General features: G+C 68.7%; 48 protein-coding genes (2 of these 48 only partly in view). 21 read left to right on the top strand and 27 right to left on the bottom strand.

From position 1 onward, the window contains the following. A protein-coding gene (locus ACFOSH_RS03070) for a hypothetical protein (RefSeq protein WP_378237068.1) crosses the window boundary here: on the bottom strand, window positions 1-2,203 show its 5' portion. Its footprint begins 71 nt before the window's first position; 2,203 of the gene's 2,274 nt are visible here — the first part of the coding sequence; it begins with the start codon at window positions 2,201-2,203; the stop codon falls past the left edge of the window. Between the two features lie 296 nt (window positions 2,204-2,499). Between ACFOSH_RS03070 and ACFOSH_RS03065 the strand changes: the two genes are divergently transcribed. The 9 genes from ACFOSH_RS03065 to ACFOSH_RS03025 all read left to right on the top strand — a co-directional run bounded on the left by ACFOSH_RS03065 (window position 2,500) and on the right by ACFOSH_RS03025 (window position 16,948). Further along, window positions 2,500-2,829: a hypothetical protein gene (locus ACFOSH_RS03065; RefSeq protein ID WP_378237067.1), complete on the top strand. Its 330-nt coding sequence runs from the start codon at window positions 2,500-2,502 to the stop codon at window positions 2,827-2,829. Continuing rightward, window positions 2,829-5,408: a hypothetical protein gene (locus tag ACFOSH_RS03060; protein ID WP_378237066.1), complete on the top strand. Its 2,580-nt coding sequence runs from the start codon at window positions 2,829-2,831 to the stop codon at window positions 5,406-5,408. Before ACFOSH_RS03065 ends, ACFOSH_RS03060 begins: the two co-directional genes overlap by 1 nt. Window positions 5,409-5,425: 17 nt before the next feature. Then, entirely contained in the window at window positions 5,426-8,728 is a 3,303-nt protein-coding gene (locus tag ACFOSH_RS03055) for a tubulin-like doman-containing protein (protein ID WP_378237065.1), read from the top strand. A 4-nt stretch (window positions 8,729-8,732) separates the two neighbouring features. After that, window positions 8,733-11,210: a hypothetical protein gene (locus ACFOSH_RS03050; RefSeq protein WP_378237064.1), complete on the top strand. Its 2,478-nt coding sequence runs from the start codon at window positions 8,733-8,735 to the stop codon at window positions 11,208-11,210. Window positions 11,211-11,233: 23 nt separating this feature from the next. Next, entirely contained in the window at window positions 11,234-12,307 is a 1,074-nt protein-coding gene (locus ACFOSH_RS03045) for a toll/interleukin-1 receptor domain-containing protein (RefSeq protein WP_378237063.1), read from the top strand. Continuing rightward, window positions 12,300-14,531 (top strand): hypothetical protein, encoded by a 2,232-nt coding sequence (locus ACFOSH_RS03040; RefSeq protein ID WP_378237062.1) that lies wholly within the window; start codon window positions 12,300-12,302, stop codon window positions 14,529-14,531. The genes ACFOSH_RS03045 and ACFOSH_RS03040 overlap by 8 nt, the downstream gene beginning before the upstream one ends. Continuing rightward, window positions 14,528-15,505, top strand: coding sequence for a hypothetical protein (locus tag ACFOSH_RS03035; protein ID WP_378237061.1), 978 nt, complete (start codon window positions 14,528-14,530; stop codon window positions 15,503-15,505). Before ACFOSH_RS03040 ends, ACFOSH_RS03035 begins: the two co-directional genes overlap by 4 nt. After that, the gene (locus ACFOSH_RS03030) at window positions 15,498-15,974 is read left to right on the top strand and encodes a hypothetical protein (RefSeq protein WP_378237060.1); all 477 of its coding nucleotides are present in this window, start codon (window positions 15,498-15,500) and stop codon (window positions 15,972-15,974) included. The genes ACFOSH_RS03035 and ACFOSH_RS03030 overlap by 8 nt, the downstream gene beginning before the upstream one ends. A gap of 80 nt (window positions 15,975-16,054) precedes the next feature. Then, window positions 16,055-16,948 (top strand): helix-turn-helix domain-containing protein, encoded by an 894-nt coding sequence (locus tag ACFOSH_RS03025; RefSeq protein ID WP_378237059.1) that lies wholly within the window; start codon window positions 16,055-16,057, stop codon window positions 16,946-16,948. Here ACFOSH_RS03025 and ACFOSH_RS03020 read toward each other — a convergent pair. Both ACFOSH_RS03020 and ACFOSH_RS03015 read right to left on the bottom strand, forming a co-directional pair. Further along, the gene (locus tag ACFOSH_RS03020) at window positions 16,945-17,616 is read right to left on the bottom strand and encodes a GntR family transcriptional regulator (protein WP_378237058.1); all 672 of its coding nucleotides are present in this window, start codon (window positions 17,614-17,616) and stop codon (window positions 16,945-16,947) included. The two genes, ACFOSH_RS03025 and ACFOSH_RS03020, sit on opposite strands and share 4 nt — an antisense overlap. Then, window positions 17,613-19,046, bottom strand: a complete 1,434-nt coding sequence (locus ACFOSH_RS03015) for an aldehyde dehydrogenase family protein (RefSeq protein WP_378237057.1) — start codon at window positions 19,044-19,046, stop codon at window positions 17,613-17,615. Before ACFOSH_RS03015 ends, ACFOSH_RS03020 begins: the two co-directional genes overlap by 4 nt. A gap of 138 nt (window positions 19,047-19,184) precedes the next feature. On the opposite strand from ACFOSH_RS03015, the gene ACFOSH_RS03010 reads away from it, so the two are divergent. Next, window positions 19,185-20,630: a GMC family oxidoreductase gene (locus tag ACFOSH_RS03010; RefSeq protein WP_378237056.1), complete on the top strand. Its 1,446-nt coding sequence runs from the start codon at window positions 19,185-19,187 to the stop codon at window positions 20,628-20,630. Here ACFOSH_RS03010 and ACFOSH_RS03005 read toward each other — a convergent pair. The 3 genes from ACFOSH_RS03005 to ACFOSH_RS02995 are packed head-to-tail and all read right to left on the bottom strand — an operon-like array spanning window position 20,614 to window position 23,606. Then, complete coding sequence (locus tag ACFOSH_RS03005; protein ID WP_378237055.1) at window positions 20,614-21,537, bottom strand: alpha/beta hydrolase; 924 nt, start codon at window positions 21,535-21,537, stop codon at window positions 20,614-20,616. The genes ACFOSH_RS03010 and ACFOSH_RS03005 overlap by 17 nt on opposite strands. Then, a complete protein-coding gene (locus ACFOSH_RS03000; protein WP_378237054.1) occupies window positions 21,534-22,493 on the bottom strand; it encodes an aldo/keto reductase in 960 nt (319 codons plus the stop codon). The genes ACFOSH_RS03005 and ACFOSH_RS03000 overlap by 4 nt, the downstream gene beginning before the upstream one ends. A gap of 9 nt (window positions 22,494-22,502) precedes the next feature. Then, a complete protein-coding gene (locus ACFOSH_RS02995) occupies window positions 22,503-23,606 on the bottom strand; it encodes a zinc-binding dehydrogenase (protein ID WP_378237053.1) in 1,104 nt (367 codons plus the stop codon). Between the two features lie 50 nt (window positions 23,607-23,656). Here ACFOSH_RS02995 and ACFOSH_RS02990 point away from each other — a divergent pair, with 50 nt between their 5' ends. Beyond that, window positions 23,657-25,036, top strand: a complete 1,380-nt coding sequence (locus ACFOSH_RS02990) for an amidohydrolase (RefSeq protein WP_378237051.1) — start codon at window positions 23,657-23,659, stop codon at window positions 25,034-25,036. Here ACFOSH_RS02990 and ACFOSH_RS02985 read toward each other — a convergent pair. After that, entirely contained in the window at window positions 24,953-25,669 is a 717-nt protein-coding gene (locus ACFOSH_RS02985) for an SDR family NAD(P)-dependent oxidoreductase (protein ID WP_378237081.1), read from the bottom strand. The two genes, ACFOSH_RS02990 and ACFOSH_RS02985, sit on opposite strands and share 84 nt — an antisense overlap. A 69-nt stretch (window positions 25,670-25,738) precedes the next feature. On the opposite strand from ACFOSH_RS02985, the gene ACFOSH_RS02980 reads away from it, so the two are divergent. After that, complete coding sequence (locus ACFOSH_RS02980) at window positions 25,739-26,680, top strand: aldo/keto reductase (RefSeq protein WP_378237050.1); 942 nt, start codon at window positions 25,739-25,741, stop codon at window positions 26,678-26,680. Window positions 26,681-26,764: 84 nt separating this feature from the next. Here ACFOSH_RS02980 and ACFOSH_RS02975 read toward each other — a convergent pair whose 3' ends face one another. Genes ACFOSH_RS02975 through ACFOSH_RS02955 form a run of 5 tightly spaced genes read right to left on the bottom strand, consistent with a single transcriptional unit; the run spans window position 26,765 to window position 32,671 of the window. Then, window positions 26,765-27,457 carry an alpha/beta fold hydrolase gene (locus ACFOSH_RS02975; RefSeq protein WP_378237049.1) on the bottom strand — a complete coding sequence of 231 codons (693 nt, stop codon included), beginning with the start codon at window positions 27,455-27,457 and terminating at the stop codon, window positions 26,765-26,767. Between the two features lie 36 nt (window positions 27,458-27,493). Next, complete coding sequence (locus ACFOSH_RS02970) at window positions 27,494-28,414, bottom strand: ABC transporter permease (protein WP_378237048.1); 921 nt, start codon at window positions 28,412-28,414, stop codon at window positions 27,494-27,496. Next, window positions 28,411-29,355 carry an ABC transporter permease gene (locus ACFOSH_RS02965; protein ID WP_378237047.1) on the bottom strand — a complete coding sequence of 315 codons (945 nt, stop codon included), beginning with the start codon at window positions 29,353-29,355 and terminating at the stop codon, window positions 28,411-28,413. Before ACFOSH_RS02965 ends, ACFOSH_RS02970 begins: the two co-directional genes overlap by 4 nt. Continuing rightward, the gene (locus ACFOSH_RS02960; protein ID WP_378237046.1) at window positions 29,352-30,932 is read right to left on the bottom strand and encodes an ABC transporter substrate-binding protein; all 1,581 of its coding nucleotides are present in this window, start codon (window positions 30,930-30,932) and stop codon (window positions 29,352-29,354) included. Before ACFOSH_RS02960 ends, ACFOSH_RS02965 begins: the two co-directional genes overlap by 4 nt. Then, window positions 30,929-32,671 (bottom strand): dipeptide ABC transporter ATP-binding protein, encoded by a 1,743-nt coding sequence (locus tag ACFOSH_RS02955; RefSeq protein ID WP_378237045.1) that lies wholly within the window; start codon window positions 32,669-32,671, stop codon window positions 30,929-30,931. Before ACFOSH_RS02955 ends, ACFOSH_RS02960 begins: the two co-directional genes overlap by 4 nt. A gap of 235 nt (window positions 32,672-32,906) precedes the next feature. On the opposite strand from ACFOSH_RS02955, the gene ACFOSH_RS02950 reads away from it, so the two are divergent. Both ACFOSH_RS02950 and ACFOSH_RS02945 read left to right on the top strand, forming a co-directional pair. Beyond that, on the top strand, window positions 32,907-33,893 hold the full coding sequence (locus ACFOSH_RS02950) for a methyltransferase family protein (protein WP_378237044.1): 987 nt from the start codon (window positions 32,907-32,909) through the stop codon (window positions 33,891-33,893). Beyond that, complete coding sequence (locus ACFOSH_RS02945; RefSeq protein ID WP_378237043.1) at window positions 33,890-34,825, top strand: alpha/beta hydrolase; 936 nt, start codon at window positions 33,890-33,892, stop codon at window positions 34,823-34,825. Before ACFOSH_RS02950 ends, ACFOSH_RS02945 begins: the two co-directional genes overlap by 4 nt. Window positions 34,826-34,927: 102 nt before the next feature. On the opposite strand, the gene ACFOSH_RS02940 is transcribed toward ACFOSH_RS02945, so the two are convergent. From ACFOSH_RS02940 to ACFOSH_RS02925, 4 genes are read right to left on the bottom strand one after another with little or no spacing between them, the layout of a single operon-like run. Beyond that, window positions 34,928-35,515, bottom strand: a complete 588-nt coding sequence (locus ACFOSH_RS02940) for a TetR/AcrR family transcriptional regulator (protein ID WP_378237042.1) — start codon at window positions 35,513-35,515, stop codon at window positions 34,928-34,930. Window positions 35,516-35,556: 41 nt separating this feature from the next. Beyond that, window positions 35,557-37,191 (bottom strand): amidohydrolase, encoded by a 1,635-nt coding sequence (locus tag ACFOSH_RS02935; protein ID WP_378237041.1) that lies wholly within the window; start codon window positions 37,189-37,191, stop codon window positions 35,557-35,559. Between the two features lie 3 nt (window positions 37,192-37,194). Then, window positions 37,195-37,986, bottom strand: coding sequence for a molybdenum cofactor biosynthesis F family protein (locus ACFOSH_RS02930; protein WP_378237040.1), 792 nt, complete (start codon window positions 37,984-37,986; stop codon window positions 37,195-37,197). Window positions 37,987-37,996: 10 nt separating this feature from the next. Continuing rightward, entirely contained in the window at window positions 37,997-39,862 is a 1,866-nt protein-coding gene (locus ACFOSH_RS02925; protein ID WP_378237039.1) for a primary-amine oxidase, read from the bottom strand. A gap of 122 nt (window positions 39,863-39,984) precedes the next feature. Here ACFOSH_RS02925 and ACFOSH_RS02920 point away from each other — a divergent pair, with 122 nt between their 5' ends. Next, entirely contained in the window at window positions 39,985-40,704 is a 720-nt protein-coding gene (locus ACFOSH_RS02920) for an SDR family NAD(P)-dependent oxidoreductase (protein WP_378237038.1), read from the top strand. 14 nt (window positions 40,705-40,718) lie between these two features. Beyond that, window positions 40,719-41,516 carry an SDR family NAD(P)-dependent oxidoreductase gene (locus ACFOSH_RS02915; RefSeq protein WP_378237037.1) on the top strand — a complete coding sequence of 266 codons (798 nt, stop codon included), beginning with the start codon at window positions 40,719-40,721 and terminating at the stop codon, window positions 41,514-41,516. A 334-nt stretch (window positions 41,517-41,850) separates the two neighbouring features. Here the strand turns inward: ACFOSH_RS02915 and ACFOSH_RS02910 are convergent, their stop codons facing one another. From ACFOSH_RS02910 to ACFOSH_RS02870, 9 genes are all read right to left on the bottom strand, one after another. Next, window positions 41,851-42,546, bottom strand: a complete 696-nt coding sequence (locus ACFOSH_RS02910) for an ABC transporter ATP-binding protein (RefSeq protein ID WP_378237036.1) — start codon at window positions 42,544-42,546, stop codon at window positions 41,851-41,853. Continuing rightward, the gene (locus tag ACFOSH_RS02905; protein WP_378237035.1) at window positions 42,543-44,258 is read right to left on the bottom strand and encodes a branched-chain amino acid ABC transporter ATP-binding protein/permease; all 1,716 of its coding nucleotides are present in this window, start codon (window positions 44,256-44,258) and stop codon (window positions 42,543-42,545) included. The genes ACFOSH_RS02910 and ACFOSH_RS02905 overlap by 4 nt, the downstream gene beginning before the upstream one ends. Continuing rightward, window positions 44,245-45,105, bottom strand: coding sequence for a branched-chain amino acid ABC transporter permease (locus ACFOSH_RS02900; protein ID WP_378237034.1), 861 nt, complete (start codon window positions 45,103-45,105; stop codon window positions 44,245-44,247). Before ACFOSH_RS02900 ends, ACFOSH_RS02905 begins: the two co-directional genes overlap by 14 nt. 12 nt (window positions 45,106-45,117) lie before the next feature. Continuing rightward, window positions 45,118-46,296, bottom strand: coding sequence for an ABC transporter substrate-binding protein (locus ACFOSH_RS02895; protein ID WP_378237033.1), 1,179 nt, complete (start codon window positions 46,294-46,296; stop codon window positions 45,118-45,120). Beyond that, complete coding sequence (locus ACFOSH_RS02890) at window positions 46,293-46,694, bottom strand: nuclear transport factor 2 family protein (RefSeq protein WP_378237032.1); 402 nt, start codon at window positions 46,692-46,694, stop codon at window positions 46,293-46,295. Before ACFOSH_RS02890 ends, ACFOSH_RS02895 begins: the two co-directional genes overlap by 4 nt. A gap of 48 nt (window positions 46,695-46,742) precedes the next feature. Then, complete coding sequence (locus ACFOSH_RS02885; RefSeq protein ID WP_378237031.1) at window positions 46,743-47,510, bottom strand: MoaF C-terminal domain-containing protein; 768 nt, start codon at window positions 47,508-47,510, stop codon at window positions 46,743-46,745. A gap of 40 nt (window positions 47,511-47,550) precedes the next feature. Then, window positions 47,551-48,549, bottom strand: a complete 999-nt coding sequence (locus ACFOSH_RS02880; protein WP_039917793.1) for an AraC-like ligand-binding domain-containing protein — start codon at window positions 48,547-48,549, stop codon at window positions 47,551-47,553. A 74-nt stretch (window positions 48,550-48,623) separates the two neighbouring features. Next, window positions 48,624-49,109, bottom strand: a complete 486-nt coding sequence (locus ACFOSH_RS02875; RefSeq protein WP_378237030.1) for a hypothetical protein — start codon at window positions 49,107-49,109, stop codon at window positions 48,624-48,626. A 10-nt stretch (window positions 49,110-49,119) separates the two neighbouring features. Continuing rightward, window positions 49,120-50,271: an abortive phage infection protein gene (locus ACFOSH_RS02870; RefSeq protein ID WP_378237029.1), complete on the bottom strand. Its 1,152-nt coding sequence runs from the start codon at window positions 50,269-50,271 to the stop codon at window positions 49,120-49,122. A 39-nt stretch (window positions 50,272-50,310) separates the two neighbouring features. On the opposite strand from ACFOSH_RS02870, the gene ACFOSH_RS02865 reads away from it, so the two are divergent. Continuing rightward, window positions 50,311-50,955: a TetR/AcrR family transcriptional regulator gene (locus ACFOSH_RS02865; RefSeq protein WP_378237028.1), complete on the top strand. Its 645-nt coding sequence runs from the start codon at window positions 50,311-50,313 to the stop codon at window positions 50,953-50,955. A gap of 15 nt (window positions 50,956-50,970) precedes the next feature. Here the strand turns inward: ACFOSH_RS02865 and ACFOSH_RS02860 are convergent, their stop codons facing one another. Next, window positions 50,971-51,882 (bottom strand): ArsR/SmtB family transcription factor, encoded by a 912-nt coding sequence (locus ACFOSH_RS02860; RefSeq protein WP_378237027.1) that lies wholly within the window; start codon window positions 51,880-51,882, stop codon window positions 50,971-50,973. Window positions 51,883-52,333: 451 nt separating this feature from the next. Between ACFOSH_RS02860 and ACFOSH_RS02855 the strand changes: the two genes are divergently transcribed. Then, the gene (locus ACFOSH_RS02855; protein WP_378237026.1) at window positions 52,334-52,726 is read left to right on the top strand and encodes a lactococcin 972 family bacteriocin; all 393 of its coding nucleotides are present in this window, start codon (window positions 52,334-52,336) and stop codon (window positions 52,724-52,726) included. A gap of 107 nt (window positions 52,727-52,833) precedes the next feature. Here ACFOSH_RS02855 and ACFOSH_RS02850 read toward each other — a convergent pair whose 3' ends face one another. Then, window positions 52,834-54,168, bottom strand: coding sequence for a cytochrome P450 (locus ACFOSH_RS02850; RefSeq protein ID WP_378237025.1), 1,335 nt, complete (start codon window positions 54,166-54,168; stop codon window positions 52,834-52,836). A gap of 130 nt (window positions 54,169-54,298) precedes the next feature. Between ACFOSH_RS02850 and ACFOSH_RS02845 the strand changes: the two genes are divergently transcribed. The 3 genes from ACFOSH_RS02845 to ACFOSH_RS02835 all read left to right on the top strand — a co-directional run. Beyond that, window positions 54,299-55,579: a hemolysin family protein gene (locus ACFOSH_RS02845; protein WP_378237024.1), complete on the top strand. Its 1,281-nt coding sequence runs from the start codon at window positions 54,299-54,301 to the stop codon at window positions 55,577-55,579. Between the two features lie 64 nt (window positions 55,580-55,643). Beyond that, window positions 55,644-57,323: a dihydroxy-acid dehydratase gene (gene ilvD, locus ACFOSH_RS02840; protein ID WP_378237023.1), complete on the top strand. Its 1,680-nt coding sequence runs from the start codon at window positions 55,644-55,646 to the stop codon at window positions 57,321-57,323. 50 nt (window positions 57,324-57,373) lie between these two features. Then, window positions 57,374-57,671, top strand: partial view of an NPP1 family protein gene (locus ACFOSH_RS02835; RefSeq protein ID WP_378237022.1) — the 5' end (the start) only. It continues 455 nt past the right edge of the window; the window shows 298 of its 753 coding nt (coding positions 1-298); it begins with the start codon at window positions 57,374-57,376; the stop codon falls past the right edge of the window.

The following is a 57,671-nucleotide window of genomic DNA, read 5'->3' as shown; positions in this document are numbered from 1 at the left end:
TCATCACCTTCGCCGAAAGCTTCGCTACCGGCCCCATTGTGCTGGCGAGGCCGCGTTCGGCGGCCTCCACCAGCGCGACTTCGCGCCCGCTCGTCTCCCTGCCGGACAACACCAAGGCGATGACCAGGTCGAGGTGACTTTCGATGGTTTCGGGATGACCGACCCCGAGCAACCGGATCTGGGGTTCGAGTATCGAGTCCAGAATGTCGGCCTGCCGCCCGAATTCGCGGAGCATGCCGTGCGCGAGGCCCATCCCGTGCCGGGCTCGGCAGCGAAGGGGATGGTCGTCCTCCAGCACCCGGACGATGTCCCGCTCGGTGTCGGTCAGCGTCGCGAGCGCACGTTTCGGATGTCCGTGCGCGAGCAGCGCACGGCCCGCGCGCACGGCCGCCGCGAGCGTCAGCGGATGGTCGCGACCGTGCTCTTCCTCGTACCTGGCCTTGACTTCGCGGAGCGCGACCGCGGACCACTCCCAGGATGGCGCGGCCGGTTTCAGCTCCGACAGGTCGAGTTCGAGTATCGCTTCCGCGTGGACGGCTTGCGCCTCCGTACAGTCCGGATGCCACTCGCGGCCGGCCGCCCGGTACGCGGCGACGACCTCGTCCGCGACGGCTCTGGCCTTCCGCGGTTGCCCGGCCAGGTGCAAGGCCCGCGCCCACTCCAGCTTCGCGATCGGCACGACTTCCGCGAAATCGCCACGGGGGTCGGCGAGTATCGGCTCCAGTAAGGCGGCCGCGTCAGCCGGTCTACCGCGCAGCCGCCACGCGACAGCTGTCGTCAGCACCAGCCGGAAGCCTTCGTCATCGACGACGTCATCGCCCGCGGAGGGAGCGTGTTCCGTCCAGAACTCTTGCTCGGCCTCGGAATACCGGCCCAGCTCGTCCAACGCCCGCGCGGCGATCAGTTTCGCCCGGAGCCGGACCCGCTGATCGGCTTCGGCGAGTCCGGCCGCCTTCCCGGCATGGTCCACCGCTTCTGGTTGTAGTCCGCAGCCGAGTTCCACCCGCGCCACCGCGACCAGGTCTTCCGGGCAGTCCGGGTGGATCGCCAGTATCCTCGCGCGAATTTCGCCCGCCGCGGCGAGATCACCCAGCGCCTCGTAGGCGTCCGCGGCGGGCCGGAGCAGCCGGGCCCGATTTGGCACCGGCCATTCCGCCAACGCTTCGGCGTGCTGGATCAGGAAGTCCGGGCGATCGCCGAGGCGCTGCTCCAGCCAGTCGAGCACGACCGGCTCTGCTTGGAACGCGAACGTCGCGAGCCGCGTGGGATCCTCGCGAAGCACATCGAGAGCGACGTTGTGCACTTGCCAACCGCCGTCGGCCAAGTCGGTGAAGGGTGGCAGCCGCGGTTCGGTCGCCAAGCCGAGCACTTCCGAGATCAACCGTGGCGGCACCGGTACCGGCGCGAGTGCCGCAGCGACGCGGAGTACGGAGAGCGCCGCCGGATCGAGCCGGTCGAGTTCGTCCCGGACGGTCTGTTCGACGTCGTGCGGGCGTGTGTCCAACGCCCGTGCTTCGAGCCCGGCACTGATCGCGTTCGCCGCGCCGCGCAGAACCCAGGGCTGACCGGAACAGCGCTCGGCGAACCGGAGCACGGTTTCCCGGTCCGCTTGATCCATCGGTGGTGTCTCCGTCGAGAAGAACTCCAGGCCGTCGTCCGGCGTCAGCCCGCCCAGTTCCAGGGCCGGTGCCCACCAGGCCGATCTCTCGACCCGGCTGGTCAGCACTGTCGCCACCTGTCCGGACGGGATCAGCAGCTGATCGAGCACGCTCGGCGGCAGGTCCACCGGCAGGTCGTCGATGACCAAAAGCGCCTTCCCCGCGGAGAACCTGTCGCCGGCCACTCGCCGGAGCCTGGTGAGCGGGACACCACGAACGTCGAGGCCGAACTTCTCCTTCGTCACGCGTGCCAGGTCGAGATGGAACCGCGAAAGGAAGTCCTCTGGAGGGTGCTGTCCGAACGGTCCGATCCAGAAGATCCCGCCGGGGTAAGCGTTTCGGCGGCTGCGGGCGTACTGCGCGGCGAGGCCGCTCTTGCCGATCCCCGGCCGGCCCGTGATCACGAGCACCGCGGGGGAGGTGTCACCAAACAGGACGTCGTGGATCGCGCGCAGTTGTGGACGCCTGCCGACGAAGCCGGACGACCACCGCACCCGGGCTGGCAGGTCGGCTTCGGTCGGCGCACTGGGATCGTTGTCGGGCATCAGCGGTTGATTCCTCCGATTGTGCCTGCTCATCGAGTGATCACGCGGCGTCAGCGACGTTCGTGGCATCCACCGATAGTGGATTCTCACCCTGCCTTGTTTCGCCACCGGATTCACCGGAAGCACGGATATTTGTCCAGATTCTGACCAACCGCACGGTGAGACGTCCAGAAAACGGGCACCGGCGTCATCTTTGACAACTTCTGGACAAAGGCTGACCAAAGCGTGATACGGCGATCGGAGTAATCGACTATGTGGTGGCCCGGCCTGAAGACTGAAACGGATGGATGTCCGCGATGAACGATGAATACGCCGACTCATGGCAGGAGAAGCGGCCGCCGATGGTCATTCTGCTGCTGGCCGTGGTTTCGGTGGCAGGCTCGTACATCTTGCTCCTCTTCGGAGATTTCGGCAGCCACCTCACGGGTTATCTGCTGGGATCGGTGGTCTGTGCCGGATTGATCACGGTGTTCATGAAGGTGGACATGAATCGCCGTACCGCGCCGGACGTGGTGTACCTGGCGTCGGCTTCGGCCCGGTTCGGCTGGTCCGCGGTGCTGCTGGGCGGAATCGTCGCCTCCGGGGCCCACGCCTGGTCGATCGCCGCGGAACTGGCGGTGCGCTGATGACGCGGTTCATCCGCCTGCTGCCGGTCCTGCTGGTATTCACCCTGACGACCTTTTCGCCGGTGGGCAGCGCCTCCGCACAAAACGGCCCGGCGACCGCGTACAGCGAGGTCGCTTCGTGTTTCACCGCGCGCGGAAAGCTCGCCGTGCTGGCCTTGGTCGACGAATCCAAAAGTCTCAAGAGCACCGACCGCGACGCGAATCGGGTCGACGCGCTGGTGAGCATGTTGCGAACGCTCGCCAGGTACGGCTCGACCGGTGAAGGAACGCCGAAGAAATCGATAGAAGTGCAGCTCGCGGGATTCGGCACGTCGTTCGCGGCGGGTCCGTGGCGCGAACTGAATCCCTCGACGATCGGTGACCTCGAAGGCCAGGCCAAGGGATTCGCCGAGCGGGACACGGCCAACGACACCGATTTCGCCACGGCGTTGCTCGGCGCCCAGAACGAGTTCGTCCGCAAAGACGCCGTGAGCGGCACCCAGCCGCCCTGCCGTCTCCTGCTGTTGTTCACCGACGGGATGTACGAGCTGACGACGAAGAACCTCGAACGGCCCTACGGCGGCGGCGCGAGCCGCACCGACCTCGACGCGATCGTCTCTCGTGGCAAGGAGTTCCTGTGTGGACCGGGACAGCTGACCGACCAGCTTCGCGAGGCGGGCACGGCCATCGTCGCGCTCGGGCTGGCCAGCCGGGAACAGGGGTTCCTGCAGTCCATCGCCGAACGGGACGCACCGGGAAGCCACTGCGGCGACTCGAACAGCCCGCCCGGTAAGTACGTGGCCGTCGGTGGCCTCGAAGAGTTGCGCAGCGCGTTCGACTCCGCGATCGCGCAGGCGCTCGGCGGCACTCCTGTCCCGTCGCCGCAGCCGGTCACGGTGTGCGCGCTCGCCTCGCCCGCCGACGAACGCTGCGCTCAGCGCTTCGCCCTCGATCAGTCCCTTCGCGAATTCCACCTGCTGCTCAAGCTCGGCGGCCCGGGGATCGCGGTGGACGTGACCCCGCCCAAGGGGAATACCGTCCGGCTCACCGCCGACCATCGAAGCCCGCTCACCGTCGGCGGTGCCGAACTCACCGTCTCGGCGCTGACCGCGTCGGATCTGGTCGTCGACGGGCGGCTGCCCGCGGCGGCGCCGGAATGGGTGGGCACCTGGACCGTCCGGTTCGTCGACACCGGCGGGACCAATCCCGCGGCGATCGCGCAGTCGCAGCTCACCGTGTTCGGTGGCCTGGTCCCGGTGATCGACCCCGAGGCACCCGAGTTCCAGGCGGGGAAGCGCACCGACTTCCGGATCCGGGTGACCGACACGGCGGGGTCGCCGCGGACCCCGGCCGATTTCGTGCGCTCCGCCAAGGTTTCCGCGTCGTTGACCGATCCGCAGGGGAAGACGGAGGACATCCCGGTGAGCCCTGGAGCAGAAGGTTCGTACACAGCGGGCTTCGCGATGCCCGACACCACGAGCTCTTCAGTCGCGACGCTGAAAGTGACCCTCGACGTGGTGACGGCGTCCGGCCTGAGGTTGCAGCCGCGCGTGGTGACTCGGCAGGTGACGGTCAAACCTCCGTCGGCGTACCCCACGGTCACCGGCGCCCTGGATCTGCCGCCGATCCTCGACAGCGGCACGACGACCGGCTCGCTGACCATCACCGGCGGACGTGGCGGCAAGGGATGCGTCTGGTTCACCCCCAGGTTCACCCGGATCCCGCCGAACACCGGGGCGATGGCGACCCGGTTCACTCCGGACGCCACCGATCCCCAGCGCTGCGTGCGGGTCGGACCGGGCCAGAGCACTCAGGTCGCCGTCGAGGTCTCGCCGGAGAACGTGCGCAGCGGAGTCGCGCAGGGGGAGTTCACCGCGACGCTCACCGCGGACGGCGAATCCTCACGTGAACTGAACGTCCCGGTGCGGTTCCAAATGGACCGTCCACCGGACGCGGTCACGCAGTGGGCGTTGTTCGTCCTGATCGTCGTGGGCGGTGTACTCCTGCCCTTCGTGCTGCTGTGGCTGCTGAATCGGTGGTCCGCGCGGTACCTCGATCCCGGGCAGATCCGCCATGCCGAACGCGACGTCGAGGTCACGAGCATCGACGTCCGCGACGCAGCGACGGCGAGACCGCTCCGAGAGGTACTGGACGTGCAGTCGTTCAGCTACCTCGACGGCGCCCCCAGCGAGAGGTGCAAGAGCTTCGCGTCCGGCGTGCTGAATTTCGGCCGCCGGATCCCGGTTCTGCCGTGGGCTCTGCCCCACGGAACCGTCCGGGCCGGCGGTGCCGGCGTCCTCACGGCCGCGGGTGGCGGGCGGAGGAAAGCCGACTGGGGCCGGGTCGGTTTCGACCTCGGCCAGACCTGGGTGCTCGTCATCGACCAGGTGTCACCCGATACCCAGGGGCCGCTTCGCGGGACGTTGCACCTGTTCGTGACCGACTTCCACATCGGGGCAAAACTCGGGCGCCTGCTGGAAGCCGTCGAAAGGGAAGTGCCCGCCGAGGTCCGCAACTCGGCCGACCGGATCCAGCCCCGGGAAACCGGTCCCATACCGGACTCGGAACCGGAGCCGGAACCGTTCATCCCGCCCAAATGACTCTCTAGGAGAACCTGATGTTGCAGAAGTTCCTCGTCGTCGGCGTCGGCGGATCCGGCGGGGTCACGCTGCGGATGCTCCGGGCCCGGCTGCTCGAATACCTCGCGGAACGCGGGTACGACGGCGGCCTGCCCGCCGCGTGGCAGCTCATCCACATCGACGTGCCGCTCGAACAGGACCGCAGGCCGGAACGGATCCCGCTGCTGCCGCCCAGCGACTACGTCGGGCTGGCGGTCGAAGGGCTGACCTATCGGGACGTCGACGAGATGTTGTGCGCGAACGGCGACCCCGTCGTCCGGCACACGGCCGGCTGGCGGCCGGATCCCGACGAGTGCAACGTCGCGCCGGAGTCCGGCGGCGGCCGGTTCCGCGCGGTGGGGCGCGTCATTCTCGGCGCGCGGATGGCCTCGGCGCACGAACGGCTCCGCACCGCGGTCAACGCGCTGCACAGTGAGCAGGCGAACGAAGAGTTCAGCGAAGTCTGCCGACGGCTGACCGGGAACGGGGTGCCCAGCCAGAATCCCACGCAGGTCGTGGTGGTCACCTCGCTCGCGGGCGGCTCGGGTTCCGGGCTGTTCCTCGACGTCTGCGACATGCTGCGTCAGCTCGAACCGAGCGTGCAGGGCCGCCTGGTCTCCGTGATGTACACGCCGGAGGTCTTCGACGAGCTGTCGCCGGCGGACCGAGCCGGGATCAACCCCAACGCGCTGGCGACCGTCTGCGAACTGCTCAACGGCCGGTGGAACGGCGAGGCGTCGTCGCCGGACGAGTTCTCGTTCCTGCGCGCGGCGGGCGCGGCCGCGGTGGACCGGATCACCACCCGCGGACCGCGGATCCCGTACCTGATCGGCCGCACCAACGGCCAGGTGAACTACTCGGACCAGGGCGAGGTCTACGAGGCGGTGGCCCGGGGGATGACCGTGTGGGCCACCAGCCCGGAGATCCAGTCCAGGTTCTCCAGCTACGAGATCGGGAACTGGGCCTCGCGCGCCAACGGACCGGACCGGACGGGACTGACCGGCGACAACACCGAGATCCCGCTCAGCTCCTTCGGCTGCGCGTCGGTCGGCATCGGACTGGACCGCTTCGCCGGGTACAGCACCGATCGGCTGACCAGGGAAGCCGTCGAGCACGTGCTCTCCGGCCATTGGCGCGTCGCCGACGAAAAGGTGGTTAACGAGGAGAAAGCGCGGCAGGACCGGGTGGAGGTGTCGGTACGGAGCTTCCTCTCCAACTGCGGCCTCGACGAACAGGGACCGCACCGCAACGACATCCTCGACGCGATCCGGGGCGGGCTGAGCAGCGACAAGGCGCGCGACGACGTCCGCGCACAGATCAGGCCGAAGCTGCTCGACCGGGTGCGGGCGCAATGGCCGTCGAGGGCCGACGCGCGGCTGGTGGCCAAACGCGTCACCGAGCGCATGACCGAACAGTGGACGACGGAGTTCGCCGCCTGTGAAGCGCGCTACTTCGAAGCCACCACAGGGTGGATCCGCGATCTGCAGAAGGTGATCCAGAAGCACACCGCTGACCTGCTCGCGGCCGAAGGCGGTCCGGTGGCGGTCGACGTGCTCCGGCAGGTGAAGACCGAGCTGACCGAAATCGTCGTCAAAGAGCTGGTCGACGAACTGAACAGCCAGAAGCGCATGGTCAGCGAGATGAACAGCCGGGTCAGCGCGGCGCTCTCCGGCACGACGACGATGCCCGCCGACCACCCCAAGGTGGCGCAGGCCGTCGACGCGGCCATCGACTGCTTCCACAACCACACCGAAGTGCTGGTGCACGAACTGGCGATCGAGCTCATCCGCGACATCGGGGACAACCTGCTCGACCCACTGAGGACGGCGCTGGTCGGCGGCCTCGACAGCCTGCAGGCGGATCGCGCGGGTTCGTCCGTCCAGCCGTCGCCCGTGCCGGGCTGGCCGGTCGAGGACGCACCGGTCCCCGGTTCCTACTACCCCGCGGGCAACGAGCTCGTGCTGGAGCGGGTGAGCTCGTACCCCGAAGAGTTCACCCGGCTGCTGCGGGCGCAGTCGAACGACGAGAACGACGGCAACGCGATCACGCGGGCACGGAGCGCGGTGATCACCGGGCAGGACCAAAGCGCCGTCGAGACCACGAAGCGCTGGGTGCCTCGCGACGTGCGGCTGCGGCAGGCACAAAGCCCGTCCTCCGCCAAGTTCAAGACCGGACTGGCCCTGACCGCGCTGCGAGAGCGCGCCCGCGACTGGATCCGGCGCCCGGACACACCGATGGCCCGGCACCTCGGCCAGACACTGGGTACCTATCTGGCGGAGAAGGGCGACCGGCGGCAGGAACACGAACTCCGGCTGGAGAACTTCCGCAACCTGCTGGCGCAGGCGGTGAAACTGTCGCGCCCGCTGATCGCGATCGACGCGCCCGCCCTGATGCGGGTGCACCAGCGGTCCCTCGGCTACCGCGAGGTGATGACACCGCTGCCGTTCCCGAACGGTCATCCGGGGCAGGACGCCGCACGCAAGGTCTTCGCCTCGCACAGCGACGCCGACTTCGGGCAGCTGCTCGGGACGCGGGACACCGAGCGGATCGACATCTTCACCTTTCTCGACGCGCCGGTGCAGCCCGCGGTGATCTCCTCGCTCACGCGTCCGATCGCCGCGCAGTGGCAGCAGGAGAAGAGCCAGCCGAACATGGCGGGCTTCTGGACCTGGCGCCGGGCGAGGGGGCTGCCGTGGTTCGTGCCGTGTCCTCCCGCCGTCCGCCGCAACATCGTTCGAGGCTGGTTCCTGGCGCGGTTCCTCAACCAGATCAACTGTGAGGGCGGCGATCTGCGCACCGTGCCCACCGGGGTGTGGACCCCGGACGGTTACGTGAAGTTCCCCTTCCCGTTGCTGGGCAAGAAGATCCGCAAGCTCAACGAGTGGCTGCCCGCGGTGCTCGAGTCCGTGGCCCTCACCGTCGTCGGCGTCGCCGATTCCGCGCCGTACGAACGGCTGATCCAGCTCGGTGAATCGCTGGAGCGACAGGACGAACTCAGCGACCGGGGTGAACTCGCGCGCTGGTTGGAGGACGGGCTCACCGGGGCGGGCGCGCCCATTCCCGAACCGGAGGTCGCGGGAACCAGGCACGACCCGCCGGAGGACCGGGTGAAGTTCGCCCTCCAGTACGTGCAGAAGTACCAGGACCACTACGACTCGTTCCGCGATCTGCCGCTCAACGCCGCTTCGGCGCTCGGCGTCTCGCGCGCCTGGGAGATACGGGAAGACATTTGGAGCGCCCTCGCGACCTTCCACGACGCCGTGGTCAACGGTGAAACCATCGATCCGTCCGATGTGGGGTGAGCCGGTGCGGACCATCACCGTCGTCATCGGAGCAAGGGAAACCAGGGAGGTGCTGCTGGCCTGGGGAGCGGCAGGTCTCGTCCGGCCGTTTCTGTGGTGGGAGGAGGAGAAAGAAGGCAGGCACTGGGTACGCCGCAGCGATCAGGACACCGAACCGGTCCCGCTGCTCGACGCGCTGGCGGCGGTCAAATACGATCGCGTGCGCCTGCTCTGCCTGCAGACCTTGACCGGAAGCGAGAGCGACTCCGGAGCGGTCGCACTTTCCTTGCGGGTCAAGGGCCTCGTCGAGCGTCATCTCGGCCGAGGCCAGCGACTGTCCACAGTGGGCGTCCTGGTGCCGTTGACAGGGGTGGCGAAGGTGCCCCGATCGGTGCTGTCGAACCGGTGGGACACCACCGCGGTCGTGGTGGACCAGGACGGCGTGGATCCCCTCCACACCAGCCGCGAGATCCACACCGCCGGTGATCTGGCCGCGCACGCCGCCCTCGCGGTCGCCACGATCGGGGGGATCTGGCCGGGGATGGACGACGCCCCGTTCGACGACGACGTGGCGGGTGCCGGGCACCAGGAACCCCGCGTCCGGCTGGTGCGCGCCCACGCGCGTGCCCTGCGCGGCGACGGCATCGCCGCGGAACTCGTGCGCACGACGCTGTCGCACCGCCGCGATCCGGAATGGGTGGCGCTCCGCGCGAAGGCCGTGCCCGCCGCGGATCCGGACGGGATCGTCGAGCGTGCCACCGTCGAGTTCCTGGACGGGCCGGGAGTACGGGTGCGCCGCACGCCGTACACCGGCCGAGGTCGCCGTCCTCTGCGGATCACACCGGTGCAGGTGTTCCGGCTGCTGGGACTGTTCGTCCGCGGGCGGATCCCCGAACTGCGCCGGGAACTCGGCTCGGTGGTCGTCGACGGGGCCCATGACCGGGTCAGGCGGTTCGCACTGCGGCTCCAGGTCGAAGCGGAGACCGGTGTGGTGGTGGGACTCGACGACCGGAACCTGGACACGGGAAAGCTTCCAGATCTGGAGGTCACCAAGGGCACGGTGGACCTGGCGCGGGCGTTGCTCTCCGACGTCGCGAGGCACGCCAGGCCAGGCGGATTCACCGCCGAGTGGACGCGCTTGCGGCAGCTCGCCTTCGGCCTGGCCGACGCGGGAAGACTCCCTGACGGCTGTGTGGAACCGGTGTCCGGCGCGCGGCGCGAGGTGCTCGGCCCGGCATCGATCAGCCCGGCTCCGCCCGCCTCGGAGAAGTCGCTGCGCGAATGGCAGGACGAACAGCCCGGTTCACTGCTGTCCGGTATCGGCACCCGCCTGTTCGACGACGCGAACGCCGCGAAGAACGCCTTCTTGGCCGCGTTGAAGCGCCTGCGTGAGGCAGCGCCGGCGTTGTCCGCGAGTTTCACGCTGACGAAGCGGCTGTGGTGGGCCTGGCTGGTGATCTGCGTGCTGGCCGTGACCGGGACCGTCGGGGGCCTGGTCGCCGGCTTCACCGGAAGGCTCGACTGGTCGCGGGCCGCGCTGCTCGCCGGCGGTTCCGCCGCGGGCTTCGTCGTCTGTTCGGCGATCGTCATGACCTATGGGCTCCGCCTGTGGCTGTCCGACGCGCGCGGGTTCATCCGGATCACGACCGAATACGAGGACGCTCACCGCGTCGCCGAACACGAGGCGGCCGAACTGATCCGGCTCACGACCGCGTGTGGCGAGTATCAAGAGGTGGCCATGACGATCGCGATGGTCACGCACTCCGGCTGCGACGGTACGGCGGCGCCCACCGTGACGCCCGCCGACCTCGCGGCGCTGCCCCGGCCGTGGGCGTTCGGGGTGGCTGCGGCCGAGATCGCGCCGCCGACGCTGGCACGGCTCACGGCGATCGTCGGCGGCCGGGCGTTCGTCGGCGGCTGGATCTCCGCCTTGTACGAGGGAATCGTCGCGAAGTCGATGTCCGCGCTCAAATTCGACAGGGGACTCGCCAAAGCGGATCCCCTGCCGGATCCGGACACCGAGCCCGCCGCCCGCCGGGCACTGTGGACGGACCTGCGCAAAGGCGCGGCAGAGGAGCTCCTCGTCGAGGAAATCCGCGCGCACGTCATCGACGAGCTCCCCGGCCAACGACTCGAAGAGCTGTTCCCGACCGTCTCGCCCGTCGACGGCGAACCGACTCCGGCCATCTCGTTCTTCACCGGCCTCCGGGCCACGGGGGAGACGGGCGAAGGGACGTTCAACACCCGGTACTGGAACGCGGGGTCCGGCTACCGCGCCGTCACGAACGCGACACGGGTCTGGTTGCCGGAAGCGCTGGGCCCGGAGCACACGGCGACCTCGACGCCGATCGGCTCACCGGATCTGGCCGAGGACCCCGTCACCGCGCATTCCGCGCGACTCGACGCGACCCCGCCGATCGTCTGGTCCGATCTGGCCCTGTTCGCCCGCGAGCCACTCGCCGACGAACCGCCCGCCACCGAAATCGTCGGCGACGTCGGCTGATCCGGACATCAAGGAGCATGGGAATGACCGACCAAGATCGATCCGCCGAGCAGCAGTACGACGTCTGCCTGTCCTTCGCCGGGCAGCAACGCGACTACGCGAGGGAAGTCGCCGAGCTGTTGGAGGCGGAAGGCGTCAAGGTCTTCTTCGACGAGTACAAGACCGTGGACATGTGGGGCGAGGACACCTACACGCATCTCGACGAGGTCTACAACTACCAGTCGCGGTTCTGCCTGCTGTTCGCCTCCGCGGACTTCGCGCGCAAGGTCTGGCCGAACCACGAACGCCGCTCCGCTCAGGCACGCGCCATCCGCAGCGCGGGGGCCTACATCCTGCCGATCCGCTTCGACGACACGAAGATCCCGGGGCTCCGGGAGACCATCGGCTACCTCGACGCGAGGGACGCTTCACCGGCCACCGTGGTGAAGATGCTCATCGCGAAAATGAAGCGCACACCGGTCCTGAAGACGGTCAAGGGGACCATTCTGGTCCTCGCCACCGAGAACCCGGACCTGGACCTCGACCGGATCCTCGAAATCGCCCTCACCCGCGGCAGGGTGGAGGTTCCGCCGGAGTTGCGGTCGCGGACTGCTTCCCGGAGCACGGCGGTGATCCCGGTGTCGGAGCGAACGGCGGCCGAAGTGCTGTCCACCGTGATCCCCGCGCTCGAATCGGTCGCCGAGGACCGGCTCGCCCGGCTGTCCGGCACGACCTTCCGGATCGGTGTGCACGAGGGCGAGGTGCCGGCAGGCAACGGCCTGCGGTGCCTCGACGTCGCCGCGACCGAAGCCTCGGTCACCGCGGCCGTCGTGGACGAAACGCTGGCGGCCGCGCCCAAGGCCGACTGCGTGGTGGTCGCCTCGCAACGCATCCATGACCACGTGCTCCGGACGGGACGCGCCGGTGCGGCGAGCTACCGGCAGGTGACCCAGCCGGACGGCAGCGCGCTCTTCCTGCGCGTGCCCGGCTACGCGAAGCCTCCGGTTCCCGGGGAACCGAAGGACACGGCGCCGGGCAAGACGATGAACACTGTCTTCCTCGGTCAGGCCTCTGTTCATCATCTGGGCGACAACAACTACGGGGGTTCGAATGGCTGACGACGAAGACGTCACCCCGGAGGAAGGATCGGACGAGCCGGCGGCCGACGCCGAACCGCAAGAATCGGAGCCCGAACCAGCGTCACAGCCTACATCTGAGCCGACACAGCCGGACGATGCCAAGGAAGGCGCGGAGGCGGAACAAGAGCCGGCCACCGATCCTGCCACGTGGAAGGAGCTGAACCACAACTTCGACGAGGCCCTGCGATCGTTGCTCGGTGACGGCGGGTTCCGGTTCGGCGGGACCGGTACGAACAACATCTTCTTCGGGTCGACGTCGGTCGCGACGCTCGGCGACAACTACTCGTCCGAGAACGCGGGCCGCTTCGGCCCGACCTTGCGCAGCGGGCCCGTCTCGTCCGCGATGCTCGACCAGATCCGGGCGTCCTTTGTGGAGCCCGCGGGCTATCAGCGGCTGAGGCAGGCCCTGGAAGAACGTCAGTTCGTGTTCGTCAGGGCGCGTAGCGGCTCCGGGAGGACGACGACCGCACTGCGCCTGCTCGACCAGACTTGCCGTACCGGGGTGCGCAAACTCGATCCCGACACGAGGCTCAAGGCCTTGGACGCCAACGATTTCGAGGACTCCCACGGCTACCTGCTCGAATCGTTCGACCCGGATCAGGCGGCAGGGCTCCGACTGTTCCACGCCGAAAGGCTCAGTCAGTTGATGCGGGACAAGGGTTGCATGATGATCGTCATCCTCGGCGAGACCGCGCCGCTGCCCGCGGGCGAATTCGGAGAGTTCGTCATCGATGAGCTCGGCGCGATCGAACCGCAGACCCTGCTGACCCGGCACCTCAAGTGGCACTTGCGTGGGGCGCCCACCGAGAGCACGGCCGACTCACTGCTCAACCGGCCCGAAGTGAAGGAGATCATCGCCGAGGTCACCGAGGACGTGCCGCCACGAGAACTTGCCGAACTCGGTGCACTGCTGGTCCAGGTGGCGCATGACCGCATCGGCCTGGACGGGGTCCGTGAGCGGTACTCCCGAGTGGCCAGGGCCAGTTTCCTGAAATGGTTCGATCGGGAGTCCGACCCGGAGCAGCGGGCCTTCGAGATCGCCTTGGCGGTGCTCAACAACGAGACGGTGACCTTGGTGTCCGACGCGGCGGCCATCCTCGCCAAGCGGATCAAGGCGGTGGAGGTCCCGCGTCGCTTCGACCGGGCGAAACCGTTGTTCAAAACCCCGCTCCAGACGCGGCTCACCGCCGCCAAGGCCGAAGTCTTCCAAGACACCTTGCAACTGAAGTACGGCGACGTGGCGGTCCGGAAGGTCCGGTTCAACGACGACCGATTCCCGCGATGGCTGCTGGACCATGTCTGTGATCAGTACAGCGAGGAATTCGAGATCGTCCGGGAATGGCTCACCGAGCTCGGTGAGCAGAACAACGATCGGCTGAGGATGCGGGCGGCGGTGGCCGTCGGCCTGTTGAGCGGTTACGACTTCCCCTCGATCTACAGCAAGATCATCAGCGAGTGGGCGACGGCTGACAGCTACGCCCCGCGGTGGGCGGCCGCGGCGGCCTTGCAGTTACCCAGCGGGGACCCGGCACTGGGCCGGGTGATCAGCAGGCTGCTCACCGATTGGATCAAGAAGCCGGACATGCCGATGGCCTTACGGAGGACCGCGGCACAGGCCCTTGGCACGACCGAGGCGATGAGCGCGGACAAGGTCCTGACCCTGCTGAAGTACGCGGCGCGGCAGGGGGATTTCGTTCTCTCTTTCGCGATCTGCGAGAGTCTCTGCCGGCTCTTTCGGCAACCGGAACGACGGCCGGCGGTGCTGGAAACCCTGCTGAACTGGACTGCGGACGAGAGATTCCCGTATCGGCGCGAGACCGGCCTCAGGGCACTGATCTTCATCTCCCGCTGTCTGGACGACGTGGAAGTGGCCGAGAGTGTCGAGGAGTGGCCGATCTTCCTCTGGGTGGCCGATCAGGACGTCTGGCACCGCGAACAGATCCTCACCCTGTTCGGCCGGGTCCTGATCGCCGCGGGATTTCTGCACGGCGGCTATTCCAGGATCACCAACTGGGTCCGGCGGGCGCGACGCGATCAGACGCTCCGCGTGCCGCTCGCCCGTTTTCTCTACGACGTCGGCAAGGAATCCGGCGAACTCGAAAGCATCCGCGAACACCTCGAATACTTGGCCACCGCGAAGCGGAGCCTGGCCGGAACCGCACGGACACTACTGCTCCATTTCGACGAAAGGACCGTGAGATGAGTGAAGAACCGGCTGACGACGGCAAGGTCGTGCGCACCATGGACGTCAGCCGGGCGAGCCTGCGCAAGGTCAACCCGGCCTCGTCGGGGCATACGGCCATCGTCTACCTCACCAGGCGCGGTACCTACGAGCTCGCGACCAGCAAGCTGACCATGGGCGAACTCTGGCTGGACACGCCGAGCGAGATGTACACCGTCGACCTCACCACCCATGACGACGTCCTCTCGCTCGAACTGCCGTCACGAGAGGAAGCGTTCCGCTTTCCCGCCACCGTGCACGTCAGCTGGCGGGTCTCCGACCCGATCATCGCGGTGCGGACCGGGCTCAACGATCCGGTCGGTCAGGTGCGACGTGCTCTCGAAGGACAGCTGCGCACGGTCACCCGCAAGTTTTCGCTCACGGAGAACCCCCAGGCGGAGGCCGAGATCAACGCGATTTATCAGGGCAAGCCGATCGTCGTGTCCCCGGCGCTGCTGATCGACCGCTGCTCGGTGCTGATCGATCCTGAAGCCGGCCAGCGAAGGCATGTGGAGGAACTGCGGGTGACCGCGCACGACAGGCAACTGTCCATGCTCAGGGAAGAGAACGATCTCGCGCTGAAGAAGCAGCGCATGGACATGTACAGCGAGGCGTTGCGCGCCGACAACATGAGCATGCTCGCCCTGGTGCTCGCTGGACACGGCGAGGACGCCAAGGCCGTGATCAACCTGGTGCTGCGGGAAAAGGACAAGAACGCGGAGCAAGCCCGCGGTGTCCTGGACATGTTGATCGAGAAGAAGCTGGTCAACCGCCACGACGTCAAGGAGATCATGAACGACGCGGCCAGGACGGTCGCGGATCACATCGGCGACGTCAACCCGCTCGCCGCGCGCACTCCGGTCGCGGTCGAAGAGAAGCCGCCGCCGACACGGGTCACGAGCCGCCGCGTGGACGACGACGATGACGATGATGATGACGAAGACGACGATGCCTGATGCCGTTCTCGTGAACCCGATTTCGGGCCTTCCACTGATCGGCGGTCTCTTCGGTCTCCTCGACGAGGCCGCCGACCGGCTCGGGTTCGCGCTGTGGTTCAGGATCTTCCTCGGCTTCGTCTACGCGGCAGCCTTCGGCTATCTCATCGCGTGGCTGCTCGTCACGTACGTCGTGCCATGGGCGGGCTCGGCCCTGTGCCGGCCCGCCAGGAAGGTCGGCGAAGGCCTTCGGTTCGTCCTGCTCGTGCCGGACTGGGCGCTCAGCCGTACCTTCCGGCGGTCGGGTCACATCCCGCCGCAGGTGGTCTACGACTACGGCGGCGTGGTCATGAGATTCGTCGACCGGTTACAGGAGGTCATCGAGCGCGGGCTGCCCAAACTCGCCGGCAGCCGCGCCGCACCGCGCTGGCTGCTCCTGGTGTTCGTGGCCGTCTGGTTCCTGGTCTGGGGCACTTCGCTTCCGCGTTAGGCCATGACGGGTCGACCCTGAGGCGGGACCAGGGAAAAGCCCGGATGTCCCGAGCGCCGTCCGCTCCTACCGTCGTGGTCATGATCCGACGGATACTGCTGACGCTGCTCGCCGGCGCGGCGGTCTTGCTCGTGCCCTGGACCGTCTACCTCGCGCACACGCTGCCCGACCGGTACGACACCGGCCAGTGGCGCGCGGCCTGGGTCGGATTCGACGTCGCCTTGTTGCTCTGTTTCGCCGCCGGAGCGTGGCTCGGGCTGCGACGCCGCCGGGCGGCCGTGCCGCTGCTGTCCGCCACAGCGGCGATGTTGTGCTGCGACGCGTGGTTCGACGTCATGCTCGGCTGGACGTCGGCCGAGCGGTGGGCCAGTGTCGCCCTCGCCGTCTTCGTCGAGATCCCGGTCGCCGTCCTGCTGGCCCTCGCCGCGAGGCGGCTGCTGAGCACCGCGATGCCGAAGCGATTGGTGACCTTGCGCGACATCGCGATGCGCGAGGACCCACGATTCCAGCGGGTGACGCGGGAGCTTCCTGCGAGCGCGGAGGAGGTCGCGCGCCGGACGGGTCTCGAAAGAGCCGAGGTCACCGAATGCCTGAAGACCCTGCAGGACACCGGTTTCGTACGCCGTGACCGGAAAGGGAACTGGATTTCGATCCCGCAAGACCTGCGTGAGCCGAGGCCGGACGACTACGACGGCGCGGACCGGGAGCGGGTCACCGCGTTCCTTGACGCGAAGTACGCGAACGAGGTCGCCCTGCTGTCCTGGGCGGCCGCGCACCGCGACGAGTTCGGCCCTTGGTCGACGGCTCAGCGGACCTCGACGCGGCTGACCGAAGCGGAATTCCGCGAACTGGAGGCCGAGTACCGCGAGCTGATCACGCGGTACTGCCAACGCCGTCGGCGTCCGGCGGCGGAAGAGAAGGAACTCTCGGTGCGCTTCTACGCGTTCCCGCCGCCGGCGACCGTGCCGTCCTAAGGGTGCCGCCAGGCCAGGAACGTCTCCAGCGTGGTCAACCGGTGCTCGCGCACGGCCAGTTCGATCTCCCCGGCGGGGGCGTTCCGGTCGAACAGGTCGAGGATCTTCTGGTGCTCCTGCACGGATTCGTGCGCGCGACCGGGCACGAAACTGAACGTCGACGTGCGCAGCCCGGCCAGCCGGTTCCAGCCGCGGTTGACCAGGTCCAGCACCTGCGGATTGGGGCAGGTGCCGAACAGGACGCGGTGGAAGTCGCGGTTCAGGGCGGTGAACCGCGACGGCTCGAAGTTGTCCAGGCAGGCCGTCAGTTCCGCGTTGAGCCCTTTGGCCTCGTCGAGCACATCGCCGGCCAAGGACGGCGCCGCCAGCGCGGCGGCGTAGCCCTCGACCAGCGCGAGCGTCTGCATGGTGTGCTGGTAGTCGCTCTCGTCGACCATCGCGACCTGTGCGCCGATGTTGTGCTCGTAGGTCACCAGCCCCTCGGCCTCCAGCCGCCGGACCGCCTCGCGGACGGGCACGGTGCTGACCCCGAGTTCCTGCGCGATCTGCCCGAACACCAGGCGGTAGCCGGGGGAGAAGGTGCCGTCGTCGATCCGCGCCTTGATCCAGTGGTAGGCGATCTGCGACTTGCTCTTCGCGGTCGAGTTCACCGCGTCGCCAGCGGTCACGAGTAGTGCAGCCAGACTGATTTGATCTCGGTGTACGCGTCGATCGCCCACGGCCCCATCTCGCGGCCCCAGCCCGACGCCTTGTACCCGCCCCAAGGCGCGGCCATGTCCGGGATCGGCGGCATGTTGACGAACACCGCACCCGCCCGGATGCCATTGGCGAACCGCTGCGCGACACCGAGATCGCGGGTCCACACGGTGGCCGCGAGCCCGTATTCGGTGTCGTTCGCGCGCGCCAGGAGTTCGTCCTGATCGTCGTAGGCGGTGACGGCGAGGACCGGGCCGAAGATCTCCTCGCGCATGATCGTCATGTCGTCGGCGACACCGGCGAACAGCGTCGGCTTGTAGAAGTAGCCTTCGCGGTCCAGTGTCTGACCGCCGGTGACGAGATCGGCGCCCTGTTCACGACCGGTCGAGACCAGGAAGTCCACGTGCTCGCGGTGCTTCGCGGACACCAGCGGCCCGAGCTGGGTGGACTCGTCCAGGCCCGGTCCGAGCTTGAGGCCCTCCAGCCCGGCGGCCAGCTTCGCGACGAACTCCTGTTCGCGCTCGCGGTCCACGAAGAACCGGGTGTACGCCGCACAGACCTGCCCGCTGTTCAGCGTCGCGCCCGCGAGGTTGCCCGCGACGGCGGCGTCGATGTCGGCGTCGCGTGCGATGATGCTGGGCGCCTTGCCGCCGAGTTCGAGGGTGAGCCGTTTGAGGTTCGACTCCGCGCTCGCCGCCGTGATCAGCTTCCCGACCGCGGTCGACCCGGTGTAGGACAGGTGGTCGACGTCGCCGTGCCCGCTCAGGAGCGCGCCCACCGCGCCGTCACCGGTGACCAGGTTGACCACTCCCGGCGGGAAACCGGCCTCGGCCACCAGTTCGACCAGCCGGATGCTGGTCAGCGGCGTGACCTCGCTGGGCTTGATCACCACGGTGTTGCCGGTGGCCAACGCGGGCGCGAGCTTCCACACCAGGATCATCAGCGGGAAGTTCCACGGCGTGATCAGCGCGTTCACCCCGACCGGCTCGCGGCGGGTGTAGTGCAGCGTGTCCGGGAAGGACACCGGGTTGGTGGTGCCCTGGATCTTGGTCACCCAGCCCGCGAAATACCGCAGGTGCTCGGCCGCGCCGGTGACGCTGACCTGGCGGGAGATGCCGATCGGCTGACCCTGGTCGCGGGTTTCGAGCGCGGCCAGCTCCTCGTGGTGCGTGTCGACCAGGCTCGCCAGCTTGAACAGCAGCGCGGCCCGCTGGACCGGCAGCAGTCCCGCCCAGGTGGGGTCGTTCAGTGCCTTCCGTGCGGCTCCGACAGCGGCGTCCACGTCGGCGGCCGACGCGGTGCCGACGTCCTCGATCACCTGGCCGGTGGCCGGATCGTACGTCGGCAGGGACCCACCTCCGGCGGTGGTCCACTGTCCGTCGATGAACAGGCGTGTGGCCATGGCTAGCTCCTCCTCGACCGGTGTGTGATCGAGTATCGGGCGCACCGGGCTCCCCGGTCTTGCCCGCCAGGGCACGCCGATTGTCGGCCAGCGAACCGAATCCGCCGGACGTCCTCGCGCCTTGCGAGGGTGGGGGACATGGACGTCATCGTGGTGGGAGCGGGTTCGGCCGGTTCGGTGGTCGCCAGGAGACTGGCCGACTCGGGAGCGTGGGTCACCCTGCTCGAAGCGGGCGGGCCGGACACCAACCCGGCCATCCACGACCCTTCGCGGGCGGGGGAGCTGTGGCACGGCCCGGAGGACTGGGACTACTGCACCGTGCCGCAGCCGCACGCGGCGAACCGGCGGCTGCACCTGCCGCGCGGCAAGGTGCTCGGCGGGTCGCATTCGCTCAACGCGATGATCTGGGTCCGCGGCGCTCCGGCCGACTACGACGGCTGGGACCTGCCCGGCTGGCGGTGGGACGACGTGCGCCCGGTCTTCGAACGGATCGAAAAGGATCTGCTCGACGTCGTGCCGAACGAGCCGCTGCACCCGATCCAGCAGTCCATTGTGGACGCGGCCGTGCAGACCGGTCTGCCGTTCAACCCGGACTACAACGGGGACGAGCTCGACGGCGTCTCGGTGCAGCGCGTCACCACGAGGGACGGCAAACGGCTCAACACCTGGCTCGCCTACGGGCGGCCCGCGGCCGAGCGGATGACCGTCCACACGGGAGCGCTGGTCCACCAGTTGCTCTTCGAGGGCGACAGGGTGATCGGTGTGCTCGCCGAGGTCGACGGCGAACTGCGCAAGGTTTTCGCCGACGAGGTCGTGCTCGCCGCCGGTGCGCTGGCGTCACCGGCGATCCTGCTGCGCAGCGGGGTCGGCCCGGTCGACGAACTGGAGATGCACGGCATCGACGTCGTCGCGGAGCTGCCGGGCGTCGGGAAGAACCTGCACGACCATCTGCTCGCGCCGGTCATCTTCGCGACGGACCGCCGTCAGGTCGACCCGCCCGCGCCCGGCCGCTCGGTCACCCAGACCCATCTGTTCTGGCGCAGCCGCCCGGGGCTGGCGGTACCCGACACCCAGCCGATCCACTTCAGCGTGCCGATGTACGAGTCGTGGATGACGGGTCCGGAGACCGGGTTCTCGCTGATGGCGGGCATGGTCACACCGCGCAGCCGAGGCAGTTTGCGACTTGCGGGGCCGGACCCGGACGACATGCCACTGATCGATCTCGCCGCGCTGGAGGATCCGGCAGACTTCGAAAGCCTGGTCGCGTCGGTGGAGCAGTGCCGGGAGATCGGCCGGGCGGCCGCGCTGGCGGAGGGCTGGGGTGCCCGCGAGCTGTACCCGGGGCCGGACACCGACGTCCGCGAGTACGTCCGGCGGACCGCCATCACCTACCACCACCAGGTCGGGACCTGCCGGATGGGCACCGACGCGGACTCCGTGGTCGATCCGGAACTCGCCGTGCACGGCATCAGCGGGCTCAGGATCGCCGACGCGTCGGTGCTGCCGCGGGTGACCACGGGCAACACCAACGCGCCGGCGGTGCTGGTCGGCGAGCAGGCCGCACGGTTCATGCTCCGCGGATAGTGCGGCGCAGCCAGGAGGCCCGGGCGGCGAGCGCGGCCCGGGTCACCTCGCTGTCCGGGGCGAACCGGTCGAAACCGTGGTACGCGCCCGCCCAGACGTGCAGTTCGGTGGGCACGCCCGCCAGCCAGAGGCGCCGCGCGTAGTCGACGTCCTCGTCACGGAAGACCTCGGCCGCGCCGACCTCGATGAAGGCGGGCGGGAGCCCGGCGAGGTCGGTCGCGGTCGCCGGGACCGCGTACGGCGAGGTCTGTCCCTTCAGGAGGGATCGCCAGCCGAACTCGTTGGCCTCCCGTCCCCAAACGCCGCGTTCCGCGAATTCCACTGTGGACGCGGAGTCGTTGCTGCTGTCGATCATCGGGCACAGCAGCAGCTGCCCGGCCAGCGCCGGTCCACCGCGATCCCTGGCCAGCAGGGCGATACCGGCGCTGAGACCGCCGCCCGCACTACCGCCGCCGACGATCAGCCGGGCCGGGTCGAAACCGAGCTCGGCGGCGTTCTCGACCATCCAGGTCAGGCCCGCGTAACAGTCTTCCAGCGGCGCGGGATGCGGATGCTCGGGGGCGAGCCGATAGTCCACCGTCACCGCGACGAAGCCGAACTCTTCGACGAGCGCGACCATCCGGGGCAGGTCGGCGAACCGGTCGTCCAGCACCATGCCGCCACCGTGGATGTTGTAGAACCCCGGAGCGCCCTGAGCGCCGCGGGGTTTGACCACGGTGACGACGACGCCGGTACCGGGAACCGTCCTGTCTTCCCAGACGAGATCCCGGTCGCCGATCGCCTCGGCGCAGCTCAAGTTCATCTCGGCCATGGCCTGCCGCATGCCCGGCAGCGACTCCGCGCTCAACGGCGGTCCGGATGGCAGGCCTTTGAGCGCTTCGGCGAGTTCGGGGTCGAAGGCCGTCACGGTCCCTCCGGGTCGACGATGTCCTGGTCCGCCCAGTGCGGCGCGACGAGTTCACGGAGTTCGTCCGCGCCCACCCGTTCGACGAGGCCCACGGCGCCCAGGTTGTCCTTGAGCTGCTCGGTGCTCGTCGCGCCGAAGAGCGTGGTCGTGTTGGCCGGGTGGGTGAGGGTGAAAGCCAGGCACAGCTGCGCCGGCGTCGCACCCAGTCCGCTCGCGATCTTCGCGAGTTCCGGGGCGGAGGCGGCGATGCGCTCGCGGATGTCACCGGGGTCGCGGCCGACCTGACGGGCACCGCTGTTCTTGCCCAGCAGGACCCCGCCCTCGAAGATGTCCGAGGACTGGAGCGTGACCCCGAGCTCGCCGAAGACCTTCTTGAAGGGGGCACCGTCCGGAATGGACCGCCGGGCGACGCTGTACTTCAGCTGCGCGATGGCGGGTCCGGGCACGTTCTCCGCCGCGGCGAAGTCGTGCAGGGCACCGATCGTGCCGGCGGACCAGTTGTTCACGCCCCACTGCCCGATGAGCCCGGCCTCGCGGAGTTCGTTCAGATCCAGCACCAGCTGGTGCAGGTCGGTGTCCTCGCGCCGGAGATCGCCCAGCACCACCAGATCGGCGTGTTCGACGCCCGCGCGGAACAACGCGTTGTCCAGCTGGTCGCGGAGGCCGTGCTCCGGATAGCCCTCCAGCCAGAGCTTGGCGGAGAGCAGGTAGTCCTCCCGCCGGAGCCCGGCCGCGCGGACCATGGCGGAGAACAGCACGTCGGTGTAGACCGCGGTGGCGCCCGGGAAACCGTAGACGCCGACGTCGAACAGCGTGATGCCGGAATCGACCGCGGTGCGGACCAGGTTCACCGCCTCGCGGAAGTCCATCCGGTCGTAGGTGTGCCAGGAGCCGAGCGAGAGGACGCCGGTGAGCGGGCCGTCGCGGCCGATGCGGCGCTGGGGGATGACGGGCATTCGGGTCTCCTAGGGAAGGCGGGGATCGATGACGGCTTTGAGCTCGCCGAGCCGCGACATCGACTCGACGCTCTTGGACGCTTCGGACAGCCCGACGGGCGCGCTGAACAGGTCGTCCCAGGGCATCCGGTCGGTGAACGTGCGGAAGAAGTCCACCGAACGGTGGTAGTCGGCGATGTCGCCGTTGAGCGAGCCGACGACCGTGAGTTCCTTGCCCATCACGGTGCCCAGGGCCACGGGGGAGGGCATGGGGCCGGTGGACCCGACGATCGCGATGGTGCCGCGCTGGGCGGCGAAGGCCACGGCCTCTTCGCCGATGGTCGGTCCGCCGGCGAAGTCGAAGACGTGGTCGGCGCCGCGGCCGCCGGTGAGTTCCTTGACCCGTTCGACGCGGTCTTCGGCGGTGCCGTCGACCGGGATCGTCGCCGTCGCCCCGAAGCGTTCGGCGGTCTCCAGCCGGTCGGCGGGGCCGCCGATGGTGATCACGTCGCCCGCGCCGGAGATCCGCGCGACGGCGGTGGCGAACACGCCAAGGGCGCCGGCGCCCTGGACGACGACCGTCGCACCGGGACGGATGCCGCCGGAGCGGGAAACGGCCCGCAACACGGTTTTGCCCGCGCAGCCCGACATCGAGGCCCAAGTGTCCTTGACGTCGTCCGGCAGCAGAAGTTTGGCCGCGCCGGGCGTCACGTAGCAGTACCGGACGAGACCGCCGGTGGCGTACGGGAAGACGTCGGAACGCTGGAGGAAGCCGTACCCGCGCTTCTCGCAGGCGACCGGTTCGCGCAGGATCGTGCAGCCGTAACACTTTCCGCAGGTCGACTCGGACCAGCCGATGCGGTCGCCCTCGGCGATCTCCCGGCCGAGGGTGTCGGTGGTGCCCGGTCCGACAGCCACCACCTCGCCGACCATTTCGTGCCCCAGCACCATCGGGAGCATGCCGGGGAAGGTCATCTGGCCGGACCAGATGTGCACGTCGGTGCCGCACAACGTGGTGCAGGTGATCCGGACCAGCGCGGCGCCGGGTTCCGGCTCTTCCGGTAGCGGTAGTTCCCGCAAGGTGAGCGCGGAGCCGTGTTCGGTGAGCACCGCCGCTTCGGTTCTGTTGACCATCTTTTTAGTCTACAGTCGTAGGAGAAAAAGTCCAGATCCTGGAGGAAACCATGCCGTCGCAACGTATTCGCCCCGCTTCACTCGTGGTTCGCGGCGGTCCCGTGCTCACTCTCGACCCGGCGGGCACCGTAGTCCGGGCGATGGCCGTGCGTGACGGCCGGATCGTCGCCGTCGGTGACGTCGCCCTGGACCACATCGGCCCGGAGACCGGGGTGATCGAGCTGGCGGGAAGAACCGTCCTGCCCGGCATCAACGACGCCCACCTGCACGCGACCTGGCTGGGTGCCCGGTGGCCGGACACGCTCATCGGTGGTGCCGGGTTCACCGGAGGAGAAGAGAAGACGGTGCGGGACTCCGCCGAACGGCGGGCCGCGATCCTGCGTGCGGGCGAGCTGTGCGCGTCGCTCGGCATCACGAGCTACACCGAGCCCGGTCTGGGTCCGGGGGAGACGGGGTGCTTCGGCGCCGAGGTACTGGAGGAATACGCGGCTCTGGCGGCTGAAGGGCTCCTGCGCGCGAGGGTGACCGCGCTGCGGCTGTTCGGCCTGCTCGACGGCGCCAGCTCGCTGGCGGACTTCGAGCGCGGGCTGACGACACCGTCACCCGCCGCGGATCCGTTGTGGCTCACCGTGCCCGGCGTCAAGATCTTCGCCGACGGCATCCCGCCGATGCGGTCCGCGTGGACGCATCACTGTTATGCCGACGGTTCGCACGGTGCGTTGCTCGTCGACGGCGACGACGATCCGGGTCGCGCGGGCAATCTCGCCGCGATGATCCGCCTCGCCCACGACGCCGGGCAGGTGGTCGCCGTGCACGCCACGGGCGACCGCAGTATCGAAGCCGCCCTCGGGTCGCTTCGCCGCGGTGACCACCTGGTGCACGGGGACCTGGTGACGGCGGAACAGCTGGCGCGGATGGCTTCGGCGGGGGTCGGCCTGACCGTACAGCCCGCGATCGCGGTGGCGATGCGGGGGATGCTGGCGGACGCGCTCGGCGCCGAGGTCGGTACCCGAGCCTGGCCGCTGGCGGAGATACTGGACTCGGGTGTCCCGCTGACCTTGAGCAGTGACGCGCCGGTGGTCACCCCGGACTGGCGGGTGCACATCGTGGCGGCGGCCGGGATGCTGGAGGCGTCCGAAAAGGACTCCGCGCTGATGGATCGGCTGCTGCGCTGCTACACGGTCGCGGCCGCCGAGCAGGACGGTGGTGCGGAATGGAAGGGCTCATTGACCGTGGGCCGCGTCGCCGACTTCTGCGTGCTGTCGGCGAATCCGCTCGAGGTCGCGTTCGCGGACCTGCCGGACGTCGGTGTCGAACTCACCGTGTCCGGCGGCCGCGTCGTCTACTCAGGTGAGCAGTTGCCCGCCGTCGACCTGGAGGCTCACCCCGGTGAGATGGCCGGCGTCGGCGGAGGCGAGGAACAGGACTGACGGCACCACGTCGGCGACGGAAGCGATGGTTCCCAGCGGAATCCTCGCTTCCCAAGCCGCGCGGGCGGCGGTGTCCGAGGCGAAGCCCGCCGTCATCGGGGTCAGCACCGGGCCCGGTGCGACGGCGTTGACCCGGATGCCGTGCGGTGCCAGTTCGAGCGCGGCCGAGCGGGTGAGCGCTTCGACCGCGGCCTTGGTGGCCTCGTAATGGCCGAGTCCGGGGGTCGGCTGCCGGGCGCCGATGGAGGTGATGTTGACGATGGCACCCCGGGTCCCGGCCGTCAGCATGTGCGCGCCGACCGCGCGCGTCATCAGGAAGGTGCCGCGGAAGTTCACCCGCATGCACAGGTCGAAGACGCCGATGTCCAGTCCCACCAGGGGACCGCCGCCCCCGGCGAGGCCGGCGTTGTTGACCAGGACGTCCACCGCGCCGAACTGTTCGGTGATCAGCGCCAGGGCCGCGTCGACCGAACCCGGGTCGGAGATGTCGAGTTCGACGTGCTCCGCGCCGAGTTCCGCGGCCAGGTCGTGGGCCGCGCGCGCGTCGACGTCGGCGATGACCACGCGGTCGCCCGCGGACTGGAAGGCTTCGGCGACTCCGCGGCCGATGCCACTGGCGCCGCCGGTCACCACTACGAGTCTCTTGTTCATTCTACGATCGTAGACTAAAACTTGTTTCTGTTGCCAGAGAAAGGAAAACTCGTGCACGAGAAGCAGAACGGACTGGGCTTCGCCACTTCGGCGCTGAGCCTGGGCTCCTGGAACACCTGGGACCGCATGGAGTTCGACGACGCGGTGCGCCTGATCCGGCACGCGCTCGACGCTCGCGTCACGCTGTTCGACGTGGCCCACTACAACATGGGACCGCATTCCGAACAGTCGCGCACGGATCTGATCTTCGGCGAGGCCGTCCGCGCGGCCGGGATCAAGCGCGACGAGTACCAGCTGTGCGGGAAACTCTGGCTCTGGGACTACCCGAACACCGGTTTCGCCGAGCAGCTCACGACTTCGTTCGACCGCGTCGGCGTCGACCACATGGAAGCCGTCGTCGTCGGCGACTACTTCGAGCGGCCGGACATCCCGCGGATCGTCACCGAGGTGGCCGAACAGATCCGGCTCGGGCGCTTCGATGTCTGGGGAATCAACAACTGGCGCGCTTCGGATCTCGACCTGGCACTGGACTTCGCCGCTGCCGAAGGGCTTCCGGCGCCGGCTTTCGCTCAGCTGAAGTACAGCGTCGCGCGGCGTTCCATGGCGGAAGGTCCCTTCTACGGCCCGCATTTCGAGGCCGGCCGGCTGACCTTGCAGGCGTCGGACGTGTTCGAGGGCGGGGTGCTGCTCGGCAAGACCCCGGAACGGAAGATCGGCGCGGACATGGGCGGGATCCGGGAGTCGATCCGGGACGCCGCCTCGCGTGTCGCCGCCGTGGCAGGGGACTTCGGGGTGAGTACTTCGCAGCTGTCCCTGGCGTTTTGTCTCGCGTACGGGCCGGTGGCGAACGTGCTGTTCGGGGTGAGCCGGATGGCTCAGCTGGAGGACAACCTGGGCGCTGTCGCGCTGGCCGCTTCTCGCGGTGCGGAGGTTCGGGCGGCTCTGGAGGATCTCTGGCTTGACCGCTCGGTCGCCGCAGATGGGACCTTCTGACCGTACCGGGAATGCTATGAAAGGTCCTTTCCTTGCAAAATTTGCAAGGAAAGGACCTTTCATAGCGCGCGTCGGGGCGAGTCTTTACTTGAGGAACTCCAGCACCGCGGCCTTGAACTCCGCACTCCGCAGCGCTCCACCGTGATCCCCTGGCACCCGCACGAGATCCGCGCCGGGAACCAGCTCCACGAGCGTCTCGATGCCCTGGCTCACCGGATCGTCCACCCCCGCCACGAACCGGGTGGGCACCGCGACCGCACCGGCCACGGGCGCGAAAGGCTCCTCGCGCAGATCCTCGATGCACCGCGCGAGCGCGGCCGGATTCCGTCCCGGCGCGGTGATCATGTGCGCGATCATCCCCGTCAGCGGATCCGACGGTGCCTTGCCGCCGTCGGCGAACGCCAGCGCGGCCGCGACATCGACGGCGCCGAAGGGTTCGAACGGGCTCACCCCCGCCAGCACGAGCCGCCGGACCGGGGCCTGCGCGGGCAGTTCCCAGGACAGCCGGGCGCCCAGCGAGTACCCGACGACGTCCACTTCGGACAGACCGGCGACGAGGCGTGACAGTTCGCCGGTGATCGCGACAGCACCCAGCGAGCCCGAGGGGGCCGGGCTGGAACCGTGCGCGGGCAGATCGGGTACGAGCACCTCACGGCCCGCGGCGGTGAGCGCGGCGGGCCACCCCGTGGTGATCCAGTCGGTGTGCCCGTCGGAGGCGAATCCGTGCACCAGCAGCACAGGCGGTCCCGAAACGGTCTCGGGAGCGAATCGGCGCACGGCCAGAGAAGTAGTGGCAGACAACGGAATCCTTTCTCAGGTGCCGGAGGGCCGGCGGGTGCGCAGACGCTGCATCTCGCTCAGCGTCCGCGCGCGGGCGTCGACGGCGATCCGCAGCGACGATCCGATGAGGTTCAGCAGGAACACGCACACCATGATCGTCACGCCGGGCGCGATCACCAGCCAGGGCGCCTGCACCAGGTACGACCGGCCTTCGGCGATCATGTTGCCCCAGGTCGGGGTCGGGGGAGCGATGCCGAGACCGAGGAAGCTCATCGCGCCGTCGACCAGCATCGCCGCCGCGGACAGGATCACCACCTGCACCAGCGCCAGCGGCAGCACGTTCGGGAACACGTGCACGACGAGGATCTTCCACTTGCTCATCCCCGAGACCCTCGCCGCGCCGATGTAGGCCCGGCCGGCGATGCCGAGCACGCGGCTGCGGATGACGCGGGCGGTGAACGGCGTGAAGATCACCGTCAGCGCGATCAGCTCGGTCCAGATGCTCGCGCCGAGCGAGATCGCCAGCGCCATCGCGAGGATGATCGCCGGGAACGACATCCAGGCGTCCATCACCCGCATCAGCACCGCGTCGGCCGCCCGGAAGAACCCGCTGATCAGCCCGATCACCAGGCCGGTGAAGGCCGCGCACAGGGTGATCAGGGCGGACAGCCCGAGCGACGCCCGCCCACCGGAGACCAGTCTGGCCAGCACGTCACGACCGAACGAGTCGGTGCCGAGGAGATGCGCGCCCGAAGGCGGCAGCAGCCGGTTGACCGGGTCGGTCGCGCTGACACTCGGCAGGAAGAACGGCAGCACGATCACCGTCAGGACGATCAGCGCCAGCACAGCCGTGCTGATCACCAGCAGCCGGTTGCGCCGGAACACCTTCGCCGCGCGACCGGCAGGGGGTTTCTCCCGCACCGAAGACGTCCTTTCCACCAGTGCCACGCTCACGAGACACGCACCTTCGGGTCGAGCAGCGCGTACGACAGGTCCACCAGCAGGTTGACCAGCACGAACAGCACCGCGACGAACAGCGTCACACCCTGGATCAGCGGGAAGTCGCGAGTGGACACCGCGCCCATCAGCAGATGGCCCAGCCCGGGTACGACGAAGATGGACTCGATGATCACGATCCCGCCGACCAGCATGGCGAAGTTGCTGCCGAGCTGGGTGATCAGCGGCATCAGCGCGTTCGGCAGGACATGCTTCGTCATGACCTGCCGCTCGGACAGCCCCTTGACCCGCGCGGTGCGCAGGTACGCCAGCGGCAGCTCACCGAGCAGGCTTTCGCGCAGGGTGAGCACGAACAACGCGGTCTGCCCGATGACCAGCACGGTCAGCGGCAGCACCAGCGCGGGTACCGCCGTCGCCGGGGCGGTGAACAGGTTCTCGTAGCCGCTGGAGGGGAACCAGCGCAGCGTCACCGAGAACAGCAGCACGAGCATCAGCGAGATCCAGAAGTCCGGCATCGCCATGCCGAGCGCGGACAGCCGGTCCAGCGCGCGGGCCACCGGATTGCGCGGCGACACCGCCTGCCAGGAGGTGATCGCCACCGAGAGGAAGAAACTGATCACCGTCGACAGCACGGCCAGGGTCAGCGTCGGCAGGATGTGGTCGGCGACCACGCCGAGCACCGGCGCGTGATAGGTGATCGACGTGCCGAAGTCGCCTTGCAGCACGTTCCCGGCCCAGCTGAGGTACTGCTCCCACAAGGGCCCGTTCAGCCCCATGCTCTCCCGCAGGGCGTCCACATCGGACGGTCGCGCGGTCGGGCCGAGGATGGCCTGCGCCGGGTCGCCGGGGATCAGCCGGATGACGAAGAACATCATCGTCCCGACGATCACCAGGATGATCACCAGATCGCGCAGCCTGCGCAGCAGCAGACCGGTCATGACGCCAGCCAGGTGTTCCAGAAGACGCGGTAGAAGTCGCCGTAGCCCTTGAGCTTGGGGGAGTAGGCCGCGTAGAGCCTGGACTGGCTCAGGGTGATCACCGACAGCTGCTTCCAGGTGAACGCCTGCAGCTTGTCCACGACCGCCTTCGCCTGCTCAGGCGTCGTCGAGGCGTTGAACTCGGCCATGAGGCCGTCCAGTTCGGGCGAGGTCGAACCGTTCAGCGTGCCCAGGGTGAGCGCGGGCATCTGCGCGGGCGAGGTCAGCGCCGAGTCGAAGAACAACGTGGTGATGTCCCAGCCGCCCGGTTCCTTGGTCAGCGTGCCGAGCATGGTCGCGAAGTCGAAGGTGTCGATCTTGGTGTTGATGCCGATCTTCGACAGGCTGTCCTGGATCAGCACGGCCCACTTGCCGAACTCCGGGTACGAGTTCGTGGTGACGATGCGGATCGTCGCGCCGGCGGTGATCCCGGCTTCGGCCAGCAGCTGCTTGGCCTTCTCGGGGTCGTGCTTCTTGTAGACCTCTTCGCCCGCGGTGGAATAGAACTGCTTGTTGTCGGGCGAGGCGAAGGCGCCGGTCTCGAGCGTGAGGTCCTTGCTGCCGCCGGTGGCCGCGTTGATCGCGGGCTTGTCCAGCAACAGGTTCAGCGCCTCGCGGGCCCGGGGGTCGGCGAACTTCGAACCGGTGTTGAAGTTCGGGATCACCACGTTGTCGTTGCCGCCGGGCAGGTTGTGCACGACCACGGCGGGGTTGTTCCGCAGGGTCTCGTACTGGTCGTTCGTGGGCATGATGTGGTCCCACTGCCCGGTCTGCAGGCCGTTGATCAGCGCGTCCTGGTCGGAGACCACCTTGTAGGTCACGGTGTCCAGGTACGAGTGCTTGGCACCGGCCTGCCCGCCCCAGTCCTCTTCGGACCGGGACTTGTAGCCGGAGTACCGCTCCAGCACCAGTTCACGGCCGATGTCCCAGCTCTTCAGCTTGTACGGCCCGGTCCCGATCGCCTTGTCCTGGGCGAAACCGGTCGGCGCGACACCGGTGAGGTTCTTCGCCTCGTAGATCTCCGTGCCCGCGCCGGCGAGTTCGTTGATCAGCGGGTAGCGCGGCTGCTTGAGCTTGATGGTCACCGTCGCCGGGTCGGCCGGGCTGATCGCCTCGATGTCCGGGGTGACCAGCTGGCCGGTGCGGTGTACCTGCTGCCACCGCTTCAGGCTCGCCACGACGTCCTCCGACGTCAGTGGGTTGCCGTCGTGGAAGGTGATGCCCTGGCGCAGCTTGAAGGTGTAGGTGAGCCTGTCCGGGCTGGTGGTGAAGTCCTCGACCAGCATGGGCCGGGCGGTGAAGCCCTTGTCCACCTCGAACAGCTTCTCGTACATCATGTTGCCGATGTGCGCGGTCACCTGGCCGGGGTTCGCGACCATGTCGAGGGACTGCGGGTCGGTGGGCACGGCGACGTTGAGGTTGCCGCCGGGCTTCGGGGGCCCGTCCGCGGCGCCACCGCCGGCCTGCCCTCCCATACACGAGCTGAGCAGCAGGACGGTCGCCAAGCCGAGGGCGGCCGAGGTCAGGGTTCGTCTCATGGGTTCCGCACTCCAATTTCGGGGTTCGCCGCGAGGAGGCGGCGGGTGTACTCGTGCCGGGCGCGGAGCCGGATCTCGTCCGGGTCGCCGATTTCGATCAGTTCGCCCTGGTACATGACGCCGACGCGGTCGGCGACCGAGAGCACCAGGCTGAGGTTGTGCGTGATGAACAGGAAGCTGAGCGCGCGGGTGCGCCTCAGTTCGAGCAGCAGGTTCATCACCTGGCCCTGCACCGAGACGTCGAGCGCGGAAGTGGGCTCGTCGGCGACGATGAGGTCCGGTTCGGCGGCGATCGCGCGCGCGATCGAGACCCGCTGCCGCTGTCCGCCGGAGAGTTGCGACGGCAGTTTCTTCGCGGTGTCCGAAGGGAGACCGACCTCGTCGATCAGCTCGGTGACCCGGCGGTCCAGTTCGGCGCCGCGGAGGCCGGTGAGCTCCCGCAGGGGCTCGGCGATGATCCGGGCGGCGGTGTGCCGGGGATCGAGCGAACTCTGCGGATCCTGGAAGATGAGCTGCGCGCGACGACGGAACGCGCGCTCGTCCCCGTCGAGCCCGGACGGCGTGCACCGGTGCTCACCGAAGACGATGGTGCCCCCGGTGGGCGGTTCCAGCGCGCTCACCAGGCGGCCGAGCGTGGTCTTGCCCGAACCGGATTCCCCGACCAGGCCGAAGAACTCACCGGGCGCGATCTCCAGCGAGACGTCCTTGACCGCGTGCACCTCGGAGTCGCGGTTCAGCGAGAACCGGCCACGGCGTCCGTACACTTTGGACACCGAGTCGATGACGAGCGCGGTGCCCTCGCCGGCGTCGTCCGCTTTGGCGCGGTTCAGCGTCCTGGTCTCGGTCGCGACCGCCGAGTCGCCGTTCATCGCGGCTTCGAGCAGGGCTTCGGAGATGGTGGGGAAGCCGTCGCGCCTGCTCACCCCGAGCTTCGGGACACAGTCGAGCAGCGCCTTGGTGTACGGATGCTTCGGCGCGTACAGAATGTCCTCTTTGGACCCGAGTTCGACCAGTTCGCCGCGGTACATCACCGCGATCCGGTCCGCCACCTGCGCGGCCACGCCCATGTCGTGCGTGATGAAGACGCACGCGGTGCCGTGGTCGCGGCGGACGCGGTCGAACAGGGTGAGGATCTCCGCCTGCGTGGTCACGTCCAAGGCCGTGGTCGGCTCGTCGGCGATCAGCAGGCTCGGGTCGGCCATCAGCGCCAGCGCGATCATCACGCGCTGCTGCATCCCGCCCGACATCTGGTGCGGGTACAGGGAAAGCACGCGGTCGGTGTCGATGAGACCGACCTCCTTCAACAGGCCGCGAGCCTTCGCGTCGGCCTCGCGATGCAACGGCGTGCCCTTGCGCGCGGCTTGGCGCGGCAGGGAACCGGGCTTGCGATAGGCCTCGATCAGTTGCTTGCCGACCCGTTGACTCGGGTTGAGTGAGTCCAGCGCCTCCTGAAAGATCATCCCGATCCGCGGGCCGCGGTAGGCGCGCATCTCGTCGGCGGACAGGCGCGTGAGGTCCACGCCGTCGACGGTGATCTCACCGCGGGTGAACACCGGCGCGACGAACTCCAGCAACCGGATGATCGACAAGGCCGTCACCGTTTTACCGCTGCCGGATTCGCCGACCACGCAGAGTGTCCGGCCTTGTTCGAGGTCGAACGAAAGTTCGCGCACCAGTTCGCGTTCGGTTTCATCGGCGATGACGCCGACGGTCAGTTCTCGTAATTCGAGCAGGGTCATGAATCCCCTTTCCCGTGCCCGCCCGAAGCGGACCGCACTGCCGGGGAACGGGCCTCCGGCGGGGGTAGTTCTACGCATGTTGACACTGGGCGGGTGCGCTGTCAATGGGTATATTCTACGAATGTAGGAAGTTGATATCCGGCAGGTTTTTCCTGGTGGTGGGCGAAAACTTGCACTGGATTCTTTTGTCTACGTCTGTAGACTATCGGCCGAAACGAGCTTAAGGAGGGCACCCGTGAGCGGGTCGACCAAGACTGCCGGTCCCGAGCGGATCGTGGACATCGCCGTGGGCTACATGGCGGCCAAGCAACTCTTCGCGGCAAGCCGGATCGGCCTGTTCGCAGCACTCGCCGACGGGCCGCTGACGGCCGCGGAACTGGCGGAGAAGACCGGTAAACCGGAGAAGATCACCCGGATCCTCGGTGACGCCATGTCATCACTCGGCCTGCTGTCCCGTGTGGACGGAAGTTACGAACTGGCCGCCGACGCGGCGGAATATCTCGGCGGCGGGGACCTGGACCTGGCGCCGTTCCTGACGTTCCTGGACTCGATCAGCTACCCCCATTGGTTGCAGTTCGGCCACACCGCCGACACCGGCGAACCCGGCAAACTGGAGATGGACGACGCGCGCTGGGGCACGTTCATGTCCGGCGTGATGACGTATAACGCCCTGCACGCCAAGATGCTGGCCGGCGCGTTCGATTTCGGCTCCCATCGAAAGCTTCTCGACCTCGGTGGGCTTTCGAGCGCGTTCGCGGTCGAAGCCATGAAGGCCAACGAAGAACTGCACACGACGTTCGTCTTCGACCCGGGCTTCACCGAGTCGGTCACCACGGCGGCGGCCTTGGCGGGGCTCGCCGACAGGGCGACCGTCGTCGGGGCGGAGACGCCGACCGCGCGTCCCGAAGGCGAGTTCGACCTGGTGATGGTCAACCACGTCGTCCACCGCTTCGACGCGAAGCAGAACGCGGAGATCCTCCGCAACGCCCGTGCGGCCGCGTCATCCGGGGCCACCCTGCTGCTGCTCGACTTCTTCCTCGACGAAGACGCGGTCCAGCGGCCGATCGACGCGCTGCACGCGGGGGAGTACCTGGTGATCGACGGGACGGTCGTCTACCCGGAGGCCGAGGTCCGGGAATGGCTGACCGACGCGGGCTGGCGGGTCACCGACCGGCTCGCGCTGCCGGGCAGCCCGCGGGTGCTCGTCGCGGAAGCGGTGTGACGGTGACCCTCGATCCCGCGGTCAAGGAGCTCCTGGCCCGCAGCGCTCCGGCGGAGGCCCCTGCCGGACCGCTGACGGCCCCTGAGTTGCGAGTCGCTTTCGCCGCTTCGTGGCGACGACCCGACACTGTCGAAGAGGTCGCCTCCGTCACCGACCACGTCCTGCCGACCGGTGTCCGCGTGCGGATCTACCTGCCCGACGTCGCCACACCGGTGCCGGCGTTCGTCTGGATCCACGGCGGCGGCTGGACGATCGGCTCGATCGACGAGAACGAGGTCGCGTCGCGGGCGGTGTGCAACGCGGCCGGGGTCGCCGTCGTCGCGGTGGACTACCGGCTCGCGCCGGAGAACCCGTACCCGGCGGCCCCGGTCGACTGCTACACCGTCGTCGAATGGCTGGCAGCGGGTGGCGCCGGGGACGCGGTCGACGCGGGGCGGATCGCGATCGGCGGGGAGAGCGCCGGTGGCAACCTGTCGACGGTGGTCTCGATGATGTCCCGTGACCGGAGCGGCCCGCCGCTGGCCGCGCAGGTGCTGATCTGCCCGGTCTACGGGCACCCGGACGACGGCTTCCGGTCTTACGCGGACTTCGCCGAGGGGTTCGGGATGACCGCCGGGGCGATGCGGTTCTTCTTCGAGCAGTACGTGTCGGACCCTGCGCAGCTGAACGATCCGTACCTGCTGCCGCTGCGCGCCGACGACCTGACCGGGCTCCCGCCCGCGCTGGTGCTGACGGCCGAGTACGACGTCCTGCGGGACGAAGGGGAGGAGTTCGCGCGGCGCCTGACCGACGCCGGGACCCGGGTCGAGATGACGCGGTACTCGGGGCAGATCCACGGGTTCTACGGGCTGTACACGGACCTGCCCGCCTCGCCGCGCTCGCACAAGCACGTGGCGAGCTTCCTGACGCGGATCTTCGACCGCCGCGTTTAGTCCTCTGAATGCGGCTTGGTCCGCACGACGACCAGCGTCATGAAAGCCCCTTTCAGGACGAAAAGTGTCCTGAAAGGGGCTTTCATGACATCCGGGAAGGCGTCAGGGGTGGGAAAGGCGCGCGAAGAGCGACTCAAGGTGCTGCCGCTGCAAAGCGATCGTCGAGAACTCCCCGGCGACCAGGCTCATCACGTTCGCCCCGGCGTTGATCAGCACGATCTCGTCGACCAGCTGCTCGTCGGGGGTCTCGGTGACGATGTCGCCGTCCTCCCGGCCCTCGGTGAGATACCGGTGCAGCAGGCCCCGCCATGAACGGATGTGTTCGAGGTACTTGTCCTGCAGCTTCGGATTGGTCAGCGAAAGCTGCCAGAAGGTGAGCAGGACACGCCCCGCGGCGATGCGGTCCCCGTCGATCGGCATCGACGACACGCACAGCTCGCGAAGCGCTGTCAGGCCCCGTAGTTCGTCCAGCTCCACGTACTCGCGCATCATGCCGAGCGCGCGTTCGTAGGTGGCCTGGATGATGTCTTCCTTGCTCGGGAAGTACAGCTTGAGCGCACCGTTGGCGAAGCCCGCCGCCGCCGCGATCTCGCGCATGGTGGCGGCCTCGATCCCGCCCTGGGTGATCAAATCCCAGGTGACGTCGACGATGTGACTGCGCCGCTCGTCGTGGTCGATGATCTTCGGCATCGGCAGACCTCCCGCACTGGTTCTTCTACCAGTGTAGGAGATCAGGCGCGGTGATACACGCGGTGCCCGGCGAACCACGTTTGCGTCACCTTTGTCTTGACGAGCGCGGACGGATCGGTTTTGAACGGATCGCGGTCCAGGACGACGAAATCGGCCGACTTCCCGGGCACCAGCGAGCCCGTGACGTCGCCCAGCCCCATCGCACGGGCGGCGGCGAGCGTGAAGACCTCGACGGCCTCGGCCAGGGTGATCGCCTGCTCCTGCCAGAGCGCCCCGGGGAACGTGCCCGTCGGGTCCTGCCGGGTGACAAGGCCGTGGATGCCCTCCCACGCGTTCGGGGACTCACTGACCGGCCAGTCGGAACCGCCCGCGACCAGCGCGCCTTCGTCCAGCAGTGACCGGTTCGGCTGCATCCGCCCGGCCCGCTCGCCCGGCAGCACCTCGGCGATGGCCGCCGGGATGACCCCGGGGACCCACAGGAACGGCGAGATGTCCGCGGCGACACCCAGGGAGGCGAAACGCGGGAGGTCGTCGGGGTGGACGAACTGGCCGTGCGCGACCTGGAACCGTGCTTCGGTGAACCCCTCACCGCGGACCTTTTCGACGGCGTCCAGCGTCGCGCGCACCGACGCGTCCCCGGTGCAGTGCACCTTGGCCGAGAGCCCCGCCGCGGCCGCGGTGCGCAGCCAGCCCGCGAGTTCGTCGCCCGGCATGGTGGTGGCGCCGTGGTGACAGGCGCCGTGCGCGGCGTCCGGCAGGTACGGCTCCAGGAAGGCGGCGGTGCGCGTCGGCGGCACGCCGTCGAGGAAGATCTTCACGAAGTCCGGCCGGTGGTGCTCGCTGCGGTACTGCCCGGCGACCTCCAGCAGCGGCGCGCCGATCGGGTCGAAGCCGAAGATCGGGTCGTTGATCAGCAGCGACGACACGACCCACGCGTGCAGTTCACCCGCGTCGTCGAGCGACTTCAGCGCGCCCAGGATGTCCGCGGAGACGCCGGCGTCCTGGAACGCGGTGACCCCGTACGAATGCAGCGTGCCGATACCGTGCCGCGACGCCGCGACGTGCTGCTCGGCGGTGAGCGTCCGTGTCTCGCTGAGCGCCCGCTCGACGGCGACACCGGCGGCCTCGAGCAGGACGCCGACAGGCTCGCCGGTCGCGGGGTCGCGGACGATCTCACCGCCCGTCGGATCGGGCGTCGTGTCCGTGACGCCCGCCAGTTCCAGGGCCCGGCTGCTGACCCAGCGGTTGTGCCTGCTGTCGTCCGAAAGCATGACCGGACGTCCGCCGGCGGCCTCGTCGAGCGCGTGCCGGGCCGAAGATTTCGAAAGGGTGCTGACCAGAGTGGACGCCCAGGCGCCCCCGACCACCCATTCGTCCGGTCCGAGGTTCGCGGCCCGCGAGCGGACCGCCGCGAGGATGTCGTCCAAGCCCGCGTCGAGGCCGAAGTTCAGCTCGAACAGGGCCGCGCGCCCGGCGAGGGCGTGGTGGTTGTGCACATCGACCAGGCCGGGCATCACGAACGCGCCGTCGAGGTCGACGACCTCGGTGTTCGGCCCGCGTTCGATGTCCTCCAGGGACAGCACCCGGCCGTCCTTGATCGCCAGTGACGACGCCCAGGGCCGGGCACCATCCACTGTGTACACCGTGGCGTTGGTGAGGATGAGGTCGGCGGTCAAGGCTCAGCTCCCGGCGGGGTCGTAAGCCTCGGGGTGCACGGTGGTGCTCAGCAGCTTGCCGTGCGCGCCGAAGGTGAAGTGGGTCGGAGTGCTCCCGGTGGCGTCCAGTCCGAAAAGGACACCGTGCGAGCGCAGCCGTTTGGCGTCACGGTGGTCGGCGACGGTCACGGAAGCGCACGGGATCACCTTCTCCCGCCAGGCGAAGACGTAGATGCCCGGCCGCAGCTCGTAGACCGAGTTCTCGTCGGTGTCCGCGAGTCCCCTCTCCGGTCCGGCCAGGCACTGCCAGGTGTACCAGTGCGGGCTGAGGTACACGTGCTCGTAGGCGTGTTCGGTGCTGTACACCCACAGCACCCGGCGCCCGACCAGCGACGTGGTCGGGGCCAGTGACTCGCCGCTGGGCTCGATCCCCCCGATCGTGGCGGCAACGAACTGCTGCGTGACCCGCGGCGAGGTGTCACCGATCTTGCTCAGCACGAGCAGCGCGCGGCCGCGGCGCAGGTCGAGCAGGAGGGTGAATGCCTCTTCCTGCCGGGCCTGCGGGTGGAACTGGACGTAGTACAGGTCGTCGTCGACCAGGAACGTCTCGCAGCGGTCGGTGCCGGTGCCGTGGTAGGTCCATTCGATCCGGGTGCCGGAGAAGCCCGCGGTGAACGTGGTGCCGTCTTCGCAGGCGAGTTCGAAGGTGCGGCCGTGCAGGTCGCCGACCGTGGGGGCCTTGTTCGCGTCGAAACCGGGGGCGAGGCCGTCCAGCGGCAGCCAGGTGGACGTGTCGGACAGGGTCAGTTCGGGCATCGCAGGAGTCCTAGTGATCGTGGGCGGAACAGTGATCGTCGGCAGCGCCGGAAGGCAGGTCGAGGGCCGGGTTTCGGTCCAGGAAGCCATACGGGCGCAAGGAGAAACCGGAGTAGTCGACCGGCATGACCGGCCAGTCCTCCGGGCGCGGGATGTGGGTCGGGCCGAACACATGCCACAGCACGAGATCGGTGTCGGTGAGGTCCCGGTCGGCGGCGGTCCAGGCGGGCAGGCCCGCCCCGCCCGGATGCGCGTTCGGCCGGTCGCCCGCCGGGAAGCGTTCGTCGGCGCGGTACGGCGTCGCCCACAGGTGCCGGGTGGCGAACGTCGCCCGCTGGTGGACGGTCGATTCCGGCTGTGCCATCAGGGTCGCGGACGGCCGGGGGACCAGCTGGTACGCCGTGGGCGTGCCGAGCCGGTTGGTCCGCTCCGCGCTGCGGATCTCCCAGACGCGCGCCTTGGCCGGATCCGCGTGCCGCCGCGCTTCCAGCTCGGTCCGCAGCGGGGTTTCCTTCCAGGTGAAAGCGTTCCCGTACGGGTTCTGTTCACCCATCGGCACGCGTTCGACGTCGACCTCGACGAGCGAGTTGCGTTCGCCGTCGATCGCCACGTCCAGCCGCGCGCAGAACAGGTGCTGGTGCACCGGGGCGAACAGGCCGGGCGCGATCTCGTTGGCGTGCGGGTGTTTCGTGCCCGCGGGCGCGGCGCCGGCGAACACGATTCCGGTGGCCTTCGCCTCCAGCTCCACGGTGCCGTCGAGGTAGAGGTACCAGAAGAAGCCGTAGTCGTAGTTGCCGATGGTGGAGATCGACGAGATCACCAGCCGTCGCGACCGGCGGACCTCGGCGCGACCGTCGAGATCCGTGTGCTTCCACAGGATCCCGTAGTCCTCCTCGTGCATGCAGATCGCGCGCGGGATCTCGACCGGGTGGCCGTGGTCGTCGGCGACGAACCCGGGGAAGTAGTGGATGACGCCGAGACAGTCGCAGCCCAGCCGCAGGTCGTTGCCGTTCTTCCCGAGCAGGTACTCGCCCGCGTCGAAGTAGCTGATCCAGAACCGGCCGGGCGCGGTGTCCCCGTACGGCACCACCATCTCCGGTACCGACGCACGGTGCAGCACCGACCGGTCCTGGAAGCTGACCTGGTGCAGCGTCAGTCCTTCGCGGGCGTTGAAGCCGACGCGGAGTTTCCAGCCTTCCCAGGTGACCTCGTTGCCGTCGACGGTGAAACTCGGCCCCTCGGGCTGAGTGATCTCGATCGGCTTGAGCGTGGTCCGGGCCGGCACGTCGCCGTAGCGGCCGTGTTCCGGCGGGACGGGCACGTCGCCCTCGTCCTCGACCCGCAGCACCCGCTTCCCGGTCAGGTTGATGTGCACGATCAGGCCCTCGACCGGATGCGCCCACGGGCTGTCGGACTCGTCGTCGCGCAGGAACGTCAGCGAGCGGATGACGCGGCCGGTCTCGTCGGGGCGACCGAAGAAACCGGGCGCCAGGGGAGCGCAGAAGGCGTGCTCGATCCGGTCGGAGAGCCCGCGCCGCTCCATCGCGGCCCGCCATTCCGGCGACGCCTTGGTGATCGACGCGGCGAGGTCGTACTCCTCGAACAGGTACGCGGGCTGGCCGTCGCCGCAGTCCACGGTGGAGACCACTTCGCGTTTCGCCAGCGAAACGACCACGTCGCGAGCGTGCCCGGTCGCGGTGTCCAGCAGCGTGTACTGGATGCGGCGGTCTGGAGCGGCGTCGCCCTTTTCCGGCTCGACCGGCAGGACCGACGGGAACCGCGTGGTGGCGGTCAACTGGCCCTCGTCGGCCAGGATCGCCCGGCCTGCGGTGAGTTCGTCGGCTGTCAACGGGTCGAGCGGATGCGGCCTGGTCATGCTTCGCAGTCTTGCCTCTTCGCCCCCGGGTGAAAAGACCGCGAGGCCGTCATGCCGCTTTCGACAAGAAGGATGCACTGACGGCCAACCCCCGCGAAAGGTCCGGACCGCAGGATGGCGCCATGGGACTGGAGCTCGCGGGCAAGGCCGTGCTGGTGACCGGCGCGGCGTCCGGTATCGGCCTTGCCTGCGTCCAGGCGTTCCTTGCCGAGGGCGCGCGGGTCGGCGCCCTCGACCGGGCACCCGTGCCCACCCTCGCGGACGGCCTCTTGGCCGTGCACGCCGACGTGACCGATGAGCCGTCGGTGGCGGCCGCTGTCGACGCGGTGGCCGGCCGGTTCGGCGGGCTCGACGTCGTCGTCGGCTGCGCCGGGATTTCCGGCCCGGTGGGGACACCGGTCACCGAAACCTCGGCGGAGGACTTCGCCGCGCTCATGGCGGTCAACGTCACCGGCCAGTTCCTGCTGGTCAAACACGCCGCGCCGTGGCTCACCGCGTCGAACGGCTCGGTCGTGCTGCTGGCCAGCGACTCGGCGTTCACCAGCGCGCCCGGCATGGTGCCCTACTGCGCTTCGAAAGGTGCCGTGGTCGCGATGACCAGGGCGCTCGCGGTCGATCTCCCCGGCGTCCGGGTGAACTGTGTCTGCCCGTCGGTGGTCGACACCCCGATGGCGCGCGGTGATCTCGGCGAGGTGCTCGACGATCCCGCGTTCCCGGTGCAGGCTCCTGACGAAGTCGCCTGGCAGGTGCTCCATCTCGCGTCCGCGCGTTCGCGGGCGGTCAACGGCCAGGCCGTGCTCGCCGACTTCGGCGTCTCGGCCCGCTCCGGTTTTCCCGCTTAGAAAGGACTCCGCAAGTGAAGAAGGTTGTCGCGATCACGGGTGGCGGTACCGGTATCGGTGCCGCGGTCGCCCGCCGGTACGCCGACGAGGGCGCCCAGGTGGTGGTGCTCGGACGGCGGCTCGAACCGCTGGAGAAGGTGGCCGCCGAAACCGGCGCGCACGTCATCGCGTGCGACGCCAGCGATCGCGAAGCCGCCGAGAGCGCGGCGGCGGAGATCGTCGGCAAGTTCGGCAGGATCGACGTCGTGGTGGCCAACGCCGGCGGGCACGGCCTGTCTTCGGTGGTCGACACCGGCGACGAGGAATGGGAACTGGCGCTGCGCTCGAACCTGTCCAGCGCCTTCGTGTTCTGCCGGGCCACGCTGCCCTCGCTGGTCGAATCCGGCGGTCAGGTGGTCATCGTGTCTTCGCTGGCCGGGCTGTTCGCCGGGCCGAACGTCGCCGGCTACACCGTCGCCAAGCACGCGCTGATCGGGCTGACCCGCTCGATCGCCCGCGACTACGGGCCGAAGGGCGTCCGCGCGAACGCGGTCTGCCCCGGCTGGGTGCGTACTCCGATGGCGGACGGCGAGATGGACCAGTTCGCCGAGGCCGCGGGCTTCGACGGCGGCCACGCCGAGGGATACCGCCGCGTCACCGCCGAGGTCCCGCTGCGCCGTCCCGCCGAGCCGGAGGAGATCGCGTCGATCGTGCGGTTCCTGGGGTCTTCGGAGTCGTCGTACATCACCGGTGCGGTGATCGTGGCGGACGGCGGCGCGCACGCCGTCGACTTGCCGACGCTGGCTTTCGAGCGGGCGGGCATGGGTTCCTAGCGCGAGCTGACCTGGTTTGGCGGCGGGGGTCGTGAGTGGTAAGGAGCGTTCTAACGCTCCTTACCACTCAGGCGAGCGCGAGGTGTCGCTGAGGGTGACGGGTGTGTGGAAATAGGGACACTCAACGTCCCTATTTCCACACACCCCTTCTATCCGGCCGTCGTGACGGGCCGGTCACGCGGAACTGTGTGGATTTCCGATCATCTGACGCACCAAAATCCACACAGTCGGTGGCCACGCGCATGGAGTCAGTCGCACGCCTCCACCGACGTTGTGAAGGCCTCCTTCCCTACCTTGAGAGTAGGGAAGGAGGCCTTCACGGACTTGCGGCGCGTCAGGACTCGCCGAGGTAGGCCGAGTGCAGCGTGCCGGGGGAGTCCAGCAGGTCCTGAGCGGAACCCGCATAGGTGACCCGCCCCGAAGAGACCACCAGAGCATCGCTCGCCACCCCGAGGGCGAGGTGCGTGAACTGCTCGACCAGCAGGATCGCCGCCCCCTCCTCGGCGAACCGCGTCACCATCGGCAGCAGTCGCGTGAACACCACCGGCGCGAGCCCCAGCGACATCTCGTCGATCAGCAGGAACGACGGCCGCGCGGCGAAGGCGCGGGCCAGCACCACCATCTGCTGTTCGCCCCCGCTGAGCAGTGCCGCCGGCGAATCGCGGCGCTTCTCCAGCTCGGGGAAAAGCTCGAACAGTTCGTCGGCCCGCGCGCGGGTGCGCGCGGTCAGCATCAGGTTCTCCAGCACGGTCAGCCCGCCGAACACCGCGCGACCCTGCTCGATATGCGCCAGACCCCGCCGGGCACGGGAGACCCGCGAGTGCTTCGTGATCTCGTCCGGTCCGATGTGGACGGTCCCCGACGCGGCCGGCACCACGCCGGAGACGGCTTCGAGCAGGCTGGTCTTCCCGGCGCCGTTGGGGCCGACGAGCGCGGTGATCCGGCCCGGTTCCAGCGTCAGGTCGACGCCGGAGATCACCGGCCCGGCACCGCGGGTGACCGTCAGCCCCGCTATCCGCAACGCGTTCACAGCATCTCCGTTTCACCCATGTACGCCTTGAGCACGGCCGGATCCGCGAGCACCTCGGCCTGCGGGCCGGAGGCCAGCACACCGCCGAAGTCGAGGACGGTGATCGTGTCGCAGACCGAGCGAACCAGGTCGAGGTCGTGCTCGATGAGCAGCACGGACACCCCGAACCGCGCGGGGACCTGCCGCAGCCGTTCCCCGAACGCGACGTGCTCTTCGTGCGGAAGCCCGGCGGCCGGCTCGTCGAGCAGCAGGACCCGCGGCCGGGCCAGCAGATGCCCGACGACCTCGACCAGCCTGCGCGCGCCGACGTCCACTTGCGACAGTGGGGTGCGGGCGGCGGGACAGCCGAAGAAGTCCAAGGCCTCGCCGATCTCGTCGGCGGTGAGCCGGCGCCGGGCGAGGAACTTGAGATACGCACCGACGGTCAGCCCCGGCGGCACGCGGTCCTGCTGGAACGTCCGGCGCAACCCGGCGCGGGCCCGGTTCGACGGCGATCCGGTCAGCGGCTTGCCACCCAATTCCACCGCACCCGCGGCGTTGGGCAGGAATCCGCTGATCGCGTCGACCAGCGTCGACTTGCCCGCGCCGTTGGGCCCGATGACGCCGAGCACCCCGTGTTCCGGCACCGCGATGTCCACCGATGACAAAGCGGCCACGTGCCCGAAGTTCACGCTCAGCCCGCGCACGGTGAGCACCGGCGGACCGGGCGCCAAGGGCTCGATGTCCACGGTCCCGGCCGCGAGGTCGAGTTTCGCGGGTTCCTTTTTGGACCGCCGGTACCACACCTGCCGCACCGTGGTGCCCAGGTTCCCGCCACCGGCCAGCGCCTGGACGCCGAGCACACCGAACACCACGAATCCCCAGTCCTGCGGGATTCCCCAGCGCTTCAGCAGTTCCGGCACCCCGACCCACAGCACCGCGCCGAACACGGCCATGTCGATCAGATGCGCGCCCGACATGATCGCCAGCACGTACAGCGCCAGCGACTGGATCGCGGTGAAACTGGCCGGGAAGGCGAGCCCGACCTGCCCGGTGAGCAGGCCACCGCTGATCCCGCCGAGGGTGGCGCTCACCGCGAACGCGGTCAGCTTCGACGTCCGCACGCTCGTGCCCGCGGCCGCCGTGCCGCGTTCGGAGAACGCCACCGCCTGCCACGCGCTGCCCCAGCGCCCGCGGCGCAGGAAGTACACGGCCAGACAGCACAGCACCAGCACCACGACGGCGAGCTGGAAGTAGGACCGGTCATCGGAGAAGGCGTCCGGCCGTTCGACCGAGATCCCGCCGGAGACACCGGGGAACTGCAGCTGGACCAGCGCGAGGTCGGCCGCGGCGGCGAGCCCCAGCGTGACGACGGCGAGGTTGATCCCGCGCAGCCGCAACGCCGGGAGCCCGACGAGCACCCCGACCGCCCCGGCGGCGAGACCGCCGAGCAGCAGCCAGGTGAGGAAGCCGCCGGGTGCCTGCGCCTCGTTCAGCGCCGACACCACCCAGGCGCCGACGGCGCCGAAGGTCAGCTGGCACAGGGAGATCATCCCCGCGCTGCCGGTGACCACGCCCAGCCCGAGCAACGAGATCCCGGCGACGACGGCGCTCATGCCCAGGTAAACGAAGTACCCGTCGAGCCCGACGCTCAGGCCGAATCCGACCGCGATCGCCACGACGGCGACCGCGAACGGGATCCCGGCGCGTATCCCACGTTCAGCGAGCCGCATCCCACACCTCCTTGCGCTGCGACCAGAGCAGCAGCGCGACGATCACGACGAACGGCAGGAAGTACCGCACCACCGAAAGGCCGTCGACCTGCGCGGCCGCGCCTTGGATCAGGCCGAGGCCCAGTCCGCCCGCGACCGCGAGGTCGAGACGGCGGAACCCGCCGAGCAGGGCCGCCGCGGCCGCGGGGACCACCAGCATCGCCAGCGACGTCGCGTCGTTCGACTGCGACGGCGCGACGATCGAGATGACCAGCGTGCTGACCACCCCGGTGACCGCCCAGACCGCGATGCTGAGCCGTTTCGCCGGGATGCCCAGCAGTTCCGCCGTCGTCGGGCGTTCGGACAGCGCCCTGAGCTGGACTCCCGCCGGGGTCCGGCTCAGCACGATCCGGCTGGCCACCGCCACCAGGACGGCCAGCGCGACGGTGACCACGGTGACCTGGCTGATCACCACGCCGCCGACGGTGAGCGCCGGACCGTCGAGGATCGGGTGGAACGGCTGCGGTTTGTTGCCGAACAGGATGAACGACAACGAGATCAGCAGGAGCAGCACCGCGACGGTGACCGCCGAGCGGGTGCCGGTGTCCGCCTCGGCGAGCCAGGTGGACACGATCCAGCCGAGCAGCGCGCTCAGCACGCCGCCGAGCAGGATCCCGGCGATGGTGGCGAGCCACATCGGCAGGCCCAGATCGACGGACAGGAACACCGCCACATAGCAGCCGAACATCCCGGTGGCCGCCTGGGCGAAGTTCACCACCCGCACCAGCCGCGACATCAGCGTCAGGCACACCGCCAACACCGCGTACAGTCCGCCGGCGGCCAAGCCTGCCAGCGCTCCCTGCAGCATCGAATCCTCCTGTTACTTCTTGGGAATCCGCAGCCAGTCGTCGCCGACGAGCTCCCATTTGTTGGTGCCGGAGGCGAGCTTGATCGGCCAGCCCGCGGTGTTGTCGTGATGGGTCTGGCCCGGTCCGAAGACGTACGGCGTGCCGACCATCGGATCGGTGATCGGCTGCATCTCGCGCAGCGCCTTGGTCACCGACTCGCGCGTGACGTCACCCTTGATCCCCTTGACCACGTCGAGGAAGTACTTCGCCGCCAGGTAACCGCCCTGGCTGAACGAGGTCAGCGGGATGTTGTTCTTCGTCATCAGCTCGCGCCAGTCCTTGTTCTGCGGGCTGGTCGAGTCGGTGAACGGGTAGAACTCGGCGGGCACGTACACCCCGGCACCGGCGTTGGTGATGGCCTTGGCGTAGTTCTCGCTGTAGACGCTGGTCAGCAGCAGCCAGGTGACGTCGTTCCAGCCCTGCGCCGCGGCGGCCTTGAGCTGGCCGATGGAATCCGGCTCGACCGGGTTCACCGTGATCGCCTTGCACCCGGCGTTGCGGGCCTTGACGATGTAGGAGGTGTAGTCGGAACCGCCGTAGGGCACGGTCGCGTCGAGGTACTTGAGCTTCTTGCCGGTGATGGCCGACCACTCGTCGATGGCCGCCTGGTACGACGGCAGCGTGTTTCCCGCGATCTCCAGCAACGCGCAGATGTCGTTCAGCTTCAGCGTTTCCGAGCCGTAGAGCAGCGTCAGTGTCATGTCGTGGTACGGGCCGACGTTGGCCGGGGCGATGTTGGGGCTGGTGAAACACGCCGGGTCGACGCCGATGCCCTGGATGGACAGGATCTTCTGCTGTTCGTAGTACTTGTTGTTGATCTCGCACTCGATGAGGCTGGACGACCCGACCAGGGCCACCGCCTCGTCGCGACCGACGACTTCGCGAGCAGCAGCAGCCGCGGCCGCCGGATCGCCCTTGTCGTCGAGGGCTTTGTACTCGAGCTGTCTTCCGTTGACGCCACCGCTGGCGTTGGCCGCGTCGAAGACCGCCTTGGCCGCCTGGGAGGCTTCGGGGAAGGTGGCCGCGCCGCTGAGCGCGTTGACCGAGCCGACCTTGATCGGCCCGCTCGAACCGCTTTCGGCTCCCGCGCAGCCCGCGGTGGCGAGCAGGACGACGGCGGCGAGGGCGACCAGGCGCCGCGCGGGTTTCACCGGCCCGCCGGATCGTTCGCGGCCTCGACGACGGGCACCGAGTCGACGATCTGCTCGAACGAGGTGACCTTGCCGCCGTCGAACTTCCACACGTGCGCGACGCGGGCGGTGAACGAGCGACCGGTCTCGCGGTGCTTGCCCTGGTAGGTGCCGATGCCGATCACCGTGTCACCCGCGTCGGCGAGCTCACCGAGTGCGAAACCGTAGCCCTCCCAGTCGTTCGCGATCGCGCCGAAGACCTTTTCCTTGACCTCGTCCGGGCCGGTGTAGGTGCCGGCGTAGGGGAATCCGGCCGCCTCCGTCCAGGTGGTCTCGGGACCGAGCGGGGCCAGCATGCCCGCCAGATCGCCCCGGTCGCTCGCGGCGTAGTGCGCGGCGATGATGTCTGAATTGGACACTGAGACTCCTTGATGCCTTTGGTGAACCGCAGCTGCGCTTGTAGGTGGCTAAACCGGTTGAGCGTCGGGATAGGCGACCGAGCCGAGCGGGTAGATGTGCCCGCCCGCGCGGGAGTGTTCCGACCGGCCGTCGCCGGTCAGGCCGAGGAAGACGCCGGTGGTCTTCAGCGCGTAGCCGAGGTCGTGCAGCCACACACTGGCCACGGCGATGCGGAATTCGCGGAAGCAGAACAGGTAGAGCCCGTCCTGGAACTTCCACACCGTCGACAGGTCCATGTCACCGTGGCCGCGCTGCACGCCTTCGAGGCATTGCCAGGCATAGCGCTGCGAGGACACGTACACGTGTTCGTAGAGGTGTTCCGGGCTGTAGCGGTAGACGTTGCGCTTGCCGATCAGGTCGCGCGACGGTCCCGGTTCCTCGCCGGTCGCCGTGCCCGCGCCGGTGGTGCCGGACCAGAACGTCTGGGAGACACGGGGAACGCCTTCGACGTCCTCGGCGCCGATCACCGAACGCACGGCGAGCGCGCGATGCGTCGTCGTGGAGAAGACGACGGTGAGTGCTTCACCTTCCACGCTGGAATGGGGGAGATTGACGAAGAAGACGTCTTCCCGGACGGCGACCGCGTCGTACGGATCCTTGATGCCGTTGCAGGTGACGGTCTCAGCGTCCTCGAACCGCAGCGCGAGCGTGGTCCCGTCGTCGAGGGTGACGGTGAACTCGCGTCCCGACAGGTCCGCGTTCGGCAGGCGGTAGGTGGCTATTCCGGCGGCGAACTCGTCATAAGTACGCCACTGTTCCTCGGGTGCTTCGGGCATGCGGTCATCGTCGAGGCGACCGCCCTGACAGGGCCAGCTGTCACGCGCTGGGCGGCAACAACCGATCGCTCACGGTCAAGCCGCGGCGCAGTTCGCTCGGCGAGCAACCGAATTCCGTCTTGAACACCCGGCTGAAATGCGGCGCGTCGACGAAACCCCACTTCGCCGCGATGGCGGCGACTGGCCGGGAAGCGTGCACAGGGTCCAATAATTCACGACGGCAGTGTTCCAGGCGCCGGGTGCGGATCCAGCCCGAGACGGTCGTGCCCTGTTCGTGGAAGAGACCGTGGAGATGCCGGGTGGAGATGTAGTGCTCGGCGGCGATCTGAGCCGGGCCGAGGTCGGTGGAGGAGAGGTTCGTGTCGATGAAGGCCAGGACGCGGCGCATCAGCTCGTGATGCGGCCCGGCCGTCGCGCGGGCGAGGTCGAGTTCGCTGGCGAACAGCGTGGCGAGCAGATCGACCGCCGTATGCGCGAGCCGGACGCCCGCCGGTCCGCCGAGCTGGTCGAGGTTGCTGCCGAGTTGCGCGAGGAAGGGCACCACCACGTTGCCCATGCCGCGCTTGCCCGACATCGGGACCGCGGTCAGCTGGCCGACCAGGTCGCGGGGGAGATCGATGAGCCGCTGCGGGAACATCACCACGAGCGTGCGGAAGTCCTCTTCGAACGCCAGTGAATACGGGCGGTGCGTGTCGTACAACGCCACGTCACCGGGGCGCAGCATCGCCTCGCGGTTGTCCTGGATCAGCAGCCCGGTCCCGGAAAGGATCAGGCTCAGCTTGTAGTAGTGCCTGTCCGCCCTGGCGATGAGCTCGGGCGTCCGCTCGACGACGTGCGCCGAGGCGGTCACCTCGGTCAGTTGGACGTCGTCGGCGCCGCACGAGCGGATACGGCCGCGGAAGTGGTCCCGGTGTTCGCTCGTCACGTGCAGCGGCACGAAGGAGTGCGACACCACCGTGCGGAAATCCGTGAAATCTCGCGCGACCGTGGTGGTGGTCGGGTCGGCGGTGGCGGTGGTCACGAGGTCACCTCGCAGCATCGGGGGGTGAATTTCATATACGATAAGCGATACGATGCTGCCGGGCAATGATCGCGACGAGGTCGTGTCGTGGATCAGTCGGCGAGGCGGAACAGGAGGGTCCGAGGGTCCACGTCGACGGGTACCACCGTGCCCGTTTCGTAGCGGCCGACGTCTTCGGTGAGGACCCGTGCACTGAACGGAGTCACTCCCGGACCGGTTACGACGAGGTCGACGTCGTCCGTGGGAGTGCTCACCTCGTCGACCCAGATCCGCGTGCTGGACACGACTTCGGCGTTCGCACGGACTCCCGTCCGGTCGAGTTCGCGGTGTGTCCCGCGGGCCCTGGCGTTCTGCCGGAGGTGTGAGCCGACGGTGCCCAGCCCGCCGATCGTGAACACCACGCCCATGGTGACGACGACCAGGCGATCGTCGTCACCGGGGTCGAAGTGGGTGCTGATCCAGAGCAGGCCCGGGCCGATCAGGACCAGTACGGTCATGAAAAAGCCCATCAGGCACCCGATGACGGTGAAGGCGGGCAACTCCGGGGCTTCCTTGCCGTGGCGCTCCGGAGTGGTCACCAGGGCGAGGTTACTGACCGGTTTCCCTGGCCGGTTCGGTAAAAATGCCCGCTTGTCCGCGGTTGTGCCGGGCCATCGCCACGAAGGATCGCTTGGGCTCGAACCGGTACGGTGACTCCTCGTCGTGGTGCCGTTCGCGCAGTGTCTTCACCAGGCCGTACGACGCCATGTCGTAGTCGTACTCCGGCCGGGACGGATGATGCGGCAGGCCCGGCGCGATGAACGTGTAGACGTGCGCGCCCTGGATTCCCGCCGCGCCGAACACGCGCAGCAGGCGGACGATGTGGTCGGCCTGTTCGCGCTCGTCTCGCACATGGCCCGGCTTGATCCGAGGCGGGTCCTGGTCGCGGTCGACGATGTTCCAGCCCATCCCGCCCGCCTGGGCGGCGCCGGTGAAGGTGCACGCGCCGAATTCCAGCACCGTCACGGGTTTGTCCCACTTCCGGTACTGGGCGAGGTCCTTTGTGTACTCCGCATCGGTGGCGAAGTACGGGTAGTAGTCGATCCCGACGATGTCGAAGAGAGTCCAGTCGACCTGCTCCGCGCCGCCGAGCGAGGCGTAGGTGATCCGGCCGCGGAAGTTCCGGCGGGCGACGTCGGCCGCCCGCGCGAGGAAGTCGGTCAGCCGTTCCATGATCTTCGGCCATTCCCCGGGCGGGATCGTGCCCAGGTTCGCGATCCGCTCCTGGAAGGTCGCGCCCGGCACGATGCCCGGCGTGAAGAGGAGGTGCTCGCAGCCGGCGACGAACTTGACGTCGTCACCGTCGCGCAGCCGTTCGGCCTGCCGCGCGGATTCGGCCAGGTGCTCGAGGACCTCGCCCTGCGGGTGGTCGTAGAGCCTCGGCTGGACGTACACCTCCATCCCGTGTCCCAGTGCGGCGGCCGTCGTTTCGGCGAGCCTGCCGATCTCGCTGCCGAACGCGGTGATGGACGGGCAGCGAAGGCCTTCGGCGACCACGCGGATCTCCTGCTTCACCTGTCGGCGGCTCCAGCGCACCCGGCTCAGCGGATCGCCCGCGGCGTGCAGGACCCCGGTGTCGTAGGCGACCCCTCCCCGAAGCCGGCGCGGGCCGCCTGCCGCCGCCTCGGCCACGCCTCCGCCGAGGCCGGCGACCGCCGCCGCTCCCGCGACGGATTTCAAGAACGTCTTCCTGCTGATCATGACTTCCCCCGTGCTAGTTGCTCGACTAGGCTACTGGTCATGCAACCAGAAAATGAGTCGAGCGACCAGGGGAGGCGCTCGTTCATCGAGGAGGCCCGGCGCGGGCAGATCATCTCGGCGGCCGTCGAGACCATCGCCGAGATCGGCTACGCGAAGGCGTCCTTCGTGCAGATCGCGCGGCGCGCGGGGATCAGTCCCGGCCTGATCACGTACCACTTCGCCAAACGTGAAGAGCTGATGTTGCAGGTCATGCAGACCGTGCACACAGCGATGGACAAGGCGCTGAGCGCGCGGGCAGAGGGGGCCGAGAGTCACGCCGCCGCGGTGCGCTCCCTGATCGAGGGCTTCGTGTTCTACTTCGCGGAGCGGCCGAAGGAGCTCATCGCCCTCGGCCAGATCGCTTCGGCGTCGAGGGATGCCGAGGCCGCGAGGAGCTGGTTCGAGGAGCAGAGCGCGAAGACGCTGGCCGAAATGGAGGACATGTTCCGCGAGGGACAGCGGCTGGGGGAGTTGCGGGAGTTCTCGCCGCGGGTGATGGCCGTGTCGGTCATCGCCGCGATGGAGGCGGCCCCGGCCGAATTGCTGACGAGGCCCGAGACCGATGTCGCCGCCTACGCGCGGGAGCTGGCCGACCTGTTCGTACGAGCCATGAGCCCGCCCGCGAGTGAAGCGAGGAGTTCGTAAGAGCGACGGCGGTCGTCAGTTCAGGCGCGGTTGTCGTCCGTGGAGCAACGCCGTGCCGAGTGGGGTGATCGTGTGGATCATCATGTTCTTGTGGCGGTGACTGGTGATCAGGTTGGCGTCGCGAAGCGCGGTGGCGTGACGGCTGGCGGTGGGCAGCGGCGTGGCGGCTCGGCGGGCGAGTTCGGTGGTGGTGGCGTTGGTGTTGTCGAGGGCGCGCAGGATCCGGGTACGGGTGGTTCCGAGCAGCGGGACGATCGGATCGCCGGCCGGTCGGCGTGCCGGTTCCACCGGGGTGATGGCGCCAAGGGCGAGGGGCACGGAATAGACCAGAACTGGGGGAAGCGCCGGATCGATGAGGGTGGTGGGGTTGGGGCCACGGCCGAAAACCACCGGCTGCAGCAGCAGTCCTCTGCCGTCGAGGCGGACGTCGTGGTCGAAGAGATAGTCGATGCTCAGCAAGGGAAAGCGCCACGTCGCCGCAGGACTCAGGGTATTCAGGACGGCTTCGACGCCTTGGTCGGCCATGAGCTGGGCGCGGCGGGTGTGATCGTGTCGCACGGCGGCGGCGATCGCGTCCCAATGCGGGGCGAGGCAGGTGTGGAAATATTCCCGCAGGGCGTGACCGACCATCCGCAACGCGGGCGGTCTTCCTTCCGCGAGATCGACGGTCCAGGAGGGGAGCGGCCGTTCCTGTGCCAGGTGCGCGAAGTCGGCCGCCAACCGGGAACGTGGCGTGCTCAGCAGCGTGTCGATGCCCTCGGACAGGGTGCCCCCGCACGGCGGGGTCAGGAAGTCGGGCGAGGATCCTGACGCGGGAACCAGGTCCAGCAGCGGCCGCGCGGACGGCGTCAGCCGCCTCCGGGTCTGCTCTCTCCATCCGCCCAGAACTGTCTCGGCCCGGGGCTTGCGCAACAAATACGCACTCATCAGGACCTCCCACATCGGATCCGGGCGCCGCGCTATCCGGATACGGGCCAGATCCTCGAGTGTGAAATGGATTCGCAGCATCCCTGTTCCTCCCCCGTCTTCGACGCTACTGCGGAAAACATGATCGTTGCCACCGCGCTCGCCGAAGCCCGCCGTTGATCGATCATGTGGCGGATGAGTCGCAGATCGGTTCGACTGCACCCGAGAGTCCGGGGATCAACCTCTGGCCAGCGTGTTTTCGGCAGGATGAAGATACTGTCCGCCTTTGCCGGGTCGTCGTAGTATTGGCGTCGCATTCTCGCGGTTCACCTTCCGCGAGTGGGGGATATCGATCGATCAGGCGCCCGTGAGTGTCATTTTAGATTCGATCCGAACGGGGTATCGGATGATCGAATTCCGTGCGGCGCGGTGTCTCGTCGAATGCAATTAATCGCGATTGCGAAGGAGTGTCATGAAGATTTTGACAGGAGCGGTACTGGGGTCGAGCTTGGTCTTCGCGAGTCTGTTCGCGGTGGCTCCGATGGCCTCCGCCGACGCGGCAGAGGGTGTCTCCGTGGTGCTGACGTCCCCGGGCGTCGGCGGTGTGGTCCTGAAGGGCGACTCGGTGCCGTTCACGTGCCAGAATGTCAGCGGCGGCACGTGGTGCTACGGCACCGAGTCGGCGGGAAGCGGGCAGAAGAAGTGCTACTCGCACTATCTGCACCCCAGCAGGCGCCACAGCGCGACCGCCATCTTGGGCTCCAGGCAGAGCAAGAAGACCGCGAATCGCGGGCAGTGGGCCAATGCCGAGGTGATCGGCTCCGCGAGTCAAACCTGCAACGCGTATTACAACTCCAACGCCTGATTCAGCCGAGACTGGATGCTGCCGAATGTGGCATTGGGGAAGGTCAACGTCCCCAATGCCACATTCGGGGCACTGCGGTGCGGTCCGCGACAGGCCTTCTTGCTGATTCAGGCGAGTGCGGCGGGAAGCGTTTCGAAGCCGCGCAGGATCCGGGTCTGCCGCCGCCGCGCCCCGCCCAGAAGCCGGAGGTCGGGGAACCGCTCGAAGATCGACCGCAGCCCGATCTCGCCTTCCATCCTCGCCAGCGAAGCGCCGAGACAGTAGTGCCGTCCGGCGCCGAACGACACGTGATCCCGCGCGTTCGCCCGTTCGACGTCGAAAACCGAAGGGGCGTCGAAGATCTCCGGGTCCCGGTTGGCGCCGGCGAGCACCGTGCTGACGATCGCGCCGCGGCCGATCGGCTTCCCGCCGATCTCGGTGTCCCGTGCGCACAGCCTGCCGGTGAGCAGGACGGGCGGGTCGTAGCGGAGGATCTCGTCGACGGCGTTGCTCCACAGATCCGGATTCCCGCGCGGTTTCGCGAGTTCGCCCGGATGCCGGGTGAGCAGGGCGATGCCGTTGCCGAGGAGGTTGACGGTCGTTTCGAACCCGGCCGCCAGCACCAGTCCCGCGGTGGCCTTGAGTTCCCGCTCGGTCAGGCCGACGCCGTCCTCGCGGGCGGCGATCAGCTTGCTGAGCAGGTTGTCGCCGGGATTCGCCCGCAGCCTCTCCAGGTGCACGGTGAGCCACGAGTCGAACTCGGCCAGCGTGGCTTCGACCGTCCGGAAGGTCCGCCACGGCAGGCCGAGGTCGAGACTCGGCGCCGCCGCGCCGCCCAGTGCGAGCACCTTGTCGCGTTCTTCCGGTGGGACACCGAGGATCTGACTGATCACGGTGACCGGAAGGAGACCGCAATACTGCTCGATGAGGTCGACGGGGCTCGCCGGGTCGAGGCCGTCGAGCAATTCATCGGCGATCGCCTGCGTGCGCTGCCGCAGTTGCTCGACGGCGCGGGCGGTGAAGACGCGGGTGACCAGCTTCCGGTAGCGCGTGTGGTCGGGCGGTTCGCTCGCCAGCAGCGACGGCGGTTCGATCGGGTGGATCAGCCCGGACTCGGACCAGGCGACGAGCCGGTTGAGCACCGGGTTGTCCGGGACGAACCGAACGGATTTGAACGCGTCGCTGGTGAGGATCTCCTTGCACGCCGGATGCCGCGTGGTCACGTGCCCGACCCGGGTGGTGGCGACGTCGCCGTGCGCGCGGATCTCGTCGAACAGCCCGGTCAGGTCCGCTCCGCCGCTCGCCTCGACGGACAGCCTGCCTTGCAGGTCGCCCCGCCGCGCCGCGGCCCGCAGGGCGACCCGGGGGATCGCGTGGCCGATGCTCCAGCGGGCGACCGGTTTGGCGACTTCCTGCGCCCGGCGCAGGAAGGTCCGTGCGGGAGCGGTCTTGAGTGCGAACATCAGGACTCCGTCCGTGCGGGTTCCTTCGAAGGTATCGGAACTACCCGTCAGTAGCCAGGTGCTCGCGACATCTGCGGACCCGCGTTCCCCTCGGTAATGTTCTGCACTTCCGGCGGGCCGGGGAGTGCTTGTGGGCGGCTACGGGTTCGACATCGCGCTGGTCGCGGTGCTGGTGGTGCTCAACGCGGTGTTCGCGGGCAGCGAGATGGCGTTGATCTCGCTGCGCGAGGGGCAGTTGCGGGCTTTGGAACGGGACGGCCGCACGGCCGCCCGGACGCTGGTGCGGCTGGCGCGCGACCCGAATCGCTTCCTGGCGACGATCCAGATCGGCATCACGCTCGCCGGGTTCCTGGCGTCGGCGACGGCGGCGGTGTCCCTCGCGCAGCCCCTGGTACCGATGCTGAGCTTCCTCGGCAACGCCGCCGGAGCGGTGTCCGTCGCGCTGGTGACCATGGTCCTCACGTTCCTGACCCTGGTGCTCGGGGAACTGGCGCCGAAGCGGCTGGCCATGCAGAACGCGCTGCGGTGGGCGTTGCTGGTGGCGCGCCCGCTGAACTTCCTGTCGGCGGTTTCGCGGCCGGTGGTGTGGGCGCTGAGCGCGTCGACGAACTTCGTCGTGCGGGCACTGGGCGGACGGGCGGAGGCCGATCCGGATCAGATGTCGCCCGAGGAACTGCGGGAACTGGTCTCGGCGCAACGCGGCCTGAACGCCGAACAGCGCATGATCATCAACGGTGCCTTGGAGATCCACGAACGACGGCTGCGGGAAGTGCTCGTCCCGCGCCGGGCGGTGCTGACGCTCGCGGCGGAGCAGGACCTGCCGTCCGCGCGACGGCAACTGGCCGAGTCCGGCTATTCCCGCGCGCCGGTCGCCCGCGGCGGCCATCTGGACGACGTCGTCGGCGTCGTGCACCTGCGCGATCTGCTCGGCGAACACGAAGACCTCGCCGAGGTCGTCCGGCCGGCGGTGGTGTACCCCGATTCCCTGCGGGTCTCGGACGCGCTGCGCAGCTTCAAGGCCGAGCGGGAGCAGATGGCGCTGGTGGTCGACGAGCACGGCGCTGTCGCGGGCATGGTCACGCTGGAGGATCTGCTGGAGGAGATCGTCGGCGAGATCTACGACGAGACCGATCGCGACGTGCTGGCCGTCCGCGACGGCAAGGACGGTTCGCTGGTGCTGCCGGGCACGTTCCCGGTGCACGACCTCGTCGACGTCGGGGTCGAGCTGCGGGACGCGCCGCCGGGGGAGTACGCGACCATCGCCGGACTGATCCTCGTGCTCCTCGGCCGGATCCCGGAGAAGCCGGGCGACCGGGTGGTGGTGTCGGGCTGGACGGCCGAAGTGCTCGGCGTCGAGCATCACGCGATCACGCGCGTGGCGCTGCATCGCGGCTTCAAACCGGAGCGATGAAGTTGCGCCGGGCGCGCCGGGTTGGCAGCGTGCCCGGTGTCCCACCACGAAGGAAGGTGTCCCGATGCCGCAGGACCAGCCGGATTTGAAGCCTCGTTCGCGTGACGTGACCGACGGTCTGGAGCGCGCGGCGGCCCGCGGGATGCTCCGCGCGGTCGGAATGGGCGACGACGACTTCGCCAAACCGCAGATCGGGGTGGCGTCCTCGTGGAACGAGATCACCCCGTGCAACCTTTCCCTGGACCGGCTGGCCAAGGCGGTCAAGAACGGAGTGCACGCGGGCGGGGGCTACCCGCTGGAGTTCGGCACGATCTCGGTGTCCGACGGTATTTCCATGGGGCACGAGGGCATGCACTTCTCGCTGGTCTCGCGGGAGGTGATCGCCGACTCGGTCGAGACGGTGATGATGGCCGAGCGGCTGGACGGCTCCGTGCTGCTGGCGGGCTGTGACAAGTCGCTGCCGGGCATGCTCATGGCCGCGGCCAGGCTCGACCTCGCCTCCGTTTTCCTTTACGCGGGTTCGATCATGCCCGGTCAGGTCGACGGGCAGGACGTCACGATCATCGACGCGTTCGAGGCCGTCGGCGCCTGTCTGGCGGGCAAGATCACCCGCGCCGAGGTGGACAAGATCGAGCGGGCGATCTGCCCCGGCGAAGGCGCCTGCGGCGGGATGTACACCGCCAACACGATGGCGTCGGTGGCCGAGGCGCTCGGGATGTCGCTGCCCGGATCGGCCGCCCCGCCCGCCGTCGACAGGCGCCGTGACGGTTTCGCCCACCGGTCGGGGGAAGCCGTCGTCGGCATGCTCCGCCAGGGCATCACCGCGCGGCAGATCATGACCATGGAGGCGTTCGAGAACGCGATCGCCGTCGTGATGGCGCTGGGTGGTTCGACCAACGCCGTTCTCCACCTGCTCGCGATCGCACGCGAGGCGGAAGTCGATCTGCGCATCGACGACTTCAACCGGATCGGCGACAAGGTCCCGCACCTCGGCGACCTGAAGCCGTTCGGGAAGTACGTGATGAACGACGTCGACAAGGTCGGCGGCATCCCCGTGGTGATGAAGGCGCTGCTCGACGCCGGGCTCATGCACGGCGACGTGCTCACCGTGACCGGTAAGACCATGGCCGAGAACCTCGAAGGCATCGCGCCCGACGGGGTCGACGGCGAGATCATCCGCCCGCTCGACCGGCCGATCCACAAGACCGGCGGGCTGACCATCCTCAAAGGATCGCTGGCGCCGGAAGGCGCGGTCGTGAAGTCGGCGGGCTTCGACGAATCGACGTTCACCGGCACCGCGCGGGTGTTCGACGGCGAACGGGCCGCCCTCGACGCGCTCGCCGAGGGCCGGATCGTCGCGCGCGACGTCGTCGTCATCCGGTACGAAGGCCCCAAGGGCGGGCCGGGAATGCGCGAGATGCTCGCCATCACCGGCGCGATCAAGGGCGCCGGACTCGGGAAGGACGTCCTGCTCATCACCGACGGCCGGTTCAGCGGCGGCACGACCGGCCTCTGCGTCGGCCACATCGCGCCGGAAGCCGTCGACGCCGGGCCGATCGCGTTCGTGCGGGACGGGGATCCGATCACGCTCGACGTCGCGAACCGGACGCTCGAAGTAGAGATCGACGACATCGAGGCACGCCGGGAGGGCTGGGCGCCCAAGCCTCCGGCGTACACGCGTGGCGTGCTCGGCAAGTACGCCAAGGTCGTCCGGAGCGCCGCGCACGGGGCCGTCTGCGAGTAAGCCGACCAAGGAGGGTTCCGTGTTGAATCAAGTCGTGAACAAATAACCACATGCGACGGTTCAGCACGGTCCTCTTCGGCACGCTCGCCGCTCTGCTCTTCGTGACAGGAACAGCCTCGGCGGCCCCGCCGCAGGCTTTGGACTGGTCGGCGCCCTGGCCCGACCGGACCTACGAACCCGCCTTCGACTACGACGGCGACGGTTGTTACCCGACCCCGGCCATCGGCCGCGACGGCACCCTCGCGCCCGGGCTCGCGCTGGGCGGCGACGTCAACGGCCAATGCCGCGACCTGTCCGATCTGGACAACACCAACGCCTACTCGCGGGTGAAGTGCAACAACGGCTGGT

It is taken from the genome of Amycolatopsis speibonae (genome assembly GCF_042647925.1).
Classification (GTDB): Bacteria; Actinomycetota; Actinomycetes; order Mycobacteriales; family Pseudonocardiaceae; genus Amycolatopsis; species Amycolatopsis speibonae.
The sequence above is the reverse complement of the archived record's forward strand: the minus strand, read 5'-3'. Positions and strand labels throughout refer to the sequence as shown.

Excerpts from the sequence above, each read along its gene's own strand:
- ACFOSH_RS03065 (WP_378237067.1), top strand. The coding sequence starts at position 2,500 with ATGAACGATGAATACGCCGACTCATGGCAGGAGAAGCGGCCGCCGATG.
- ACFOSH_RS03060 (WP_378237066.1), top strand. The coding sequence starts at position 2,829 with ATGACGCGGTTCATCCGCCTGCTGCCGGTCCTGCTGGTATTCACCCTG.
- ACFOSH_RS03055 (WP_378237065.1), top strand. The coding sequence starts at position 5,426 with ATGTTGCAGAAGTTCCTCGTCGTCGGCGTCGGCGGATCCGGCGGGGTC.
- ACFOSH_RS03045 (WP_378237063.1), top strand. The coding sequence starts at position 11,234 with ATGACCGACCAAGATCGATCCGCCGAGCAGCAGTACGACGTCTGCCTG.
- ACFOSH_RS03040 (WP_378237062.1), top strand. The coding sequence starts at position 12,300 with ATGGCTGACGACGAAGACGTCACCCCGGAGGAAGGATCGGACGAGCCG.
- ACFOSH_RS03035 (WP_378237061.1), top strand. The coding sequence starts at position 14,528 with ATGAGTGAAGAACCGGCTGACGACGGCAAGGTCGTGCGCACCATGGAC.
- ACFOSH_RS03030 (WP_378237060.1), top strand. The coding sequence starts at position 15,498 with ATGCCTGATGCCGTTCTCGTGAACCCGATTTCGGGCCTTCCACTGATC.
- ACFOSH_RS03025 (WP_378237059.1), top strand. The coding sequence starts at position 16,055 with ATGATCCGACGGATACTGCTGACGCTGCTCGCCGGCGCGGCGGTCTTG.
- ACFOSH_RS03015 (WP_378237057.1), bottom strand. The coding sequence starts at position 19,046 with ATGGCCACACGCCTGTTCATCGACGGACAGTGGACCACCGCCGGAGGT.
- ACFOSH_RS03010 (WP_378237056.1), top strand. The coding sequence starts at position 19,185 with ATGGACGTCATCGTGGTGGGAGCGGGTTCGGCCGGTTCGGTGGTCGCC.
- ACFOSH_RS03000 (WP_378237054.1), bottom strand. The coding sequence starts at position 22,493 with ATGCCCGTCATCCCCCAGCGCCGCATCGGCCGCGACGGCCCGCTCACC.
- ACFOSH_RS02995 (WP_378237053.1), bottom strand. The coding sequence starts at position 23,606 with ATGGTCAACAGAACCGAAGCGGCGGTGCTCACCGAACACGGCTCCGCG.
- ACFOSH_RS02990 (WP_378237051.1), top strand. The coding sequence starts at position 23,657 with ATGCCGTCGCAACGTATTCGCCCCGCTTCACTCGTGGTTCGCGGCGGT.
- ACFOSH_RS02965 (WP_378237047.1), bottom strand. The coding sequence starts at position 29,355 with ATGACCGGTCTGCTGCTGCGCAGGCTGCGCGATCTGGTGATCATCCTG.
- ACFOSH_RS02960 (WP_378237046.1), bottom strand. The coding sequence starts at position 30,932 with ATGAGACGAACCCTGACCTCGGCCGCCCTCGGCTTGGCGACCGTCCTG.
- ACFOSH_RS02955 (WP_378237045.1), bottom strand. The coding sequence starts at position 32,671 with ATGACCCTGCTCGAATTACGAGAACTGACCGTCGGCGTCATCGCCGAT.
- ACFOSH_RS02940 (WP_378237042.1), bottom strand. The coding sequence starts at position 35,515 with ATGCCGAAGATCATCGACCACGACGAGCGGCGCAGTCACATCGTCGAC.
- ACFOSH_RS02930 (WP_378237040.1), bottom strand. The coding sequence starts at position 37,986 with ATGCCCGAACTGACCCTGTCCGACACGTCCACCTGGCTGCCGCTGGAC.
- ACFOSH_RS02925 (WP_378237039.1), bottom strand. The coding sequence starts at position 39,862 with ATGACCAGGCCGCATCCGCTCGACCCGTTGACAGCCGACGAACTCACC.
- ACFOSH_RS02920 (WP_378237038.1), top strand. The coding sequence starts at position 39,985 with ATGGGACTGGAGCTCGCGGGCAAGGCCGTGCTGGTGACCGGCGCGGCG.
- ACFOSH_RS02905 (WP_378237035.1), bottom strand. The coding sequence starts at position 44,258 with ATGCGGCTCGCTGAACGTGGGATACGCGCCGGGATCCCGTTCGCGGTC.
- ACFOSH_RS02900 (WP_378237034.1), bottom strand. The coding sequence starts at position 45,105 with ATGCTGCAGGGAGCGCTGGCAGGCTTGGCCGCCGGCGGACTGTACGCG.
- ACFOSH_RS02885 (WP_378237031.1), bottom strand. The coding sequence starts at position 47,510 with ATGCCCGAAGCACCCGAGGAACAGTGGCGTACTTATGACGAGTTCGCC.
- ACFOSH_RS02880 (WP_039917793.1), bottom strand. The coding sequence starts at position 48,549 with ATGCTGCGAGGTGACCTCGTGACCACCGCCACCGCCGACCCGACCACC.
- ACFOSH_RS02870 (WP_378237029.1), bottom strand. The coding sequence starts at position 50,271 with ATGATCAGCAGGAAGACGTTCTTGAAATCCGTCGCGGGAGCGGCGGCG.
- ACFOSH_RS02865 (WP_378237028.1), top strand. The coding sequence starts at position 50,311 with ATGCAACCAGAAAATGAGTCGAGCGACCAGGGGAGGCGCTCGTTCATC.
- ACFOSH_RS02860 (WP_378237027.1), bottom strand. The coding sequence starts at position 51,882 with ATGAGTGCGTATTTGTTGCGCAAGCCCCGGGCCGAGACAGTTCTGGGC.
- ACFOSH_RS02855 (WP_378237026.1), top strand. The coding sequence starts at position 52,334 with ATGAAGATTTTGACAGGAGCGGTACTGGGGTCGAGCTTGGTCTTCGCG.
- ACFOSH_RS02850 (WP_378237025.1), bottom strand. The coding sequence starts at position 54,168 with ATGTTCGCACTCAAGACCGCTCCCGCACGGACCTTCCTGCGCCGGGCG.
- ilvD (WP_378237023.1), top strand. The coding sequence starts at position 55,644 with ATGCCGCAGGACCAGCCGGATTTGAAGCCTCGTTCGCGTGACGTGACC.